The following is a 57671-nucleotide window of genomic DNA, read 5'->3' as shown; positions in this document are numbered from 1 at the left end:
ATGACTGGAAACCATTTATCTGAATCTGAGAAGCATTCAAATCAACACTGAGGAAAAAAGATATGAGTGATTTAGACCACAGAGTCGGTGTCAGAGAAGCAAATTTAGTCGTTCGGAATTTACGGCTCAGCAATGTCTATGAGGCAAATTGCGAGCCCCTAATTGAAGAGATTGACAAGCTCTTTGGCATTGATGAGGTGAGCTACAACATCAAAGAAGGGGCTATTCACCTGGCATATGATGCGACACATATCGATTTAGACGGTATTGAAGCGATCATTCGAAAACACGGCGCAGATCTTCACAATGACTGGTGGAGACACACAAAAGAAGGTTATTACCAGTTTGTAGATCAAAATATAAAAGACAATGCGACGCACAAACCGTGGAGTTGCCACCACTTGCCGCAGGGCGCTCACAGGAAGCGTACATAACCTTATTGTGCTCTACGTTCTCACTCAACAACAATGCTGAGCGATGTCGTTACATTATGATGCTGGCTTTAAGGAGGCGTAAGATGAAAATTCGAGAAAATGTATTTGCGTTCGCGTGCGCCGCATCGTTCAGCTTCGAGAGTGTTGTTAGTTCTTTGTTCATTATTACAATGCCCGACATGATGTCACCCATGGCTGGTAATATAATGTTTTCAGACTGGCAAGGGATGATATGGAACGTGCCTTTATTGGGTGTAGTGATAGGCGGAGCTTTATGGGCTTTGTTCGCAGGTGTACTGGGTTGGCTTATTGCCAGTATTTACAATAGGCAGCTGTAGTAGTGAGGGCTAAATAAATAGTCAGTATTTGTCCTTTTAGCACAGGTACGATATTTGCTGATATCTACTGCCACATAAATTTAAACTAACGGTGAGATATTATGATAACCAATAATTCAGAATTAGCCTTACAGCAAGCCATGCAACTACCCAGTCAAACCAATACAGAGAAGCAGGGTTGTAGCCAGCCACCTGAGTCAAAAGGACAGGAGTTTGCTGAAATAATGAATACACTGAAGCAGCAAAAAAGCGGTTAAAGTGTGCCACGAGTAAAAATAACCGGCACGCTAATGCCGGTTAATTCCTTTCCTATTCATAACAACTGCGCTTACCTTTTAGGCTGCTACTCTGCCTACGCTGAATATTGTCTTACTCCGTCGATGTAGTTCATGAACAGCTTCAATGATTTGCATCAGTTATAATTTTTATCATCATCATCATACGCATGGAGCTTTAGAAACCATTTCTCAGCCGCGAATACGATAAGAAGTCCAGCCACAGAAATCCCAACAATGAAGATATCTGATTTTGCTTTCACCCACATAAAAGATAGAAGAACAATGATATCGAGAATAATTGCACTGACTAGTACCCAAGCTTTAGCTTGCACATCATCTCGTAAATGCTTGAACACTCCCCAGTGGATGAAGATATCCATTACGATATAAAAAACTACACCGATGGAGGCTATGCGGCTCAAATCGAAGAATATGGTAAGAAATATTGCGATGACTAACGTATAAATTAAGGAATGTCTTCTTATATCTCCCGGTAATGAAAAATGACGGTGAGGCACAAGTTGCATTGATGTAAGCATCGATAGCATTCTTGAAACAGCGAAGATGCTGGCAACGACACCGGAAGACGTGGCAATAATCGCGAAAGCTATAGTAAACCAAGCACCATACTGGCCGAATGCGGGTCGAGATGCTTCAGCAAGCGAATAATCTTTTGCCTGTATTATTTCGCCAATTGATAAATTTGCTCCTACTGCAACTGCGACAAAAACATAAAGTACCACACAAATGGATATAGAAATGACTATGGCCCTTCCTACATTTTTTTCTGGTTGTTTGAGCTCGCCTCCGCTGTTTGTGATTGTAGTGAATCCTTTGTATCCCAAAATACCAAGTGCCACGGCTCCGAGAAAACCGGTTGCGCTGGTATCTTGCGGTTGAGCTGAAACGCTCTCAAACGACAAACCGGTTGCCCACAGCCCACCAATTGCCAAAACTGCAAGTCCTGCTATTTTGATAAAAGCCATAATAAATGAGAGGGTCTGTATGAATTGATTACTCAAAATATTAACAATGAATGCCACAATAAGAAGACTCACGCCAAGCGCTGGTATAAGCCACTCAGCGCCCTGAGAGTCAAACAATTGTAGGACATAAGTGCCAAAAGTGCGGGCTACCAAACTTTCATTGATAACCATGGAAAAAAACATTAGCAATGCACAGGCACCAGTCAGCAGACCTCTACCATAGGCTTTTTTCAGAAACATGGCGATACCACCTGCAGAGGGGTATTTCTGTGCCATTTTGATGTAACTGTATGAGCTAAACCCTGCAATTATCGCTGCAACTAAAAACGCAAAAGGAAACCATGTGCCTGCCAGCTCTGCTATTTGCCCGGTTAAAGCAAATATACCAGCACCTATCATTACACCAGTTCCCATCGATACCGCGCCCCAGAGGCTTAACGAATCTTTCCTGTTTGAATGCTCGTGTTCATTCATATTGGTTACTCCTTTATGTCATGTGAGCCTGAGTAACAACAAAAGCAACCTGCAGCAAATATAAGGACACAGGCCCATTACAAAACAAATTCGAAGACGTGTAGAAAGAAATAACTGGCAATGGCATACCAGTTATTTCATTTTTAGCGTAGGGCGTTTAAAACCAAATCCTTGCACCTAACACTACACCAGTTTCACTGGTTGACTTGCCTTCAGCCTTTAATGCATCAGCTGTATTTCCCAAAGCTTTGCTGTAATAAACACCGACATAAGGTGCTACCTCCCTCACTATTTCATGCCGATATCGCAAACCAATACGAATATTACTCAACCCGCTTTGACGGTCATACTTTTCAGAATCGGTGAGGTTGGCAACAACTTCCAGTCGCGGTTGCAGATAGGAAACTTGACTTAGTTGCCAGTCATATTCGGTTTCATTGATGAACTGCATGTCACCGTCTTCGTTAATACGCAGTGAATTTTCCATTTCAAACCAGTAAGGCGCTAGACCTTGATAACTGACCACCGCATAGTTTTCCATATCCGCATCGGATGACAGCTCTCCCTTTATGCCCACACCAAATTGTATAGACCAAAAAGAAGAAACGAGATAACCGTACAACAGTTCTGCTCGTTCCAGATCAGTAGGCATTCCATCGTTTTGTGTATTTTCGCCTTCGCTTTTAAAAACAAGACGATGGTAATCTCCGCCATACCACGCCTGCATGTCCCAGACCGCTATATTTTGCTGCTCATCAGTGCGAGTATATTCAAGCCGGTCAAATAGAACTTGGCCAAAATATTCATTAGGAATAGGAGATGGCCAGTCATCTCTTGATTGAGCCAAAGCATTGTCAACGCTCAAAGTTAATGTTATTAGGCCTGCTATTAATATCTGTTTCATTTTAATCTCCTATGCGACCTGTACAACACGAAACATACCTGCTTCCATGTGGTATAGCAGGTGACAATGAAACGCCCACTCACCGGGGGCATCTGCGCTGATTTGTAACGAGACCTTCTCTCCAGGCTTGAGGCTGATCGTGTGTTTACGAGGTCTTGGATATTGGCCGTTTTCAAGTTCCATCCACATACCATGTAAATGAATAGGGTGATCCATCATAGTGTCATTAACCAAGATCAGACGTAGTCTCTCGCCATAATTGAAACGTACATATCCGTCTACTTCACTAAACTTTTTGCCATCGAACGACCACATGTACCTTTCCATATTGCCCGTTAAGTGAAGCTCAATTTGACGTTCCGGCTCTCTTTCGTCAGGCCAAGGACTTTCACCGACTAAATCTGTATAAACAAGGACACGATGTGGGCTGTCTTCCAAACCGATCCCAGGTTCATCCAACCTAGAGCTTGGATTTTTAGCAATCATCGCTGCACCAGCGCCGTGCCCGTCTTCGCTGTGGACAATGTCTATGCTTTCTACTGGGAGCTTTTTGGAGGGGGTCATTTCTCCTTCCATTTGGGTGCCATGCATTGTATGGGCGCTATGCTGCCCCATTCCTTTCATTTCACCTTTTGGAGCAGCCATGCCCGAGCTGTCGACCTTGGACTTATCCATATTCATGCCTTTCATACCAGACATGTCCATCCCCATCGCCGCCATGCCACGCTCTGTGATAACTCGCTGTGGGGGAACCTCTGCAGTAAGGCCAATTGACGGGGTTAGGGTGCCACGCGCATATCCACTTCTATCAAAACTTTCCGCAAAAAAGGTATAAGCTTTTCGCTCTTTTGGCTGAACGATTACGTCATAAGTTTCCGCTACTGCAATTCGAAATTCATCCACATTTACTGGTTTAACAGGCTGACCATCTGCAGCTACAACCGTCATTTCAAGCCCTGGGATGCGAAAGTCGAAATAAGTCATCGCAGAACCATTTATAATCCTCAACCGGATTTTTTCGCCTACTTTAAACAGGGCCTGCCAGTTGTCCTGTGGTGTCCGGCCATTCATTAAGTATGTATATGTACTGCCTGTAACGTCAGCTATATCGCGAGGGCTCATACGCATTGCACCCCACATAGCACGCTCTTCCCATGTATCGGCAAACCCTTTTTTCTTTACGTCTTCTAACGTGTCGAAAATAGTTCGCTTTTGATAATTGTAATAACCTTCCGCTACCTTCAGTTTTCGCATAACTTCATGGGGGTCTGAAAACGTCCAATCGCTTAAAATAATTGTATGTTCCCTATCAGCCCCAATGTCTCCATTTGCAGGGTCGATCACAAGAGGTCCTAAATGGCCCAACTGTTCTTGGAGGCCTGAATGACTGTGGTACCAGTAGGTGCCGTTTTGCTCGACATCGAATGCATATTTAAATGTTTCGCCAGGTTTTATTCCGGCAAAGGAAACTCCCGGAACGCCATCCATATCTGGTGGTAAAATAATCCCGTGCCAGTGTATTGAAGTATCTTGGTTAAGGTGGTTAGTTACATTGAGGTGCGCTCGCTGTCCTTCTTTCAATCTAATCAACGGGCCCGGCATTTGACCGTTGATCGTTATAGGTGAGCCCATATTTGAGCCTATTGGCAATTGCGCTTTTGACACATTGAGATTTTTAATATCACCTGTCAAAACTTGATCTTTAAAATGGCGACCAACAGGTGCTGCCCATAGAGGACTAACGTTGGTTAACGCAGCCGCAGCGCTCGAGGTTAGGGCACCGAGCACAAATCTTCTGCGACCGTTGTCGATAGAATTTTTCATAGTTTTTAGCCTTTGAATTGATACTAACTGGACGAAGGAAGTTCATCCATTTAAAAAGTATTACTAACTAAGTCAGTGCCTTAGGCTATCGGTGGACGAAAAGGTGGAGTGAAAATTTTGAAGGGAACAGCTAGAGCGATAATGTCATACTGCTCAGCAAACGTTGTTTCAAATTGACGAATGGGAACGTAAAAAAGACTTGTAAAGTGGTAGCAATTGGTAGCTATACACATACATCCATCATTGCAGCAACCTGATTTACCCGAATGCGAGGGGTGTCCATCAGTGTGAGCGCTTTGATGCTTAGAACTAGGTGAACTGCTACGTTTCTCCTCATGAGCGTCTGCGAATTTGTGAGAAACCTTAGTTAATGAGCTATGTTCATCCATTTTCATTTCACTCGCATCAACTGGCACGGTAAACAGTACCAATAAATATCCAATGCATAGTGTGAAAATAATAGATCTCATAACTTTGTATTTGCTCTCAACCTTTACGCGACGTTATTCCCTTAGACAAGATAAGTCTTAAGGACACTTTAATCAATGACATTTGCTTGTAACTAAGATAAACAACTTCCTATGTAGTTAAACAAGCAGTCTTTTCAATCTTAAAAGCTGATAGAGTTACTTTTATTAAGTTTAGTCGATAAGTAACTCTTGTAACTAAAAAGATAACATGAGAAATGCGCCTGCTATCATAAAAATGTTTTCTGATAGTGAAACAAAACCTAACGGCACGTTACTGTCCCCACCGACACAAGCACATTTGAGCTCCCGTTTATCCACATATACTGCTTTAAAGACAGAAATTGCCCCAACGGTTCCTATAAATAGTGAAAATGGCGCAACAGCTATGGCAGGCAGTTGAGCTACCATTCCTATCCCCGCGTAGGCTTCAAGAAATGGGTAGATGTAACCATATCGAAGCCACCTCATTGCCAACAAATCGTAGGTTATGAACGAATTTGTAAAACTATACAAATCCTTCAATTTTTGAACTGCAAGTAGTGTCATTGAGAAAGCAATAAAGAGAACCAGTGTTCTTATAGAGATGAAGTCTTCAGAAACAAAGAACTGGAATGCTAACGATAGCAGAGCTGCCACAGAAAAAATCGCAATAACAGGTGCATAAGTAGTTCCGTTCTGCCCCGCTTCTCCTTTCCCGAAGTATTTACGAAGCTCATCATATCCGCCTAATTATCTCAAAACTGATTTAAATCTGGGCTATGATCTTGGCGCTTTTATTCGAGTCGCTTATGCAGATATATTTGGGATTACTATAGGAGCATACGCACAACTTCGGTAATTCCTTCATCCCTGATAACTCTAGTTTCCAAAAGCAGTTACAGCTTGAGTTCAAACAGATGAACATACGAGCTGCGCTGTGCTATTTACTTCTCTTACGGACATTTTTGCGGGTTTTGAGGTTCTTCCTGCAGACTTTCGAAGATTATGAATCAATACTAGTAATTGAATTTTTTACTGAGTTATGATTTTCGTTTGGTTTTAGAGCGCATTGATTAAATTTACATATCTTCAATAACTATTCTTTATTTTTAAAAGCAACCGAAGAAGCCACCGTTAAACGACAAAAAAGTAACTTTATCTCCTATATGGTGGACTAAATACACCCACGCCTTTTATACTCTTCTACCCATTCCTTGAAGCGTTTTTCATCGCGCTCTGCGGTCTTTGCGCGTCTATGTAAGGTTTTCTTAGACAATGCTTTTGGTTCTTCTTTATCAAAAGTAACTCCAGATAATGCATCTGCAAACATCTCGGGTTTTACATGACTGTAATGCTGCTCGATCATTTCTGTACTGGTTCCACATTGACGCGTAATTACGTCTATGCTGGTTCCGTTGAGAAGCTGCCACGTAATGTAAGTGTGTCGGAGAGAGTACAGCGTTCGAGGTCCTCTGGGTGACTCTTTTAATCCGGAACTTTGAAGAGCTTTCTCAAATGCCTTACCTAATTGCCTTGTGGGCTCGCCACTTGCTAGCAAAAATAGCTTTTGATTGGGTGTGCGCAATGGAAAGCGTTCTCGTAGGTTCGTTAGGGCTCCTATCACATCACGTTTGCAAACTACTTTACGCGGTCCCGTATATTTTGTTGTTTTACCCTTAGAGACATTGATGAAAAATTGAGCTTTTGAACCTTGAGTTTTAATCTCGATATCTTTCCAAGTTAGGTGTTCCATCTCCGTGCCGGGCCTAATTCCGGTATTAACTGCTATTTCACAGTAATCGTATAGTAACTCACGAATTTGACGGGTCTTTTCACTATGAGCGTTTTGCTCACCTTCATATATTTCGTTGAGGATAACATCATACTCTTCTTCAGAAAAAGCCGCACGACGTGTGCCTGTTCCACCTTTCGAAGAAAGAACAGGTACTTGAGCGGCGATCATCCATTTTTGCTCAATAGCTTCTTTAAAAACGAGCTGAAGAGCAGCATTGTGAGTTAATAATGTAGAGGAGGCTGGAGACTTCTTCATTCGTCCCTTACGCCACTCATCAAACTTAGATATTTCTTCTTGGTCAATTGAGGTGATAAACGTACGCGAAAAGTAGGGGATGTGGTAGTTTTCTAACGCTCGAATATAGTCTTTATAGGTGCGTTTACCGCCCCCGTGTTCTAGTTGCTCTTCAAGCTTTTCGATGACGCGGTCAGCTACGTCTTTGAATCGCTTACTTTGGACTAGTGTGTTATTTTCGTGTCTAATTTGGTGGTCTAAGAAGATTCGATGTGCCATGGCGATAGCTTCGTCTTTATCTTTCTTCTTAGTTGATTTACAGAGCCATTTTTTGTGATTGGTTAGTATAAATCGCGCATACCAGCGCTCACTGTTATCTTGTTTAAAGATATACAGCTCGTCGTTTATGTCGTGTCTTTCAGTCTGTTTTGCCATAGCGCCAGTAAAACAGAAAAGAGCTCTCTTTGCAAAGAATTTGCAAAGAAATTAAAAGTTGCATATTTTCAATGCTTTAGAGTGGTTATTTGCATTGAAAATCCGCGTGCCGGTGGTTCGATCCCGCCTCTGGGCACCATTCTTAGAAGCCTCGCAACCGCGGGGCTTTTTTGATTTTGAAATATGAAAGTCACCGCCCGTGTCGGTGCTGCTGGCACAGCGCGTTGCCATCCCGCCTCTGGGCACCATTCTTAGAAGCCTCGCAATCGCGGGGCTTTTTTTATCAAAAAAACGCTTTCCTACCAAAAAATCGCTCCTGAAAACGGAGTGGTTCTTATCGATTAGAAAATTTCGCATGGGCAGAAACGAAAAAAACGAGCTATGAACTCGGCTTATTCGTTGAGGCATGGTCAGTTTCTACTGACAAACTTCAAATATGTAGTCGGCGGCAATCGATTACATTTTCAAGTCAGCCCCACCCTAGCTAAGGGGAAACCCTTTTATCTAGAGAAACAGCAGGTTCTTCATTGACCCTCCACAAACGCACCTGGCTTATCGTGTCTCACGTAACTTTCTGGATTAGAATCATGGGTTTGTTACCAGAAGTTTCAGGAGTAGGGCTAAATGGGGAGTCTGCTTATAGCCCAACGTGGAGCGAACTACCTAAGGCATGTATAGAGCGACTGGCGTGGAACGAGAAAACTCGTCCTGACCACTACAATAAATATTGGCGAGTATGTGGCACATATGATTTGCCAACCTTGCATATCAGCTAGTGCATAAATCGCCTTTTGAGCTGCCTTGATTATAGATGTGTGAAGATTAATTTCAGGTTCGTCTATCAATAATATTTTTGAATTTTCTTCGTGCCTTTTTTATACAAACCTTCGCTACACAGCGCATTGGCCGCCGACCATAGGAATGCTCTTTTAATTCCAGTGCCTTGATGCTCTAAGGATGATTGGTATTTACTGGTTTTAATAAAGAATTTACTACCACCTTTGATTGCACTTAGGAAGCTAAGTCCATAAGTACTCCCGCTAATATATCTAATAATCTTACTGCAAAATAGGAGAGATTCATTTGCCTAATGCGATTTTAAGTCTGATTGTAGCGTTTAACTATCGTTGAACTATTTTCGATAATCGTTACTATTCGCATTTATCTCGCAATATGTGAACGCTATTTTGAAACTTTGGGTACGACGACTGCATCTTATTTTAGCGCTGGTGTGTGGGTTATTTATTACTTGCCTCAGTATCACCGGTGCGCTGCTAATTTATGCAAAAGATATCCAAACCTTTGTACAGCCAGAAAAGTGGACCATAGAGCCTCAAGGCTTTCTATTACCGCTTTCCAGTATTGTGAGCTCGCTAGAAAACCAGACAGATAAGAAAATCGAGCTTTTAATGCCCGAGTCAGACCCTGAGCTTGCTTGGCAAGCGAAGCTCAATAACGGCGAATATATAAGCGTAAACCCTAACTCGGCCGAAATACTTCATAGATACGATTATTACAGCACGATTTATGGATTCACCATGGCTATCCATCGATGGCTGTTGTATCAAGATGGTAATAACGAAATGCCACTTAGAAATTGGGTGTCAGTAAGTGCCTTGGTACTGCTTCTTGAAGTGATTGTGGGTTTTTATCTTTGGGTAAAGCCAAAAAACAGATTAAAACGTTTAACGATTAAGCGCCGCGCCAAGTTTCGAATTCTCATGTATCAACTTCACACAGTGCTGGGCGTTTATTTGGCTATACCGCTCATACTCATCGCTTTTAGCGGCATGGCGTTTAATTGGAAAAGCGCTACGCAGCAGGTGGTGGAAGCCGTTACTTTTTCAAAGGTTGAGACTAGGCCAGTTCCAGAGCCGTTATCTTATGACGCTAATATTGCTCCAGTGGCTATCGATGAGTCCTACCAAAATGCAATGGAGGTGTTTCCGAATGCGTCATTATTTCGCATTTATTTTCCTAAAAAGCCAAGTGAACATCTGGGGTTTAGAATGCAAAACCCAGGTGAAAGTCACGCCTATAGTTGGGTATGGGCTAACCCTTTGAATGGGAAAGTAACGGGCTATTACGATGCGTCAAAAGCGAATATTGCGACGCAGGTGTGGAACTTCAAATACAAATTTCACATAGGCGACTTCGCAGGCCCATTGCTTGAATTTATCTGGTTATTTATCGCATTACTTCCAGCGTTTTTTACAATTACAGGGTTTTATTTTTGGTATAAACGCCATTACAAATGACGCGCTTTTATGGCTGAGCGACGGGCTTCAAATTCATCTCATCTAGATTTCATTATCTAAGCTCACTACTAAAATCATTCAGGATAATGAGAATGATTTTTATTTGCTTTACATTGTGCGCTTACACCTTTAGTATAACGCGCCTTTCCTAAACCTAAATTCTAAAAAGAGTTTTCATGTTAAAACCATCGCTTACGCTTATTGCCCTGGCCGTTAGTGCACCTTCTCTCGCGAATGATGCTCCAAACGATATGGAACGCATTATTGTTTCTGGAAGTCGTGTGATTGAAAGTATTGATGAAGTACCTGCATCGATCACCGTTATTTCCAGAAAACAGATTGAGGATCACCTGAAGGTGAACCCTGAATTACAAAGCTTGTTAGCGCAGATGGTACCTGGCCTTGCTCCTGACACAGGTAGTTCAAGCAATACTGGCCAGTCTCTGCGCGGACGTGCTCCGCTTGTGATGATTGACGGCGTGCCTCAGTCTACGCCGCTTAGAAATGGTTCGTTAGGTGTGAAAACGATTGACCCTAGTGCGCTTGCTAGAATTGAGGTAATTAAGGGCGCCACGTCTGTTTATGGTAACGGGGCGTCGGGCGGTATTATCAACTACATTACCAAGCAAGCGGCGGCGCAAGACACGCATGAGGGCCAAGTGAGTTTGTCCTCACGTTTTAGCTCAGTGAAGCTTGAAGAGTCAGCCGGTGCACGTATCTCAGCCGCGATTAACGGGAAGGTGGAGAATTTTGATTACCTTGTAACCGCCAGCTACGAGGAAAACGGCGTTCAGCGCGATGCTGAAGGCGATATTTTAGGTTTGCAGTACGGTTTGTCAGATGCTGAAACACAGAATTACTTTACCAAATTAGGTTACGACTTCGACCAAGAAAAACGTCTTCAGTTCAGCTACAACTACTTTAGCTCTCAACAGAAAACTGATTTGGCGGATGTTCCCGGAGACATCAACGAAGGTGTTAAAACCTACGCTATTCACGTACCTGAAGCTCTGCAAAAACGCGGGAAACCACAGGGGCCTGATGGGAATGAGAACATCACTCTGAAATACACAGACAGCAATATTTTTGCAAACAGCGAAATGACGCTTGATATGTACACACAGGATATTGAGAATGTATTTTTCTTTTCACCTAACTTAGCTAATCCAGATGAAGGCTACGACGGTGGTCAGTCTATCATTCGCTCTGAAAAGCGCGGCGCTCGCGCGACATTTAATACTGCTGTTGATTTTGATGGTGTTGAAGCTACGTTCATTTATGGTATCGATGCACTGAAAGACACCACCTCACAGCCGCTGGTGGATGGGCGCGTGTGGGTACCTGAAATGGAAATGGACAGCTTAGCTGGCTTTTTACAAACAAAGTGGGTAATTCGCGACGACGTTATTGTAAAGGCGGGTGTGAGAAGGGAAAGCATCGACTTATCGGTTGATGACTACGAAACACTAAAGCTGTGTCGCTCAGAAACTCAATGCTCTGTTCCTCTTCAAGTTAAGGGTGACACCATAGATTACGACGCCACTACTTATAACATTGCGATAAAGTACAACTGGCGCGACAGCTTTAGCCCGTTCTTTAATTACTCGCAAGGTTCGGATATCGCTGACATTGGCCGCCTACTGCGCGCTGCAACAGTAGATGATATTGGCCTTATTCAAACTGAAGCTTCTATCATCGATAACTACGAAGTGGGTTTCACTTCTCTTTTCGACCAGATACGCCTTGAAGTTGCGGCTTACAGAAGTACATCTGAATTAGGTACTACCAATAGTTTCAACGAGGTGACAGGTGTGTATGAGCCAGTACGCGCACCACAGGAAATTTGGGGTTACGAAGGCTTAGTGGATTACCGTATTTCAGAAACGCTCAACGTGGTAGCTACATATAGTTACGTTGAAGGGAAAAATACCGAAGCTGACGTGTACCTTGGCTCTCGCCAAATTAGCCCACCCAAAGCAACGGCAAACGTAAATTGGAAGCCATCAGACACTTTATCGCTAACAGTTAGCTATCTGTATGTGGGCGATCGCAAACGCTTCTCGCCAAATGCTGACGGCGACTATGTTGGTGATCAAGGGCCTATATCGAGCTACAATATTGTTAACCTAAGTGGACAGTACCAGTTCGCTGACAACTGGAACGCGTTTATGGGCGTCGAAAACCTGTTTAACAGCGACTATTATCCTGCTCGCGCTCAGTCGTATACCTATGGTGGCTACAATATTAAAGGGTTAGGTACCACAGCAACGCTTGGTGTCACTTACACATTCTAACTAATGCCACCTCGCCTAATGCAGGCGAGGTGTCTTTTCCTTACCATCACTTTCAACGCCTCATAGTTGGTGAATCTCACCGTAATGCCGCCACACTCTCCCGCTTACAGCTTATACGCGCTTTTTTGCCTATGTTGATACCTCAACCTGGGCATTTAAGCCACTACAAGTTATCAAGACTTCTCAGTGCACCATGTGCTTGGTTTTGTTGAATCACGGTGCGTGTCCATGAGCCAATAATTTACCTTCGCCGATAGTGAATATTTCAGCAAGTGCCGCTAAACCCTTAAAGAAATATTCTTATCCCGAATGGATAACCTGTTACCGCGGTCTCAATTGGTGGGCGTGACAGTGCCTTTTTATCCCAAGGCGGATAATGGTCGTCGCCTGTATCCGCTGCTGCTGCACAGCGCGTTGCGACCCCGCCTCTGGGCACCATTCTTAAAAGCCTCGCATTAGCGGGGCTTTTTTGATTCTACGGTATTAAAAGCACCGACCGTGTCGGTGCCAGTGCCTGGCGCGTTACGATCCCGTCTGGGCTCCATCATTAAAGCCTTGCGCTTTTAACCACTACATTTCACACACTTAAACATAGCCAAATAAGCATTTCAGCGTCGTGTTCTTTTTTAGCCTTTGGCTAAGAGGATCAGCTTTTTCTAGACAATGAAGTGATATACCCGATGCGCGAAACTGTTTTCCAGTTGGGAGGTGCCCCTTGAACGCGCTCAGTAATAAGAAAAGGGCGACAAACAGAAGTACAACGAGACCGATTCTGCTGACGTGATAATAGATAGCGTTTGATAGTTGTATAGACATTTTCATGTTGGCACCATTTCAAGTTATTTGTGGTTACATTAACGACGAAAAAACGAGGAGGTATACCTGCTCTTTACTTGAAGCAAAGACTAAGAACTCTTGGTATTTAATACCTGTACAAAAGCTGAAATTTACTGGAAAAAAGCTGAAGTTTTTTTGAAGAGTCTACGCATGCGCCTCTAGCCACGGGGCCGTTGATAAAAGCGCAGGCAGTAGTATCGCCGACTAGCTGATTGCTAAAATAGCTTAGGAATGAAGCTTGCTTAATGTTTAGCGAAAATTCTCACAATATTCGTAAGACCCAGCGGTCCATCTGTTGTTAGAGAACATTGCTAAAAGAATTGCAGTTTTATAATAGACGAATTTACGTCAGCTGAACCCAAAAAGAGGATGTCGTCGCCGTAAGACGCCAGCCGTTTAAACAGCACTCTTTGTTTCGTTTTGGCTATTGTCTCTCCGGATTCAATATCAACGATATACGTTGACTCGCCTTTGCTGTACCAATGAGCAAGTTTCCCTTTGTATTCGAAGAGCATTTTTCTCATCAACTGCTTTCCATGAATATCTTGTGCATGATTCACAATATTACCAGTAAGATTGTCTACAAATGAGCATCCGTTGTTACTGATAAAAGGGCGCTCTCCTTGTCCTGCCAATTTATCGAACACCCTGGTTTGGTCATTAAATATGTGGATGCCGTCACTTTCTATTAGCATGCATTGATCGTTAGACACAATTGTTCGTGTTTTTAAAGAGCTGACAGGTTCTAGGTGCTCTCCAGTGACCACATAAATGCCAGAAGGCCCCGCGAGATAGATATCGTCCTTGTAGTATGTAATGCTGCGAAGGGTTAATTCGGTGTCCAAGTAGAGTGTTTCAATGACTCTCTCGTCTAATAGGCGTTCTACCGCATAACCAGTATTGGTGAGCGCCAAAATAAACATTTGATTATCTATTACTTTGAAATCTCGAATACCGCTTTCTAATTCGTGAGTAAATGTACCAAACATACTTCGAATCACTTCACTCGAACTGTTCCCAAGCGAAAAATACAGCTCGTCTTCAAAAATTAGTGGGTCGTCTAGCTTTACTGCTTGCGGAGCTAATACAAGTTCAGGCTCAATCGCCTTTGTCAGCATATCTCCTGAGACATCAAGTTTAAGAAGTTCGTTGTTGTTCCCCACAAAAAACAAATGGTCTTGCGATAGGCCGAAAGAATAGGGCTTAGCCCTGTAGTCAAAAATGCTTCTCTGGTTGTCACCCTCAAAATATACCAGTGACATTTTGTCTAAATGGTCTTCTCTTAGTGAGTAAAGGCCTGTATCTGTTGCTTTTATAAATGCGTCGATAACTTTCTCACCGGTAGCTGGGAGTAATGAAGACGATGTGTCTTTTTCTAAAAGGCCTGTTTCTAAGTCATAAATGTGAGGGACTATAGAGCCTGCAAGTTCCACATTATAGGTAACATAGAATTTATTCTCGTCTATCCAATCGAATGAAGGAAACGCGTTTTGTCTATTACAAGGAATTTCATCAATCTGATTTTTAACCGGGACAGCAAAAACTTTTATTTTGCACAACCCGTCTTCGACGAAGTGCATTACAGTTTTGCCGCTTTTGTGAATTTCTATGCCTCTAAATGCACCTGTATATTGGGCTGACAAAAGAACTTTTTTCTTGCGATTTACCACTTCATACAAGTTAGATTGGCCGTCTCCACTCGTTGTAACATACATTCTTCCGTCGTACAGAGCATAGTCAATAATTTGTGCGTTTGAGTCAAAAATAGACTGTGTGGAAACCTTAGGAATAACTGCTTGCTTAGGGCTGAGTGTGAGGTGCATTACTAGCGCTAATGATGTTAGTAACAACACAAATACAGTGACATAAGCATATTTGGAGTGTTTGCTGTTCTTCCAAATAGAAGCAGTAATTTTGTTTGTAGTGAAGCTCTCGAAGTCCAGCTTATATCCTTTCCCTCTAATGTTTTGGATACATTCCTTGCTTTCGAACTTGCAGCGTAACTCGCTCATCAATTTTCTTAGCGAATTCTGAGTAACAATCTGCTTTTCCCAAATCGTTGACTCCAATAATTGGCGATCGACAAACCCGTCCTCTGAGTCCAAGAATAGCCTCAACGCTAATTGTTCTTGGTGGGTAAAATTAATCGTTTTATCGTTTTTGTTTGCCGAACGAAGGTCTGGTGATAGTGAAAATCCGTTTATTCTATGTGTCACAAGGCTAAATTATTATTACTAAAATACACTGGTCGGAGATGTTATACGTCAATGCAATCCAAATCAATACAACTTTGTGTTGCTCTTAATTTGCTGATAAATATAAAGATTCACACTTTAATCACACTAGGTAATGGTCTTTCTCACTTTTTCACTACCGCTTTTTAAAGTGCGCATAGCACCCTGTTATCGCTCGGTGTATTAGAGATGTGCTATGTAAGGACTCATTTCACTGCCAGTAATAATACTGACCTCTTACACCACCCCTGAAAGCTAAAAATATTTAGAACTGATAAGAATAGGAACTCAAAATGAAAAAGATGGGCGCATTTGCAGTCGTGGCTTCAACCCTCTTTGTAACCGCGTGCTCTTCGACGATGAATAATGCAATGACGGAAAAGCAGAAAAGCATCGAGCTTTATCGCGTTTTCGATATAAAGACCAGTGCCGATCGTTATGAAGTGCGCGATGCTGCTTCCGACGGTCTTGGTGCAAATGTTTCATCAGCGGACGAGCAAAACCCTATCGTTATGGGAGATGTTCCACAAAAGCCAGGACGCTTTAAGCCCTCTAATGCCGCAGCAGGTATGGGAGAGCAAATGGGTGGAATGATGCAACTTGCAATGAAAATGAATTCATCTCTTTCCAATATGCTTAAAACTGCCGAGTGCGAAGGTGCAGTTTGGACTGCTACAGCAAGACGAACAGTATCAAATGCTTTCGATATGAGCTTCAACCTTTGCCTATGGGAGTATCAAGAAGGTTACGCACTTGATGTTTATGCTAACTACACGAAGCTAGAAGGTGGTGGTTTCTTAGGGCTTGATGGGTTAGCGCGAGAAGCAGCTTATGCCATATCTGGTTCTCCAGAAGCGTGGGCAGAAAAAACGGTTCTTGATGTTGTTCGTGAAATCAAAAGTCGGACAGGCGGAGAGGTAACATACTTGGAAGGTTATCCGAAATTGGAAACAACGCCATGGCAAGATAGTGGTGAGATATTCAACTCTGAGGGAGTGTTAGCGCCAGCTGACGACTAACCTTATTTGCAGCTGCGCCTGACTTAGTCGAGGCGCAGATAGTTAAATCAAGATAAAGTTGTTTTAAAATAAAGGTAGCACGAAATTGTTTTGCTTATGGGAGGTGTCATGGAAATCCGTTGAGCGACAAGGAAAGTGCGAAAAAAGGATACTCGATTAAACCTGTTCTTGTGAGATGGTCATTGATTGCCAAGGGGGTCGTTAAAAGATGCAAGTTTTCATTCGCTCTACTACTATTCTACATATCTAATACCTCTCAACCTTATTTATGCGATTAGTCTGCTTACCTACTATCATTGTTGCGCTGATATTGCTGCCTATAGCGAGTTGGGCAAAAACAATTGACGTGCTTGCTATTGAGTATCCGCCATTTACAAATTCTGAAGAGCCAAGTAACGGTATCGCTTTTGAACTGTTGCGAAAAGCTGCCCTTAGTGACGACATAACATGGCGACCTGTGTATGCACCACCTGGGCGAGCTGCCGCAATAATTCGTTCTGGTGATTGGTGTGCGAGCTTTTATCCCGCCGATGAAAGTATCAAATCGCAGTCGATTGTCTTGTCCAAAAGCGAAGTGAGCGTTGGATTGGTGCGCCTAGCTAAAGAAAGTACATTTATATGGCAATCACTCAATGAACTCAATGGTAAAAGTGTAGTCTTGCTGCGTACAAAAGAAGACTCTGCGTTTGCACAACAATTTACCGACGCAGGCTTACGTGTAGTGTTTGTTGAAGACATCGACACCGGTATGCGTCTTGTCAAAAGTGGTCGTGTAGATTATGCCTTAAGTGATAATTTGTCCTTTGCTCAGCACAATGACGATGCGCTACAATTTTCAAAAAGTGCGCTGGTTGTTACACCTGTCACGCTTTATCTTAATCCTGCCTGTAACATTATGGATCTTTTTCATTAGCTCCTCTTATAGCGTAAAAGTCATAGCATCAGCGTACCTGCAACTGCTCATTAACTTGTAATGAGCGGCAATCAAAAACAGCCAAATAGTTGCTATGTCATCGAATTTACAAAAAAAGGCGGTGCATTCTTGTCAACTTTTGAAAATGAGTACTACGCTTAAGCCATAAGCGAACTTAGACAAAAGTAGTGCTTATGGTTTTGATGGCGAATGGCGTAACGCTGTCTTCTCAACGCTTTAACAAACAACATCCTAGCAAGCAAAAATAGCATTGTATTGGTGAGCGTGAAGAAAAATGTGAAGGACGTGGCGAAAGAAAAGAGGAACGCAAGTTGGCGGTAAACGAGGTATCTTCAAGCTTGAATACATCCAAGCAAATGAGAAACGCGAGTATTGTTACGTGTGTAGGGCTTATATTGTCTTGGATTTTGTATTTATTCGTTTCTGATTTACTTAGCGCACTGGCATTTAGCGCTTTCCTGCTAGGTCTTTTGGTTCATCAATACCTTCAATCGTCTAAACCCCATCAGGTTCAACATAGCGTAAATCAGAAGCGGCAGACGCCGTCATTTCACAACGACAGCAATATTGCTGCCGTAGGCCAAAAAATAGCGGCGTCATTGAGTACCTGCGTCTCCAACTTATCTGCTATTAAATCCACTCAGGACGATGCAGTGGTAACCTTGTCAGAAGCATTTAACCGCCTAAAAGCGTTAGAGGCCGACCAGTCTGAATGCATCGAAGATTTACTAAATGTTGACGAAGCGCATACTTTGTCATATCCAGACAGAATGCGCTCTTTTGCCAAAGAAACCGACGCAACACTCAAGCAATTCATTTCATCTACAGAGCAAATGTCCTCCTCAACACAACAGCTAATGAGCCAAGTGCAAACTATTCAGCAAGCCATGCCAACCGTTATCGACGCGCTTAGTGGTATTGACGATATTGCTGCACAAACCAATTTATTGGCGCTAAACGCAGCCATTGAAGCAGCGCGAGCGGGTGAAGCGGGAAGAGGGTTTGCGGTAGTTGCTGATGAGGTCCGCGCGCTTTCAACGCGTTCTACACAATTTAGCGATGTGATAAAAACGCAAGTGGAGAACATCCGAAACCTTGTAGATAAATTAACTGATACCGCCGAGTTTGTTGCTTCACAAGACATTTCACAGGTAGTGAAAGCGAAAGATCACATTAGCGAACGCTTGTCAGAAATTATCAAAAAGACGGAAGCAGACTTAAAAACAACCAAACAAATAGAAGATATTGGCCAGCAACTTAATGAAGCGATCAATAACGCCATTCGGGGTATGCAGTTTGGTGATATCAATGGTCAGCACATCCAATACACTCAAGACATTATAAAATTTGTGATTGAAAAGCTTGAAACACTTAACCCAGACAATCTAACTGACTTTATTCAATCACTTAACGAGTATCAAAAAGGGTTAGCCGCTAAAGGAAAAAATGACCACAACCCGGTTTCCGCTACGTCAATGGCGGCCGGCGACGTTGAGTTGTTCTAGGCTTTTAATAAGGAATAAACCGTTGTCATATGTTGACAACATGAGGAGAGGTGAGCATATGAGCAAACGTATTTTAGTCGTGGACGATTCTGTCTCGATTCGTCAAATGGTAGAAATGACGCTGAAAAGTGCTGGATATGACATAACTACAGCTCAGGATGGTCAAGAAGCGTTGGATAAGTGCCAAGGTCAAAGTTTTGATTTTGTATTAACTGATCAGAATATGCCGCGTATGGATGGCCTAACGCTGGTGAAAAGTCTTCGAGGGTTAGGAAGCTACGCCAAAACGCCAATCGTTATGCTAACCACAGAGGCCGGTGATGATATGAAAGCAAAAGGCAAAGCTGCGGGCGCAACGGGCTGGATGGTGAAACCTTTTGACCCCAACAAACTGCTAGACGTTACCAAGCGTGTGTTGGGATAAGCACACCTTTTTCTTTTTATTCCGGAAAGATTCAATATGAGCATTGATATTGAGCAGTTTCACAGCGTGTTCTTCGAGGAAAGTGAAGAACACCTAGACGATATGGAGCAGCTGCTGATGGGGCTAAATGTTGACGCCCCTGATCCAGAAGAACTCAATAGTATTTTCCGTGCGGCGCATTCTATTAAAGGCGGTAGTGGTATTTTCGGCTTTGATGCATTGATGAACCTTACGCATGTAATGGAGAACTTGCTAGATAAAGCCCGCAATGGTGAACTCAGTGTCACTACTGAAATAGTCAATGTACTGCTAGAAACGCTGGATGTGCTAAAGGCAACACTCACGGCCTACCGACAACAATCTCCTGTTCCTGAAGATGATATAGCCCAGCGAATTACGGTGTTAAATGCTGCCATCGATGGACAAGTACAAAGCGGTGCGAGTGGTGATAAGTCGCCGCACACTACGGCTGAAGACGATGACGGTTTCGGTTTTTTCGACGACGATGACACAGCGCAAAACCCGAGTGCAGTCGTAACTGAAACATCAGACGATAGCTTCGGATTTTTTGACGAAGAAGACGTTCAACCTCAAAGCAAATCAAGTGTGCATGAAGACGACGGTTTCGGCTTTTTTGATGATGTTGCGCTTCCTGCTAACGCAGAAAACAAAGTGCCTTCAATCGCGCCTAAAGATGAGAGCCCTGCCGAGAGCAACACGCCGAAGCCTTTGTCAAACAAACCTACGCCTACGGCGCCTAAAAATACTTCTGAAGCTAACCAGCAAGCTAAACCGGTGGCTTCTCGAGAGACCGTATCAATTCGAGTCGACACCACAAAAATAGATGCAATGGTGAACTTGGTAGGCGAACTGGTAATTACTCAGTCTATGCTTTCTATGATAGGTCATGAAGTTGATGGCCAGATAGGTGAGCGACTGCAACTAGCTATTGATGAGCTTCAGCGTAACACCCGTGAAATTCAAGAATCTGTAATGTCGATGCGGATGCTGCCGTTAACCGCTACATTTAATCGATTCCCGCGGTTGGTACGCGATCTCGCCAGTAAGTTGGGCAAAAAAGTTGAACTTGTATTACAAGGCGGTAATACCGAGATAGATAAGAGCCTAATTGAAAAGCTTGTTGACCCACTAACCCATTTAGTGAGAAACAGCATAGACCATGGTATTGAAAGCCCATCTGCGCGCAGAAGCAACGGCAAGTCTGAAACAGGCACCGTCATTTTAAGCGCTGAACAAAAGGGGGGCAGCATCATTATTAGTATTATTGATGATGGTGGTGGTCTGCATCGCGAGAAGATCTTAGATAAGGCGAGAAGTAACGGTTTATCGGTATCTGACGACATGCCAGATTCAGCCGTTTGGCAGTTAATATTTCAACCTGGCTTTTCCACAGCCGATGCCATTACCGACGTATCAGGCAGGGGCGTAGGAATGGATGTAGTGCGTCGAAATATAGAATCGATTGGCGGTCGTATTGAAATTGAATCCAATGCTGGCGAAGGCTCGGCCTTCTTTATTCATTTGCCGCTTACATTGGCTATCGTCGATGGTATGTGTGTGTCTGTGGGCGAACAGATTTTTGTTATTCCTTTACTGAATATCGTCGAGTCATTTCAACCGCAAAAACATCAGCTGAAAACTCTGGGTAATGACACTGTACTGTATGTTCGCGACCAATATTGGCCACTTGTTCCACTTTATGACTTTATGGATGTTGATGGAGCTCAGAAGTCAGCGACCGAAGGCATTGTCGTTTTGCTTGAAAGTAGCAAAAAGCGCTTCGGTATCTTGGTTGATGCATTGGTCGGTCAACAACAAGTAGTCATAAAAAGCTTGGAATTACATTATCGCAAAGTTGCCGGTATTGCGGGGGCAACTATTATGGGCGATGGCAAAGTAGCGCTTATTATCGACGCAGATTCAATCGCCACTACTTACACATCAAGTCAATTAGAGGAACTGCTTTCATGAGTCAATCTTCACTTCAACAAGCGGTTACTGGGGGGCAAGACAAAGAATACCTCAGCTTTGTGCTTGGCGATGAACACTACGCCCTCGATATCACCACAGTAAAAGAAATTAGAGGGTACGAGCAAGTAACGAAAATTGCCAACGCTCCCGCATTTATAAAAGGTGTGATTAATTTACGTGGTGACATCGTTCCTATTGTCGATTTACGTATTAAGTTTAATGTAGGCGAAGCTACGTACAACGAGTTCACTATCGTCATTATGCTTAATATCAAACAGCGCATTGTCGGTATCGTGGTAGATGGTGTATCTGACGTTATCCGTCTTGAAGAAGAGCAAGTTTTACCCCCTCCTGAGTTTGGTGTTGCTTTTGACAGTCGCTATTTACATGGCTTAGCTGATATTGATGAGCACATGGTGATTCTGGTTAATATAGAAAGCCTAATTACGAGCGACGAGTTGGGTTTGGTGGCATCTGAGAGTGCTCTTGGTGAAATGTGATAACTTGTAGGTGCTTCTTATCAGTGTTTTAATAGCGCAGCTTAATAATGGGTAATGTTGCTACAGAATGCTGTTGCTGTAGCCGATACTACGGATAGGCCGGTTATTGAGTCCGTTAGAATTATCAAAAATGATTTTAATATAGCGAATATTGAGAGTTGGTTGTTTGTAATAACAATAAAAAATAACAACAACTTAAGTGGAATGGTTGCATATTTTATCGCTGTTTTCATTACAACGTATATTTTGTAACACCCAACGCTTTGAAATGGGCTGCTATATTTCTAATCAGATTTGAGGGCAATAAGTTGCCCAGTTCTAACGGTATAAAACTAAACCCGGGATTATAACGAGTAGTTGGGGACTCTTATGAAACAGCAAACACTTATTGCACTATCTGCCTTAGTATTTTCTTCTTCTGTACTAGCTAACGGTGGCTTCGAACCAAATAAAAAAGCGTGTGTTAACGTAGGTAAAGAAATTACCCGTGTTAGCAGCGAAATGGACACTGCCAAGTCTGGCATTCAAAAATCATGGCTGAAACGTCAACTCAATGCCTTAGAAACCAAGCGCAATTCATGCAGCACAAAAGGTTATGAGGCGAACTCTCAAGAAATTGCCAAACTTTAATTGCTAGCTATGCAAAACCGAAAGCCTTACATCAGTAAGGCTTTTTTGATCCCTTCCTTTGAAAACTTAACTCATCAAGTCGACAAGTTCGTATAGTGAACTAAAAGTAAAATCTGGCTTTAGCCCTAATGGGTACATCATTTTTCCGGGTCTTGATACGAAGGTCGTTTGCATACCAGTGGCTTTCGCACCGCTTACATCCCAGCCATGAGCAGCTACCATCATAGCATCGCGGTTGGCTGTCCCTACTTGCTGACACGCCCAATGGTAAACATTCGGGTAGGGCTTATACGCGCGAATAGATTCAACACTGAGTACATGGTCAAAATAGTAATGAATTTCAGCAAATTTTAGCTGCTTAGTTAAGCCTACTTGCGATGAATTAGACAAAGCCACTAGCTTAACGTTAGCTTCTTTTAGTGCTTCAAGAGTAGGGGCAACATCATCGTGAGCCGGTAATGCAGTAATGTGCTCAGCAATCGTTTTTTTCGCAAGTTCGATATCCAGTGAGATATCTTTACTATGTGCAACCATCACCAATGCAGCAGCACCGATATCAATGAAGTCGTGGTATTGCGAAGAAGCGATATCAACAAGGCTGTGATGCAATAAATTCGCAAACCACACATCAACCAAGGTGTCGTCACCATTGAGCACATCGGCTAAGCCATGTCGTATAGCCTGCATATCTAGAAGTGTTTCGTTAATGTCGAAAAAAATAACCTTTGGCGTCGTCATGGTGAACCTCGTTGGTAGGTTAAAAAGTGGGTACGCCACTGCAAACAATCAAATACGTTTACCTGCATACCACTGTAGTACCAATCGCGATCAAAAGAATGGGTCGTAAGATAAAGGTAAGGTTTTTTGCTGTAAGTAGAAATGAAAAAGCCGATGCAATGCATCGGCTTTTGAGAAATAGCGTTAGATAACTGCTAGAAGAACAAGTAAGACACGCTTAATTTCATGCTTCTTGGCATAATGTAACGGCCGTTTGGCGCATCTGGGTTACGCGGGTCGCCCTCTGTAATGCCTTGTTCGTCAGTTAAGTTGTCAACCGAGAATTGTAGGCGAAGCGATTCAGTAGGCTCAAGTGTTACACCTACGTCTACTTTTTCGTAGCCTTCAAGCACTACCGTGTTTTCATTGTTGCCGAAACGGTCATCAACAGCCGACAAGGTACCATAAACAGTCGCATACATATCACCAATGTCGAAACCGTAGCTTGGGGTAACACGCACTTGCCAACCAGGTTGGCGCTGTGCTTCGTTGCCTTCATTGTTCGCGCTTGCGGTAATTTCGGTTTCTTGCAATGTTGCGTTTACACTTACCGAGAAACCAGAATCGTGGCTGTAACGGCCGTCAAGCTCAACGCCGTATGCTTCGTTTGTTAAAATTTCAGCCGGCGCCCCAGGACGGCGCACAAAAGTGTCACCTTCCACTTCATTAGCAAACAAGGTCGCAAAGAACTGAATGTCTTCATTCATAAACTTATAGCCCAGCTCGCCTTGTGTAACTTGTTGGATTAGGTCGTTACCACCTGTATATGCACCCCAGTTGTCGCGGAAGTCATCGAAGTATGGCATCTTGTAACCGCGGTTCATGCGCGCAAACACACCGCTGTTGTCGGTAAGCGCGTAGTTTGCACCTAGCGTCCAAGATGTTTTCGTTTCATCGTATTCAAGGGCTTTGGTAATAACACCGTCAAGTCCCTCGTCAACCGAATAGTTCACTTCGTGATTTTCACGACGCAAGCCCAAATCAATGCTTAAATCGTCAGAGGCGTACCACGTAGAGGTTGCATAGAGTGCAAAAGTATTGGCGTCACCGACAGAGTTAATATCGTAGTTCCAGTCACAGCCTTCTGCTTGGCTGTTACACTCAATACCATCTAACAGTTCACCACCTGGCTGAAGAACATGATAAGCCGTGTTACCTATACTCCACCAGTCGTTGGCTTTGGTGGTTGCGCTGTAAATTCCAAACGATACGTCAAAATCTTCCCAGCTTTTTGAAACCGCTAAATCGTTAGTAAACGCTTCAATATCTTTTAATACAACCCAGCGGCCAATTTGTTGAATGGGGGTATCGCCAGCATACTCAGTGCCAGTTACTGCGCCAACTGCAGTAGCACCATTATCTGCTACTGCTGCAACCGTAGTTGCTGCACCATTAGGCACTAGACCAAAGGTGTTGGCCTCGCCTTTAGTTAGATTAAAACGATCAACAAGGTGCCAGTCGTTACCAAGTTCTAGTTTTAAACTACCGCCACTTACATGACCATCCCATCCACGGCCTTCGCCGAAGTCGAATGATTCTGATGTTGCACCGTCTGGTCCGTAGGCAATGGTGCCTTGACGATTAAGTGGGCCAATTTGCGTATAGTTCGCGTCGATACCATCAATGTTAAGGGGTGTTGGCAAATACCAAGTGCCGCGATCATCTGTCTGGCGGGTATAGAGATTCAACTCGCCTTTATTAAATACTTTTGTGATGTTAACCGTAAATTGATTACCTTGCTCAGAGTTAAACCCTGCATCACGTATTCCTTCTGAGCTTTTAATGTAACCGCCTACCATGTAGTACAAGTCATCATCTAATGCACCACTGGCTACAACATCTACACGGTTTAAGCCGTAGTCTGATATTGTGTATTTCGCCAGAGCTTCAGTAGCGTCACTGCCGCGCTTTAAGCGAAAGTTAGTGGTAAGGCCCGGCTGACCGTTACTTACTACGGGGTTTGGACCACCGCGTAAACCTTCTACCATTTCAATTGTTTCGTCGATGCGAAACAGTTGAGAGTTTTCTAGAAATGACAATGTAGGCGCTGGGTAAATAGGTGAACCTTCTAACGCAATGGTTAAGAACGGTGCATCACCACCACCTGGGAAGCCCCTTACAAACACATTGGCGCCTGATTCACCGCCTGAGCTTTCTACCCAAACCCCTGGAATGGCTTTGAATAAGTCTGCAGTTGATTTAGGTGCTAGCTTTTCAATGTCACTCGCATCAATGTTTGTCACAGCGAAGCTTGCGTCAATTTTTCTGATCCCTGCGCCACCTGGCGTACCACTGACAATAATTACTTCGGTGTTGTCATTAGTTGGCTGTGTGGCTTCTTCTTGTGCCACAGTGGGCTGCGTTAGTGCTACCGCTACTGCACTCGCCAGCATTCCTTTTGTAAACAACGTTTTCATGGTGTGTGCTCCCGAAAATATGTTATTTGCGTTGTTAACTGAATGCGTTAAACAGGTTTAAAAATTGTTATACGCATCACGATTGGAAACAAAATAGATCTGTTTGCAATCGATTGCAAGAATAAAATGCAATCGATTGCAAATTAATTGTTGGATCTTGTTAACAAGGTTTTACGCATGAAGAATGTGGGTTATATTGCAAAGTATGCTGTGGCAACGTGATCTATCGAGCAAAACACACAGCTTTTGAACACAGTAAGCCTGTAGCAATAATGATTAATAACTAGAGAACATATAAATTGGCATCTGATACAAAACTCACGCTGGCAAAATTGGCTGAATTGGCTGGAGTGTCTACTTCGACCGCATCACGCGCATTGAAAGATAACCCGCTTATCAAAAAAGAAACGCGCGAAAAAATACAAGAGTTAGCGAAGACACATAACTTCAGTATCAATGCGGCAGCAAGCCGATTGCGTACGCAAAAAACCAATGTTATAGCGGTTATTCTTAATCTTATTGATAACACAGAGCAAAGTACTACCGATCCCTTTCTACTCAAGCTAGTGGGCGAGCTGAATCAAGCGCTCAATGCCAAAGGGTACGAGCTGTTATTGTCGAATTCGTTTATGGCTAGCGACGACTGGGCTAATTATTTTATTCGTAGTCAACGGGCCGACGGCATATTGGTGATTGGTCAGGGAAAATCGACACATAAAATTGATTTGGCGGCTCAAAGCGGTGTGCCTATTGTGGTATGGGGAGATGCCAAGACCCTCGCGCCTTATCCTATTGTGGGTGGAGACAACTTTGAAGGTGGTTACCGTGCTACTTTGCATTTACTCAACCAAGGCGCCACGCGAGTCCTCTTTCTCGGAGATCCTGAGCACGCTGAAATGCAGGAACGTCACAAAGGCTACTTAAAAGCACACCAAGACGTAAACGTTGAAGTGGACACGCAGTGTACCTGTGCCATAGATATTACGTCGAAGGCAGCTTATCAGTATATAAACGAGCGCATAAAAGCCCATGGCCTCGATTTCGACGGTATTGTTTGCGTTAGCGATATGGTGGCCTTAGGCGCCCTCAAAGCATTGAAAGAGCGCTACGTTGGCATTCCCAGTGACGTAGGTATTGTAGGTTATGATGATATTTCTCTGGCCGAATTAATGCATCCGTCTTTAACCACCATACGACAAAATACACAGCAGGCCGCTGCATTAATGGTTGAGCAGTTAATCAATCAACTTGAAGGCAAGCCCACCCAGAGCCAAGTGGTCGACACCACACTAGTTGCTAGGCGCTCAACAAAGTAGTACCGATTAAATCCAACCTGCAAACGTTTGCATTTTTGTTTTCTTAAGACTACACTCCAGCGTAATTCAGTTAACAGAGTGTTTACACATGTCACGTTTAATGATTATTGCTGCTATAGCGATCAGTTACTACGTTTTTGCCATACTGCTCAACAGTGTGGGCACAGTAATTCTGCAGTCCATCAATAGTTTCGACATTAGTAAACCTCAAGCTAGCACACTGGAAGGCTTTAAAGATCTCTCTATTGCGATAGTGTCCTTTTTAGTTGCCAGCTTTATTCCTCGAGTGGGTTATAAACTCGCCATGCTAGTGGGGCTTGCGTTGGTGACTGTGGCATGCGCGCTTACCCCGTCTATCGCCAGTTTTTGGTTTATTAAGGTATTGTTTGCCTGTATCGGTACGGCCTTTGCGTTAGTTAAAGTGTCGGTATATGCCATTATTGGTCAACTGTCTTCATCAACAAAAGCGCACTCCTCGTTAATGAATACTATAGAAGGCATATTTATGCTGGGTGTGTTATCGGGCTACTGGGTTTTCGCGGGCTTTATCGATCCTAACAACGATGCTTCGCTGTCGTGGCTAAATGTGTATTACCTACTTGCGGCATTAGTGGCGTTCACATGTATGGTGGTAGCTATTGCACCTATAAAACGCGTTGAATATACCCATGGCAGCACATTGGGCAGCGAGTTTGTTGGCATGTTAAAGCTGGCCTACAAACCGTTAGTGCTTGTGTTTATCTTTTCTATTTTTTTGTATGTACTTATTGAACAAGGAATTGGCTCGTGGTTACCCACATTCAACAAAGAGGTGTTGGGTTTGCCCACTCAGGTAAGCATTCAAATAACCAGCATCTTTGCTATTGCTTTGGCAGTTGGTAGGCTAACGGCTGGGGCCGTGCTTACGCGAATGAGTTGGTATCCTTTCTTAAATATATGTTTAGCAGGTATGGCATTAGTCATGCTACTTAGTTTACCGCTTGCAGAAAACGTAGCTAACATGCCTATTGCTAGTTGGGCAGATGCGCCGCTTGCTGCCTTTCTCATCCCTTTAATTGGTTTGATGATGGCTCCCATTTACCCGGTTATTAATTCGGTAATGTTAAGTGCGCTTCCTCAAGCCCAGCACGCTCCTATGACCGGACTTATCGTGGTATTTTCTGCTCTTGGCGGCACAACTGGCTCTATTGTTACCGGGTTTGTTTTCGACGCAGTAGGTGGGCAGCAAGCATTTTACCTTTCGCTTATCCCAATTGGCTTGTTGGTTATTACATTGTTCTTCTTTAAGAAAGCGTCGACAACTTTAACGGAAAAAGCGTTATCTCCACAGCGCAATTCGGAGCATCCAGCATGAGTCATACGTGGCAAGACAGCTTGTCTTTTTTCCAAAGCGATTTATTTAAAGATGTTCAAATGGCGCAGCTGTTTCCCGATAGCAAAACCTTTGCCGACGCTGTTGTAAAAACGGATATTGCTTCAACCCTTAAAGCCTACGATAGGGCGTGCCAACTGGCTAAGAAAAACAATACGCAGGTAGACTTACTTGGGTTTGTTCAAACGCACTTTGATATTCCCAGTTCCGATAATGAAACATCGAACACCTCATTTAAAAGCGTTTCGCACTATATTGAAAATATGTGGGACGTACTTACGCGTACACCTGACACGCAGCACAACGACAGTCTTATTGCGTTAAGCCGACCTTACATTGTGCCCGGCGGTCGCTTTCGAGAAATCTACTACTGGGATAGTTATTTTACCGCACTTGGTTTAATGGATGCAGGACGCATCGATATGGCTATCAATATGCTTGAGAACTTTGTTGATATCCTACTAGAAGTTGGCTGCATTCCAAATGGTAACCGCGCCTATTATTATTCTCGTAGTCAGCCACCAATTTTGGCTCTATTTTATCAGTTGCTTGAAGCGCACCTTTCTCCACAACAAAAACAGTACGCTGTTGAAGGCATGAAAAAAGAGTATGCGTTTTGGATGCAATACAATGAAGTCTCACCGCTTCGGGTAATAACTATGCCGTGTGGCGCAGTATTAAATCGCTATTTTGATACTGAGGAGACACCACGACCAGAGTCGTACCGTGAAGATATTGAAACGGCAGAAACTATTGGTGCAGACAAAGCCGCTTTCTATCAGCATGTGCGTGCTGCCTGTGAGTCTGGATGGGACTTTAGCTCTAGGTGGCTTGAAGATCCTAATCAGCTTGCCAGCATTAGAACGACAGAAATAATTCCTGTTGATCTCAATGCACTGCTAGTCACACTAGAAAATACCTTAGCCAATGTAACCGAGGGCAACGAGAAAGCACGTTACAAAGTGGCGGCGACGCGCAGAGTAGAGGCGATTAATACCTACTTATACAGCGAAACCAAAAAAGGCTATTTCGATTACCACTATCCAACTGATACGCAAACGTCAGTGGTATCTGCTGCCATGACAGTGCCGCTATTTGTAGGCATTGCCGACAAATATCAAGCACAAGTGGTTGAAGCCACACTCCGTGAGCACTTGTTGAAAGCTGGTGGATTGGTTACCACTGCTATTACAACGTCACAGCAATGGGATGCACCAAATGGATGGGCACCTCTTCAGTTATTTGCCGTTGAAGGCCTGCGTAACTATGGCTTCGAACGCATGGCAACTAGCATTATGCGCCGTTTTTGCACCACGATTGAAGATACCTTTTTACAAAGCGGTGTGCTGCTTGAGAAGTACAACGTGTGTGAGCCTACCGTCAAAGCGGGTGGTGGTGAATATGAAGTTCAGTTAGGTTTCGGGTGGACTAACGGCGTGTACACCCGCTTTCAAACCTATTTGCAAGATAATCAGTAAACCTATTCTTTTACTTGCATGCGCTTTCGCACTGTGTGCGAATGCCATGCGGCGGGTACAATAACAAGCACAGCGATAGCCACAAGTAACCACAAATAATGCTGGTCAAAGAGCGACAGCTGCGCAATATCGGCAGCCTTTTCACTGTTGGTATGCTCAGCGTACGCGAATGGCCCTATTGCGGCATCGAGAGCAACAGAAAACCCTTGGCTGAAAGCACTTTGCCAACCTAACGACGATAGCGATGCATACGCATTGTATGCAACGGCCGAGGCGCCAAAACCAATCACGCCAATAGCAACTGTGCCCAAACTTAACACTCCAACTCCAACGGCGCCCACCGTCGCTGCACCAACAGATACAATGCCTACACTTATTGGGGCTACCGCAATACCACCCCACGCAAACAGAATCCCGTATGCATAACTACCGCCTGCAATCCAGCCATAAGCCGCCTTTTCATTTTGCTCGGGCATGCCAAACTGAAAGTGATAAAGCGGTACGCCAAAAAGTCTAATGCGACTGATGAGTGCTTTGCGTGAAGACTTCTCTTGTACGGCTTCATCGTTAAACGCATGTGGGTTAAATAGCCGCTCGTGCATTCGCAATGTCTTCATTGATGCAATCATCTGATACGACAGACGCAAATATGCCACAACAAATGCAAGCACTAGTAATTGAGACACAACCGTGAAAGTAGTCGCAAATTGCGGCTTAGCAAGGGCCGCGTACTTCAACCCGGTCATGCCAGCAACAAACAAAATGGCCCATGTCATAAATAGGGTGACAATGCGAATTACTAATTTACGTTCGTTCAGTGTTCGCGTTTGCGCTAAGGCCGCCTGCAACCCAAAAAAAGCACTGATAAAACCTGATGCACTGGCCAACAATGCAATAAATGCAGAAAGCGACAAGTAGCTAGTGGCTTTAGCGGCTCCAGCACCGTAGGCTGCGGCCTTGGCTGGCGGTGATACCGAGCTGATGGCACTGAGCACTGCTGCGGTAAATGCAACACCGGGCTTACTGCGCTTAAGTGACTCTTCCACAATTGATGACATGGCTGCTTTGAGTAACTTACGGCCTCGCGAAAGTCGTTGTTTAGCGGTGTCCAGAGTTAGGTCGAGCTCTTGGGCAACACGTTCAATCGATTGCTGCTCGCGGTAATACAGCACCAACGGCTCGCGATAGTGATTGTCCATACCTTCCAGTACTTGCCACATTAATGCTTCATGCTGTTGAGCAATAGCTTGCTCATCTAAGTTAACCGTTTTTGCTTCATTGAAGGCCACTGCATCGGTATGTGTACTGTTAGTATTATCAGTAACGGTGCTTTGATGATGGGCGCTATGCTTGTGCTCTTTTCGTCTGTGGTGACTTACCTTAAATCGCAAAATTCCACATAACCACGCTTTTAATTTTTCAGGGTCGCGCAGCGTATCTAGCTTCATCCATGCTTCAATAAATGCCTCTTGCGCGATATCTTCACTTTGCTTTAAGTCGCCTACCGAAGAGTAGGCCAGTGAGCAAAGCAAATTCTGGTATCGGGTAACTATTTCGCAAAAGGCGTCGCGGTTACCTCCAAGTGAATGCATAACGAGGCTGGCGTCGTCGGCGCTATTAAGTACTAGGCGTTTTCTAAACATATTTTCTTTACGTTGTAGTGCGGATAACTAATAAGTGCCTTCAATAAGAAAAAGGTGACATACTTTTTTAATTCGTTTTATTTTTTATCACCTACTTTGCGATATTGCGCCCGCAGCAATTATTTTTCAAAAAAATATACTTTTCTCTGTCACCTATTTCTTTTAGTGCGGCACTTATTAAACAAGCCCATGTAGATAGCATCCGCTTTCTCAATTGGGACATGTTTAACTTCAAAACAGTTTAAGTTTAATAGAACCGCAAAAGAGGATAGTTACCGTGATGACATTATCATTTAAGGCTTTTACTCAGCTAGTGATGGCAGGTGCAGTAAGTGTGTTGTTAACAACGCCATGTGCACAAGCAGACAATCAAGTTAACACCACAATAGATGATTTTTCCGATAGTAGTGTTGCATCAACAGGGTTTGATAGACAATTTCTTGATGACACGTTGGCAGGAGGTAGCACAACAACCACGCAGTTAATTTCAAACGGTATCTTGCGCGTAGAAGGCGACATTACACCGCCAAGAGGTCAACCCGGTTGGGCAAGTACCGTTATTCCACTTAGCGCAATGGGCCAGCCTTTCGATGCGAGTGCGCATAAAGGCATAAGGCTTTTAATTAAAGTAACAAGTGGCAATGTAAGTCTTTCTGCAAACAGTACGCTGGTTACCAACTTTGACTACCATGCGGCCCCTATTGTGGTTAAAGCCGATGGCGATTTCCATGAAGTGCACGTGCCGTTTAGTGCAATGAAGCGCACGTGGTCTGAGCAAACAGCTCTTGACCCGCACACGCTAAATAGCTTAAGCATAGTTGCCTATAGCATGCAAAAAGCTGCCTTTATTTTTGAAGTGGATGATGTTGATTTTTATTAAAGCCGCACGGTTAACGCAACGCGAACAACAAGGTAAACACACCTAATGGAAAACGGACAACATCAACGACTTTACTATTTAGACGCGGTGCGCAGCATCGCGCTGCTGCTCGGTGTTATCTTTCACGCTAGCTTGTCTTTTATGCCCATTTTTATAGGGTGGGCTGTGATGGATATTTCAACAAGCTATGCTGTGGCTGTTTTTGTATTTGTGAGCCATACGTTTCGTATGCCGCTATTCTTTCTTATTGCAGGCTATTTTACCTGTATGAGTCTTCAGCGAAGTCACATTGCAACCTTTGTTCAGTCTCGCGCAATCAAGTTAGCGCTGCCGCTGATAGTTGGCTGGTTCATACTTCGCCCACTTATAGTCAGCGGGTGGGTAGCCGGTGGGCAAAGTATGCAAGGCGAGGTTGATATTGCATTTGCTTTTTTGCAGGGCCTAGATACGTTTAACGCACTTCCCAGTGGTTTCTTAGTGGGCACTCACCTCTGGTTTTTGTACTACTTGCTGTTGATCACGGCCAGTTTTATGGCGATGCGTTTTACGCTTAACAAGGTAAACATTAATAGCGCGCGTTTAGGAGCAAAACTGGTTTCATGGTGTTGGCCTGAATTCAATAAAGATGACACGCAACCCCTTTGGCTAATCTTGGTGCCGATAACAAGAGGTTTAGTTTTTATTCTTCCCACTGCGTTAAGCGTTTGGTTTATGCAAGGGTGGGGAATAGATACACCTGACAAATCGCTATATATACATTGGCCTGTATTTTTGCTGTATTTCGGTTGGTTTTCACTTGGCTATGTGCTTTACAGTAACCTACAAGCGTTCACGACCTTTACCAAAGTGACGGTGGCAAAAGTGTGTATTGGCACGGTGGCACTTATTACTGCTGTTGCACTTACCCCATACGAAATGCAAAAAGGACACCCGTATTTCATTCAACTTAAAATGGTGTTTTGTATTTGCTACGCATTGGTAATGTGGGCGCTAGTGCCGTTGGCGATAGCAATGTGTAAAAAGCTGTTTTCTAAAAAGCGTGCGTGGGTGCGTTATGTGGCCGATGCATCGTATTGGATTTACCTTATTCACTTACCTATTGTGGTGGGGTTGCAAGTAGCCGTGGCTGAGTTGCCACTGCACTGGGCGGTAAAATGGTTCAGTATATGTGCTGTGACTGTTTGCTTTGCACTTTTGACCTACGCCCTGTTAGTTCGCAAAACGCTAATTGGACGGGTGCTGACGGGTAACATTTTTCAGAAAAGCTCCCCATCAATGAGTCAAAAATTGCCCGTACAAAATTAATAGCGCAAATTCAGTTAAAGGTAGGCTACACTGAGAAAATAACATCACTTTTCGTAGAGCTAATTTCTTTCGAATGAATGTTTTTGGTTTTCGCGCCATTGCGGTGCCATTACTCTTTTCATTAGTCTGCTTCTTTTCATTGCTTATGGGCACTGAGAATGCTGTCGCGCAATCAACGCCAAAGAAATCGTACAGTGTTATAGTCGTTAATTCCTTCAACGAATCTGATTTTGAAGTGCGATTGATGTATCGGCTAATGAATGGCATTGCCGATCACGAAGATGTGCTGGTACTTACCGTGCCGCCTTATTACGCCGACGCCGTTGATACCTTGGGCGAAGATGTAAAAAAAACAGTCATCGATAACTTTCACTATCAAATACAAAGCCTATTGAAAACCGAAAACGACGTTGATATCCGTCGTATTGTTGCCATAGGCCGGCATGCTAGCGTATTTATAGACAGTAACCCTGACCTGTTGCCATTTAGTAATCGCTATTTTCTGCATATTGATTGGAAGCCTAAAAAGGGCACATTAGTGCCGTCAGACTACGATCCAAAATCATCGTTCAGGCAGATAATGACCAGTTTGCCAGAAACGAAAGAAATATTGTTTGTTTATGGTTCACGAGAAATGACGGTTGATGTGAACCTTGTGAACAAGTTTTTAAATAATGCGCCACAAGGCGTAGACGTGCATTACTTAAACCCCTTGCAAGCGCCAGCTGAAACGCTATTTAAACTTAAACAAAGCGCGCCCGGCACGCCGATTATTTATATAAATTATAAATATTACGAGCGACGCTGGAAAGCAGTGCACGACTACCTTGTATCACAGCAAGAGCACCCAGTGTTTACTATTTTTGCGCACAATGTGGATAGATACGCGGGGGGCGCGGTTGTGGTGCCAGAGCGCTTGGCCGATATGGCAATTGATATTGCACGAGGGAGTGAGTTTTCGCATGTAGACAACGCCGCCATTCGCTTACAGTTTAATGCCAAGCAGCTTGATAAGTGGAATTTTGATGCATCAGCGTTACCTGATGACGCTGAAATTGTGAATGAAGACCCAGCGGTATTTTCATTAGAGTCAGTATTGCTTATCGCGTGTGCCTTCATGGGAATAATCATGATGATGACCATCTACTTTATTCTCAAATCTAGGGCGAATAATAAGGTATTAAGGCTCGCGCTAGCGCAGGCCGACAGTGCCAATAAATCGAAAAGCGAGTTTCTTGCCAACATGAGCCATGAAATAAGAACGCCCATGAACGGTGTGCTTGGTACATTGCAAGTTCTAGAGCGGACAACCGGCGAGGCCAAAACGCGTGGTTTGGTGAGTAAAGCTATTTACTCAGCGAATACATTATTAACCATTATTAACGACATTCTTGATTATTCAAAAATAGAAGCAAATAAGCTTTCGCTAGAGGCGCATCCGTTTTCCATGTATGCAGTGGTTGATTCGGTAGTTTCAGATATGACAAAGGATGCTCGTCAAAAAGGTATTTCATTGGAAGTAGAAGCAGATGACACCTTTGAAGATGGTTGGTTAGGCGACCCAGTACGCACTCGCCAAATTGTACTTAACCTAGTGTCGAATGCGGTAAAGTTCACAGAAAAAGGCCGTGTTGTAGTTCGCCTAGCGTGTGATGCCGAGGATAATCAGCACGATGACGTTTTAACGTTAACCGTAATTGATACCGGCATAGGCATGAGTGACGAAGCACAGCGTAGCTTGTTTGAGCGCTTTACGCAGGCTGATAGTTCAACAACAAGGCGCTTTGGTGGTACAGGGCTGGGGATGTCGATCACGCTTAATTTAGTAAGAATGATGGGTGGCGATATTCAAATAACGAGTCACGAAGGAGAAGGGACAACCATAACGGTATCATTGCCGTTATTGCGAGCTGAAGTGATCGCGAATAATACCGAACTTACGCAAGCTCCAGATTTAGAGGGTATGCGTATTTTGGTAGCAGAAGATAATGCGATTAACCGCGCTGTAATAGAGTCGATGCTTGAACCCACAAAGGCTACTGTTTCAGTTGTTGAAAATGGTGAATTGGCCGTAAATGCTATCCGTAATGGCCGGTTCGATATTGTGCTGATGGATATTCAAATGCCGGTAATGGACGGCGTAGAAGCATGTACACTTATAAAGCAAATACGCAAAGATCTTACGGTTATTGCGCTCACTGCCGATGCAATGGGTTCCGATGTTGAACGCTTTTTAAATGTAGGCTTTAGCGCTCACATCGGCAAGCCAATAGAAATGAATAAACTCTATAAGTACTTAGACAAGTTCAGCACTTAACTCATTTGCATTAAGCGGCGCGACCACTCATATCAATAGACATTACCAATTCATCCAGAATACTATCTAAATCGGTAATTTTTTCGTGCGCAATAAAAATGCTCATATTGGAGTCGACGCTAACGTGTTCTTCGCTGTTATGACTATCGAAGGTACTGTCCAGTACCGTTTGCATACGCTCGAAGAATGAACGAGCGCTGCGCTCTTCAATATTGCGCAAGCACAAAATAAATTGCTCTGTGCCAAAGCGACCTAAAATATCATTGCCACGAGTACTGTTTTGCAGGGTTTGGGCAATTTGTCTTAATACAGCATCACTCTGCGTTGCCCCCAGTTTACCGGTGATTTCGCGCAAGTTACTAATATCGAATATAGCAATGGCAATGGCGCGCCCAGGTTTTGGTGCATCAAGACTGTTAATGCGGCTAATAGCCGTATTAGCATTAAGCAGCTGAGTAACAGGGTCTATTGCTTTACTGGCAAGGTGCTTTTTGCGCATTACATAGCCAGCAATTAGTGCAATAAGCACAAATACAGCAATGGCGGCTATCAAAGTATTTTGACGTAGCTGTTCAGCCGCTTCTATTTCAGACTCTAGATCGTAAATTCGGTTTCGTAGGTTTGCGGCGCTGAGTATACGCGCAGAATCTTGATTAGTAACCCTGCGCTTTTCCGCTTCAGCCGCAAAAAGTTGGTTAGCCTTTTTTGCATTTTCTAAGTCACCCAACGCGATATACATCGCCAAATTAAAGCTTAAATAATCAAGGTTGCTTCTAAAGTTGGCAGGCACAAAGGTGTTGTTTTCTGCAAAACTGTCGACATACTGCTGCACACATTCTAAGTCGTTATTAAACAAACACACTTCGGTTTTATGCCAATTGTAAAACAGTGTGGCCAGTGAACTAGAAATACCAGAAACGGCTTTTTCAAAGTCGGGAAGCGTGTACGCCAGCTGATTGTAATTTTTGGTTTTACGGTAGTAATACGACAGCGCATATTGATAGTGATAGTTAGTAAGTGGCGTATTCACTTCGCTATTAATAGTGCCATATTCCAAAATGCGTTGGTACGCTTCATCGGTTTGGCCGCTAGCCAGTAATGACACGATAGCGCTAATTAGAATACTGAGTTTATTACTACCTTTATATACTTTGAGGCCCATTTCATGGGCTTTTAAATACTGTTCAGCAGCAAGCGCGTGCTGTTCAAGGTTGCCATACAACAGGCCAATCGAGTTATGAATGTGCGCAAGTTCAGCAGGGCTGCCATCGTCAGAATAGCGCTGCAAAACGTTAAACATTTTGCTGAGACGTTCTGCTTCATCGGCATTTTCAGAGCAGTAGGTAATAAGCCCCAGCGATGCACTGGTGAAAATATCACTGTGTTGGGTAGGTGACGATATTTCTTGCGCCGTAGTGTAGTACCCACAGCGATTGGGGTGCTCGCGCATATCATAAATAAACCCAATTTGGTAAATAGCAGAGGCATACGCGTACGAGCTTTTATCAATATCGTTTTGAGCAGTGATGCCATCAAGCAATGTAAGCGCTTCTGCCAGCTTACCTTCACATATTAAAAACTGCCCCTTAGCCGCTGACAGGGCAAAGCGTTGCTGGGTAGACAAAGTATCTAGCTGCAATGTGGCATTAAGCTCGGGCAATAATGCCGGTGCTGGGCAGTCCCACGACGGGGTTTGCATTTTCTGAATAACGGCATCGACATTATCGGCGGCGACAGCACGCTGCGCCATAGGAGAAAGGCCAATTATAAGAGCCAAGAGCAATAAGCTAACTATATTTCGCATGAAGAAAACGTTTTTATTTTTTCTTCATCATAACGATTTGACGCCGCAACTACTACTTTTGTACTAGAAAAGTTGACGCTATTTTGTGACGAATTATGAATAGTACTAGCACAGGTGTTGCCGGCAATACCTGTTTTAATTCGTAGTGGGAGCGCCAAAACTTACCAAAATAGCCACACCAATTAGTGCGATAGCCGACCATGCCACAGTGGCTTTGGTGGCTTTTTCGCCAAAAGCCCATGCAACGCCCAGCGACATTAGCGCACTGGTTGCAATAAGCGTTTGCACCACAGCAGCCTTGGCATAGGCAAACGCGAACATTTGCAGGTAAATAGCGGCAGTAGTACCCAATAAGGTGGCCATAAAAAACGCAGGCCAAATGCGTTTGCCGTGAGCAATGGTTGGCATGTATTTGGTTTTGGTAAAGGCAATAAAAGGCACTACAAAAAACATACCGCCAATTAAACGCAAAAAGGCGGCACTGGCAGCATCTACTTCACCTGAGCTTAAAATATCACGGCTTACTACCGCACCAACGGCCTGACATAGCGCGGCGCCAACTCCATACAAATAGCCGCTGGTGGCAAACACGTGGGTAGTGCTGCGTTTGCGTGCTTTAATTACCATATCGACAGATAATAGCACTACCGCTACGCCAATCCATTGCTGCCAGGTTATCCATTCGCCAATAAAGGCCATGGCGAATAGCGCGGTGAAAAGCGGTGCAAGGGTTTCGGCCACCAGTACTGCTTGGCTGTCGCCAATGCTTTGTAAAGCTTTAAAAAAACAGGTGTCGCCAATACCAATGCCAATAAGGCCACTAAGTAATAGCCATAAAATAGTGTGAGTGGTTAAGCCTGTTGGCTGAACAAATACGAGTACCACCGCTAAAATAGCAATGGAGATAAGGCCCTTCCAAAAGTTCATGGTAAGCGGGGAAAACGCATTGCCTGTACCGCTAAATAATCGTGCAGCAATAGCCCAACAAAGCGCTGTACCTAGCGCAGCAAAAACACCCATTAAACACCTGAAAAAAGCATGCAAGAAAAAGAGCGGCTATGCTAATGCAAGCCCTTGTTGCGGTAAACTTAATTTGTTGCCACAAAAGTACAAAAAGCAAAAGGTAAGCGCCAAGGTGGTAAGCTTAAATACAAACAGTGCTGATAAAACATTTAATGTAAACGTAACTGTTTAAACAAAACGGAAACTGGCAAAGTGTGGCGCATTGCAAAGGGCAAGCAGGCGCGATGCAACAAGCGCAAGCTAAACAGCATTATTAAGTAAATAAAGGGCAGGGCATGAACCTAGACGGTATTAAAGGGGTAATTTTCGACTTAGACGGTACGTTAGTAGAGTCGAGCCTGAATTTCACAAAAATGCGCGCCGACATAGGCTGCCCGCAGCACGAAGATATTCTTACCTTTGTAGATGCTATTACGTGCGAAAAAACCAAAGCACACGCTCACAATACCATTTTGCAGCACGAACTAGACGATGCGCAAAACGCCAAATGGCTAGCTATTGGTAAGGAAATGGTAGAAAAGGCGCAGGCACATAATTTGCCCATGGCCATAGTAACCCGCAACTGCCGAGAAGCCACCGCCATTAAGCTTGCCAATAACAATATACCCATAGACTACGTATTAACCCGCGAAGACGCCCCCGCCAAGCCAGACCCAACTGCGCTGTTAATGGTAGCTGATACATGGCAGCTTCAACCAGAAGACTGCCTGTATGTAGGCGACTTTATTTATGACCAGCAAGCCGCAGAAAATGCTGGGATGAAGTGGTTGTTGGTTTAGAGTTTACCTATCTGTTTCCGGTTTCTTTGGCCTAATTGGGCCAACAGGCAAGATTGATAGGTAATCAGGGCACACAGCGTCGGCGCTAATTCCACCATATACTTTAGTATAGTCTTCTTCGTTAAGTTCTTGCATGATTGATTTTTGTTCGATATTCATAGTTTTCTCCATTAATTATTTTAGCTCTTAGAGCAATTGGAGATTAAATGTGCGTTAAGGATGATGAGCATGCGAACAGGGACACTCTCTAATTTATGTAATCAATGGCGGCTATGTGTCCCATTAATACTATTTTTTTCTTTCTTTTTTCCGAATTTGAGCCACGGTATCGGAGCAAGTTTAGAAGGACGAACAAGCTTCGCTGGTATCCCGTCTGGTGTGATAAGGGATATCGAAGTTAGAGGTGATATTGTTTTTGTGGCTGCAGAAAACGGTGTCTTTGAAATAGTGGGTGCTCAGTCTCAAAGAATAACGTATAGCAAGGCTGGTACGCTCACAGGAATTATATCTGATATACACCTCGATGGTGACGACCTGTGGATAGTCGAATATGGCGTTGGTGTTTTCAAATTAAATTTGAAAACAAAGCACTCAGAACAAGTCTTTTCGGAGTTTGAGTGGGCCACGTCTGTTTGGACAGTCAACTCTTCGAAGGAACATTACTTTTTATCCCTCATAGACGAAGTAATTGTTCTAGATAGATACTCGGGAAATATTAAAGCTCTCAGCGAACACCTCGTCCGCCTTGGTGTAGTAGAAGCATACTCAATTGACTCTACTAGCAGTGGCACATGGATAGCCGTTCGGGATGGACTAATTAAGCTTTCAAATGATTCTAATACAATTCATGAAAAAGAAGTCGCATCAGATTTTCCTTTATTGAGCAGTATTACGTTTGTGAAAGATGGTGGGCGTTCGATATATGTGGGTGGTCCAGAAGGGTTATATGTTGTTGATAAAGCGACTAATAGCTTATATTTTGCGAGATCTTCTGGCGTAAAAGGGACATTTATACAAGATGTATGGATTACTGATAACAATGAAGTTTGGGTGTCTGATGGGACAGTATTTAAACTAGAGCAAGGCCGACTTATTCGCCCCAAGTTTTTGAATCCCGTATTGGGCTCGGAAACAGTTAGGACAGTCACTAGGATTATTCAGGGTCCTCAAGACTCGCTACTGATCGCCTCTTCACAACTTGGGCTCATAGCCTTATCCCAAGCAACTAGAGCTATAAATCTTATCTCAGACGGTGAGGTAGTGCTGCGCAGTAATATCAATCAAGTCGTCACGGTAGATGAAAGCGTTTATGTATCTACGGACAAGCAGTTTTATAAGTTAAACGTTGTCACTGGAGCGTTGACTCCATCTAGTCTTGATTCTGAGTATTCTCACTGTGAAATGCTTCCTCGAAAAGTCTTCACTATGTCTATTGGAGAAGTATTTCCTCTTCAGTGTAAAGATGTATTCAAACATGTCGTGGACGTTACTGATGACAGTTTTTACTTGTATTCAGATAACGGAATGGAAGCAAGCTACTTCCTTGTAAGAGGCTCCAAATTAGAGGACAGGCTTCAAGCTCCCCGTTTGGTTGTTGAATCCATATTACTCTCAAGTGGTGAACTCGCTTCGTTTGATGTGTATGACAATATCCATTTTCAGCTATCAAAGCATAGTTGGAGGACAATTCGATCAAGCGTTGGAAGATGGACTGGAGTTCAATGTTTGATTGAAGTATCGGATGCATTTTTACTATGTACATCTGGCGCTGGTATAAGAAAAATAAGGAAGGATACAGGGGAAGTTGAAAGCCCAGAAGAGTTTCATATCGACGGACTAAGGTTTATAAGAGATGCAGTAGTCACTTCCGGCAAGAACATTTGGCTGGCAACTAATATGGGACTATACGCTTTTGAAGCTAAGTCTCAACGCATCTTTAAATTAGGAAGCTCCCACGGAATCTTTGATACTGATTTTGAGTATAAGAGTTTTAGTGTCGTTGGTGACCAGCTTCTCGTGAAAGGGGACAAATACTCTTATCTCATAGATGAAACGCGTGCCCTTGTCGAACTTAACAAAGAAAGAAGCAGCCCTGCTAGTGCTGTACTAACTTCTGTACATTGGGTTGAGGAAGGTGATATACAGCAACGCTTTTTCCCCAGAGTAACCTCTCTCGAGTTTTCTAGCACTTTAGAGGAGGTTACATTTAACTTCGCTACGAATAGCTTTATCAAACATTTGTCACAAAAATTGGAGCTACAGCTAGATAGTGAAGGGTGGATGCTTCACAGCAGTCCTACTATGAAGGTCTCACTGAGTGATCTTGATTTTGGAGAACACATAATAAAAGCTCGAGTGTTCTCGCCTGATAATAGTGGGCCTGTTACAACCCTTAAATTTACCGTAGCTCAGCCATTATGGGCCTCACCAGTAAGCTATAGTTTATATTTTTTGATTCTTACGACAATTGTCATGTTGTTTAAATTTGGTTATCTAAATGGCTTAATAGAAAAATTCAAGTCTACCAATCTCTATACCAATCTTACTCGATTCGAAATTACAGACGGACAGTCAAAGTTTGAAAAAATGCTTCGAAGCAAAGAACGTCAAATCAGTGAAATTACGCACGATTTGCGTACGCCTATTCAGGTAATCAAAGGGTCTCTAGAGCAATTATCAAATGAAAAGGGTGAGGAAAACAAAGAGTTTATTTTAATAAAAGAGAATATGCGAAGGGTAGAGCAACTTATTGAACAAATGAGAAATGATATACCTCGCGCTTCAAGCCCATCAGACTATTACAAAACTTACTCGGTTGAGCATATTAGATTTATTATTAACTCACTTGAGCCTTTAGCAAAACAAAAGCGGCAAAATCTCGAAATTAGGGTTAAAGGGACGAGGTATATTTCCCTTATCAACGATAGCTTAGAGAAGATCATAACGAACCTGCTTCAGAATGCCATCAAGTACACAAACGAATATGGAAATATTCGAGTCATAGTTTCCATCGACAAAAAGGTATTGAAGATTATTGTTTCAGATAATGGCATAGGGATGGATGCACGTTTGCTTGGAAAAGTGTTCGAGAGATTTACACGAGGTGAAACACAAGAAGAGGGGCAAGGTATAGGCTTATCAATTGTCAAAAATTTAATTGAGCTTAATCAAGGGAAGATTGATGTTGAGAGTAAACCTGGTGAAGGCAGCAAATTTACTGTAAGGCTACCCGTAGATGACATTGAGTTTGTAAATACTGAAGCAGCACAGCTTGAGCTGAAAGGTGAAACTACTAGTCAGAAGACGCTACTGATAGTTGACGACAGCCGAGAGTTTAGAACGTATATGTTTGATTTGCTGTCGACAAATTATCGCTGTTTGGTTGCAGGTAATGGTGAGCAAGCATTGGATGTAATGCAACGTTTCTTGGTCGACTTGGTTGTAACAGACCAAATTATGCCGAAAATGGACGGCTTAACGCTTACGAGTGAAATAAGAGCGCACGCAAGCCATAGTAATATCCCGGTGATAATGCTATCGGCAAAAACAGACCCTCAATTAGAAAAAGCGGCACTAGAAGTTAAAGTAGACTATTTTCTTGCAAAGCCAGCGTCTAGCGAAGAGATATCGCTTAGGATCGCGCACTTCTTGTCGGTACGAGATGCACAAAGCATTGATGAGAACGGCGGTAACAAGCCAATCTTTAAATTTGGTTGTTTAGAAATTCCAGAGATAAACAACGAGAAAGATATGGCGTTTTACCTCAATTTTATTGCTGTGCTTGAGAAAAATTACCATAGAGAAGAATTCAACAGAGACCAAGCGGCAGAGCAGCTTTTGATGAGCACTCGAAGCTTAAACCGGCGACTAGCCGAATTATTTGAATATAACTTTAGTGAATTTCTGTCACGTTTCAGGATAGAAAAGTCCATACCTATTTTGCTTGAAGGTCATTCAATTTTAGACACATGCCTTGATGTTGGCTTTGGAACGGCCGCCTATTTCTCTACTTCATTTAAAAAAGTGATGAAGGTACCGCCTAAAAAGTACATCGAGCAGTATAGGAAAACAGTGGCCTAGCCAAAGAAAGCCTAAATATACCTACGCCTCTCAGCCAAAAAGCCAATCAACATAAACGATGCCACATAGCCTGCGCCTTGGTACTGCCAAGGTAAGTAGGCTAATACGTGTTTCAAAAAGGGTGCGCCGTACAGGGTAAGTGCGCCATAGCCAAATGCGCACAGCACTACAAACAAACTAACGCGAATAACAAAATGGTAGGGCGCTAGTATGCGCTTTACATGGCCGTTAATAATGTCGCCGTACACCACCAAAATAGTGGCCATCAGCATTATACTCATCTCGGTGTAGTAGGGGCTTAAAGCGCGCGAAAGGGCGCTATATAATTCACTCATAACAAACTGCGTTTACAAAGCTACTAATAGAATATTAAGCCGCATAGTAACCGCTTCTGTTTTGTCACAAAAGCGATTTGCGCTAAATATGAGGAACTTTTAGGCCCGCTTAACTAATTCAAATTATTCAAATTGAATTCCGAAATTTCAGTCTCCATCACAAATTCATTTGATACTCATACAGAAATCTAACGTACCAAATCACCATGTTGATAAACCCATCAGATCTATGATGAAGGCGGTGGTAAATAATATGGCAGCACAACAATGCTTAGCTCGGCAGTCTCTGCCGACAGGCCCAGTGACAGCGGCGTATGAACGCAAGGTTAGTGCGGGGGAGGTGCGACGTGATAACGCGCAAGTTGCTCTGGCGGCAAAACTCGATGCCCTGCACCAGTCTCTAACCTCGCTGCCACCAGCACCAGTGCGCACCTACAAAAGGGCAGACAGCAGCGCTACTAGCAGCAATCCGCTATCACTGTTACCGGCGCGAACTTTGGAATCTGCCAAGTCCTATCTTCAAAAGAAGTTCTATTTGTGGTCTTTTGGTCCACCACCGCGAGGTATTTACATTCATGGCCCGGTCGGGGTCGGTAAAAGCTTTCTAATGGATCTTTTTTACGCGTCGGTTTCTGGTCCTGATGATGATTCTTGCTCTAAAAATGGCAGCCACAAACACGCAAAAATTACCAAACGCCGCGTCCACTTTCATGAGTTCATGCTAGACGTCCATCATCGAGTTTTTGTCTACAAAGAAAAGCACCCAACAGATGATGCGCTCCCCATCATTGCGCAACAATTGGCACAAGAAGCCCAGCTTCTCTGTTTCGATGAGTTTCAAGTAACAGACGTAGCCGATGCCATGATTTTGAAACGGCTGTTTTTATTATTATTGGATTTAAATGTCGTGGTGGTGGCCACGTCGAATCGCGCCCCTGAGGAATTGTATAAAGGGGGCATTAACCGCTCTCTCTTTTTGCCGTTCATCGACACACTGAAACAAACGTTCGACATTATTTCCATGGAAGACTCCAGTGTAGATTATCGACGCGAAACTCAGGCCAGTGGTCAATCTTATTTTTGGTCAAACAAAGATGCGCATGGCAATATCAATAACCACATACAGGCGCAGTTGGAAGCAGTATTTGGCGGACCTGCATCTGACACTAAGGCCGAGGTTATTTCGGTCCTCTTTGGTCGCACCGTCCAGGTGGCCCGATTTAATGAACGGTGCGCCTGGTTTAACTTTTCCGAGTTGTGTTACCAACCGCTCGGGGCGGCCGATTATATTTCCCTCTGCTGCCGATTTCCGGTCATCATTGTAGACCGCGTTCCCCAACTGGACGCCAACCACCTTAACGAAGCGCGACGATTCGTTACCCTCATTGATGCGTGTTATGAATCTCGCACTCGCTTAGTGCTGGCGGCACAAGTGCCGCTTGACGAATTGTTTGTCGATTTTGAAGCGCACGTCGAGAGCGACGATGGAGATGGAGAATTGATTGTTAATGATAAAGGGGGGAGCTCGAGTTCCTTCGCGACAACCATGATCCGCACCAAAGAGGGGGGATATTATGAGTGGTCAGCGACGGGGCGAGTTGGGGTGTCACTGGCACAATTCTCGTCTGCCAATGATCTCGCCTTTTCCTTTAGACGAGCCGCGTCTCGGTTGGTTGAAATGGGTGGAAAAGAATGGGGACGGCAACAACGGCTTACGGTAAGGTCCTCACCACCTCTGCGTATCTGAGAAGTACAGCTACATCGTACTTCTCCTGTTGGTAATGTATTTTACTTAAGCTTTTTTAAGCACCCGCATTCAATTCGCTCACTGCTTTAAAGCCTTGCTCTACTGTGGCTATGCGGTCGGTGGTGTGGTCGCGCTCTACAAATTTATGTTCAATACCCGCCAATTCACCGTGAGCAAATATGTCTTTAAAATCTATAGTGCCTTTGCCCACATCGGCAAAGCCGCCATCTTCGGCTAAATCCTTTACATGCCAAAGCTTAAAGCGGCCTGGGTAGGCTTTAAAATAGTCTACTGGGTTCTTGCCTGCTTTAACGGTCCAGTATAAATCTAGTTCCATGGCAACTAAATTCGGGTCGGTTTGGGTAATAAGCACATCTAGCGGTATTTGGCCGTCACGGTTTTCAAATTCAAAGTCGTGGTTATGGTAGGCAAGGGTAATGCCTGCCTTATGGCACGCTTCGCCTATTGTATTCAACTTTTCAGCTAATGCCTGATAGGGCGCAATACCTGTGCCGCGCTGCGCTTCACTTAGCCAAGGCACAACCAAATATTTGTGCCCTACGGTTTGGGCGTCGTCCAATACTTGGTTAAGGTTGTTGTCAAAGGCGTCTAACATAATATGCGCCGACGGTGCGCGTAAGCCGTTGTCGTCTAACAGTTGCCTAATGTGTTTTGCACTGTGATCAAAATACCCTGCAAACTCCATTTCTTTGTAACCAATGTCAGCTACTAATTTAAGAGTTGCAGGCACGCTTACTTTCATAATGTCGCGCAGGGTATAAAGCTGTAAGCCAACAGCACTGGTGTGTTGTGCATGCATAGCATCTTTACCTTTGTGATTGTGCGCTAATACAGCGGGTGTGCCCAGCGCTGCCAATGCGCCCGATGAATACTTTATAAATTGTCGACGTGTTAAAGCCTTGCCGTAGTTCGAGCCTTTGCTACTAACATTGATAAAGTTCATGGCGTTGTCCTTTTGCTGTATTACCTGATTACAGGGGTAGTAATTAACGTGTTGATACCGAGCCAGTGCTCTCTCTTACAATAAGTTCAAATGGCATAATTACTTTCGGTGCTTTTCTAATTTTACCGTTAAGTAAGTCAACCAATAGGGTAACTGCCGTACGTCCAAACTCTTCAGCGGGTTGCGCAATGGTCGTTAACGGTGGGTCAACAAAGGTCGAAAAGGCAATGTCATCAAACCCTGCTACCGAAATATCATTGGGTACGTGTAAATCAGCCTGCTTAAAGGCTTGCATGGCACCAATAGCTGTTTCGTCATTTTCACAAAACACAGCACTTGGCCTGTTATTCAGTTCGCTAATGGTTACACCCGCGTTGTAACCTGCTTGCAGAGTGAAGTCGCCGTCTAGCAGCAGGCTTTCATCAAAGTCGATATTCGCGTCGCGCAGCGCGTCTTTGTATCCGTTCAAACGCTCCTGAGTTAACGGGCTAGAATTGGGTCCTTTAATCATGGCAATGCGTTTATGGCCAAGCGATATTAAGTGCTGCGTCATGGCTTTGGCCGCTGCACGGTTGTCTAAACTCACCACCGGATACTGCCCATCATCAATCACTTCACAAGCATTCACCATGGGAAGTAAACCGTTGTCGTTTATCATGCTGGCGTCAAACGGGTTGTGCGCACGAAGCTGAATTAGCCCGTCTGCTTGCGACGTGCTCACCATTTTGGCGTAGTGATTTTCTATATTGTTATTACCCAAGGTGTTAGCCAGCAATATAGAATAACCTAGCTCTGCAGCCGCTTCTTGCATGCCGCTAATTACACGTGCAAAAAATACATTTGCCACTGTTGGTACTAACACCACTAAATTATGTGTTTTCCCAGACCGGAATTTAACGGCCATTAGGTTCGGCTTGTAGCCCACAGCTTGCACGGCTGCCATTACTTTACTGCGCGTTTTTGGCGACACGCGTTCAGGTTGTTGCAGTGTTCTCGACACTGTTGCCACAGATACGCCGGCGTTATCTGCTACATCTCTTATATTTGCCATTTACGTTGATCGTTCTACATCGCGATTAGCGATTAAATGTAACCGTTTTCATTTAATCAAAAGAATACGCATATTTTCGTCAATATCAAATGCTATTTGTATTATTTTTGTAAAATGCAGCTAATCTTTTTGGTAACTTCTAGCGAGTTAACGGGCTTTACTCATGTCAAATGGCGTTATTTGTAAATAATAGTTTAATAAAATGATGCGTTTCGTGTTGACATAACAAAATGTAACGGGTTACATTTTAACGCATCAAAGCATGAGAAATATGCAAAATCGATCAGAGGATCACGCAATGCAACCAATTCGAATGGGAATGATCGGCGGCGGTGAAGGCGCATTTATTGGCGCAGTGCATCGTCATGCGGCAGGTCTAGATGGGCAATATCAATTAGTGTGTGGCGCATTTAGTCGTAATGAAGACAATAACGTTATAACGGCCACTGCGTTAAACGTTAACCCTTCGCGTTGTTACGCCAATTGGCAAACCATGTTGCAAACTGAGTCTTCGTTACCTGAAGACGAGCGCATGCAAGTAGTGGTTATCGTTACACCTAATAACCTTCACGTACCTATTTCTATTGCGGCGATTAATGCTGGTTTTCATGTGTTTTGTGAAAAGCCCGCCGGCGTAAGTTTCGCTGAAGTCAAAGAGTTGCAAGATGTTATTTACGCGAATAACAGCCTATACGGCTTGGCGCATACCTATTTGGGTTACCCAATGGTATGGCAGGCGCGCCATATGGTAACCAGTGGCATGCTAGGTAATATTCGAAAGGTCTACGTAGAGTACCCACAAGGTTGGCTATCGGGTGAAGAAGAAACCCATAATAAGCAAGCCCAATGGCGAACCGACCCTGCTATTTCCGGTGCAACAGGCGCCATGGGCGATATTGGTACACACGCTTTTGGTCTTGTTGAATTTGTTTTAAACGACCCTGTTACTGCATTAAGCGGCGAGCTATACACCCATGTTGAAGGGCGACGCTTAGATGATGATGGTGCTGCGCTTATCAAAACTAAAAGTGGGGCAACGGGGGTATTGATTGCCTCGCAAGTGTGTGCAGGTGAAGAAAACGCCCTAAAAATTCGCGTGTATGGCGATAAAGGTGGGCTCGAGTGGCGGCAAATGGAGCCTAACTCGGTGATATACCGCCCTACCGATGCGCCATTTCAGGTATTTCGCGCGGGACAAGGTCAAGTGGGGCTTTGTGACGAGGCGTCATCTCGCTGCCGAGTGCCAGCAGGTCACCCAGAAGGTTATTTAGAAGCGATGGCAAATTTGTATACCGATTTTGCTAAGGCAGTTCGAAACAATCAAAAAGGTAAAGCAGATGGCGTGCCGGGTATTAATTCGGGCTTACGCGGTATGGTGTTTATTGACGCTATGCTTGCAAGCAGTGGCAGTGACACAAAATGGACGTCTATCAGCGACGAAGGCACTAACTAATGCAAACGCATATCCACAAACATAAAGGGTGCACACATGGCGAATAATCAACAAGCGATTAAAGGCCCCGCTATTTTTCTAGCGCAGTTTATGGGCGACAGTAGCCCCTTTGATACGTTAGAAAGTATGGCCAAATGGGCAGCATCTTTGGGCTATAAAGGTATTCAAGTACCAACCGACCCAAAGCTATTCGACTTAGAAAAGGCAGCCGAAAGCCAAGCATATTGTGACGAGGTAGCTGAAACATGCCGCAAAGCCGGCGTGGAGATTACCGAGCTGTCTACCCATCTTCAGGGTCAACTAGTGGCCGTGCATCCTGCCTATGATGAGCTTTTCGATAACTTTGCACCTAAGCACTTGCACGGCAAGCCGCAAGAGCGCACTGAATGGGCCATAAATCAGCTTAAATGTGCTGCCATCGCCAGTAAGCGATTAGGGCTTAAAGCGCACGCCACCTTTTCTGGTGCGCTTATGTGGCATTTGGTGTACCCGTGGCCGCAACGCCCCGCAGGCTTGGTGGAGCAAGGTTTTGCCGAATTAGCTAAGCGTTGGAAGCCAATATTAGATGCATTTGATGAGGCAGGCGTAGATGTGTGCTACGAAATTCACCCAGGTGAAGACTTACACGACGGTGCATCGTTTGAACAATTTCTAAAAGCGGTAGATAACCACCCTCGCGCTAATATTCTGTTCGATCCGAGTCATTTCGTACTACAACAGCTTGATTATCTGGACTTTATCGATCGCTACCACAGCCGCATTAAGATGTTCCATGTCAAAGACGCTGAATTTAACCCCAATGGTAGAAATGGTGTGTATGGCGGCTATCAAGACTGGCAAGACAGAGCGGGTCGTTTTCGCTCTCTAGGCGACGGACAGGTCGACTTCAACGGTATTTTTAGCAAGCTTACCCAATATGGCTTTAGTGGCTGGGCAGTACTTGAATGGGAATGCTGCTTAAAAGACAGCGCACAAGGTGCGGCCGAAGGAGCGCCATTTATTGCGTCGCATATTATCGAACCAAGTAAATATGCCTTTGATGATTTTGCTGGTGGTGATGTAAGCGAAGAAAAGAATAAACGCATTTTGGGGCTAGCGCGTTAAGCCAAGCGCATAAGGAAAATAATAATTATGATTACCCTACGTCTAAGCATCATGATGTTTTTGCAGTTCTTCATTTGGGGGGGCTGGTTTGTAACACTAGGCACTTATTTGTCGAACACGCTTCAGGCCAACGGAGGCCAAATTGGTATGGCGTTTTCCACCCAAAGTTGGGGGGCTATTATTGCGCCCTTTATCGTGGGTTTAATTGCCGACCGTTTTTTCAATGCTGAACGCATATTGGGCTTGTTGCATTTAGTAGGTGCAGCGCTGATGTACTTTATGTATCAAGCCAGCGACTTTGCGAGTTTTTATCCTTACGTATTGGTTTATATGATTGCTTATATGCCTACATTAGCGTTGGTGAACTCTGTGTCGTTTGGGCAAATGGATGATCCATCAAAGCAATTTGGAAAAGTTCGTGTGTGGGGCACTGTCGGCTGGATTGTGGCAGGACTTATGATTAGCTATGTCTTTTCATGGGATTCTGCGCAGTCTATTGCCGACGGTATGCTCAAAAACACCTTCCTACTGTGCAGTATTGCCTCACTAGCGTTGGGTATTTTCAGCTTTACCTTACCTAATACACCACCACAAAGTAGCGATAAAGCGGTTGGCCTTCGCGATGTGCTTGGACTAGATGCGCTGGCATTGTTAAAAGATAAAAACTTTTTGGTTTTCTTCTTATCTTCAGTTCTTATTTGTATTCCATTGGCATTTTATTACCAAAATGCCAATCCATTCTTAACGGAAATAGGTGTAGAGAACGCAACGGGTAAAATGACCTTGGGGCAGGTTTCAGAAGTCTTGTTCATGTTGGCATTACCAGTTTTCCTGAATCGATTTGGCATCAAAGCGACCTTGGTTATTGGAATGGCTGCATGGGTTATTCGCTATGCGCTGTTTGCGTTTGGCAATGCCGATGAAGCCTTGTTTATGCTAATCACAGGTATTGCACTTCACGGTATTTGCTACGACTTCTTCTTTGTTTCAGGACAAATATATACAAATGCAAAAGCAGGCGAGAAAGTAAAAAGTGCAGCACAGGGCCTAATTACGTTGGCTACGTACGGCGTAGGTATGCTAGTGGGTTTCGCCGTGGCAGGTGCTATTACCGACAGTTATACATTAGCTAGCGGTGCGCATAGCTGGCAGCAGGTGTGGTTGTTCCCTGCAGGCTTTGCCGCGGTCGTGTTAGTGCTGTTTGCTATCCTGTTTAAGTCTGAAAAGGTGAACGCAGATGCATAACAGTAATCACGACCAAATTCGCAGAAAGCTATTGCAAAGCATGGCGGTGACAGGGGCAGGCGTACTGGCTGCTATGCCGGGCTTTGCGGTTGGGCACCAATCTCAAAACGGAGCCAGTCATAATGATGCCGCGGTTTCTACACTTAAAGGTAACGTGAACCACTCGGTTAGTCGCTGGACCTACGGCGATTTGTCAATCGAGGAGCTTTGCAAAACCGTTAAGTCCCTAGGCTTTAGTGCTATTGATTTAGTTGGCCCCAAAGATTGGCCAATACTAAAACAATACGGCATCGACTCATCTATGTGTAACGGCGCCGAAATTAGTTTAGAGGATGGGTTTATTCATGCTCAGTTACATGACGAACTCGAGTCTCGATATCTAAAGCATATCGACCTAGTGGCAGATGCGGGCTACACCAATCTTATTTGTTTTAGCGGTAATGCAAGAGGCATGTCACGCGAACAAGGGTTAGAAAATGCAGTTAACGGCTTAAAGCGCATATTGCCTCATGCAGAAAAACGCGGTGTGATGATATTTATGGAGCTGTTTAACAGCAAAATTGATCACCCTGATTACATGGCTGACAACTCTGAGTGGGGGATAGCACTGTGCAAAAAGTTAAATAGTAAGCACTTTTCTCTGCTTTACGATATCTACCACATGCAAATCAACGAAGGCGATATCATTCGCACTATCCGCGATAACCATCAGTATTTTGGCCACTATCATACCGCTGGCGTGCCAGGTCGGCATGAAATAGATGCGTCTCAAGAACTGAATTACCCAGCTATTGCTAAGGCCATAGTTGAAACAGGGTTTAAGGGCTATTTGGCACAAGAGTTTATCCCCACACCTAAAACCAAGGCCGGCAGAATTGTATCGCTTAAAGACGCGATCCAAATCTGTGATGTGTAACGTGCAACAGGCACAGCGACGAATTAAGCGATAAAGGATGTGTTATGGCAACGAATGAATACGATGCAATTGTGATTGGCTCTGGTATCAGTGGCGGGTGGGCTGCCAAAGAGCTTACCGAAAAAGGCCTTAAGGTGTTAATGCTTGAACGCGGTCAAAACATCGAACATATAAAGGATTATAAAAACGCACACAAAGAAGATTGGGATTACCCCCATCGCGACTTGCCTACGCAGAAAATGAAAATGGAATACCCAGTGCTTAAGCGCGACTATCCGCTTAACGAAAAAACATTGGGAATGTGGGCAAATGAGATAGATAACCCCTACACGGAAGAGAAGCGTTTTGACTGGTATCGTGGTTATCACGTTGGCGGCCGTTCACTTTTATGGGGGCGTCAAAGCTATCGCCTTAACAGAGAAGACTTCGAGGCGAATGCTAAAGAAGGTATCGCTGTCGATTGGCCAATTCGTTACGACGACCTGGCGCCGTGGTATGACTATGTAGAAAAGTTTGCGGGGATCAGTGGAAACCGCGATGGCTTGGATGTACTGCCAGACGGTATTTACCAACCACCTATGCCCATGAATATTGTGGAAGAAACCGTTGCTGCCAGAGTAAAAGAAGCGTTCAAGGGTAGCCGACACATTCTACATGGCCGTACTTCAAACATGACCAAAGGTAAACCCGAAGAAGGGCGTGTGCATTGCCAATATCGCAATAAGTGTTGGTTGGGTTGCCCGTTTGGGGGCTACTTCAGTACGCAAGCATCTACACTACCTGCGGCGGTGAAAACAGGAAATTTAACCCTTCGTCCGTTCTCTATTGTAAAAGAGATCCTGTTCGATAAAGACAAAAAGCGCGCAACGGGTGTGGAGATCATTGACGCCGAGACCAACCAAACCTATGTGTTCAAAAGCAAGATAGTGTTTGTAAATGCTTCGGCCCTTAATTCTGCTTGGATATTGATGAACTCTGCTACCGATGTATGGGAAGGCGGACTTGGCAGCAGCAGTGGTGAGTTAGGTCACAATGTGATGGATCACCATTTCAGAGTTGGCGCATCTGCTGACGTAGAAGGCTTTGACGACAAGTATACCTATGGGCGACGTCCAAGCGGTTTTTATGTTCCTCGTTTTAGAAATTGGGGAGATGACAAGCGCGACTATTTACGCGGGTTCGGATATCAGGGTAGTGCCAGTCGTTCAGGGTGGCGAAAAGATATTGCCGAGATGGGTATTGGGGCTGGGCTTAAAGATGCCATCAGTGAACCAGGTTCGTGGACGATTGGTATGACTGCCTTTGGTGAAATGCTACCTCACCACGACAACCGCATTTATTTGAACAAGAAAGTGACGGATAAATGGGGAATGCCAGTTCTTGCTATGGATGTAGAGATAAAAGAGAACGAACTCAAAATGCGTAAGGATATGCAGCAGGACGCCATTGATATGTTCGAAGCGGCTGGCCTCAAAAACGTGCAAGGTTGGGATGCCGATTATGCACCAGGTATGGGTATTCACGAGATGGGTACAGCGCGTATGGGACGTGACCCGAAAACGTCAGTACTGAACGCGCACAATCAAGTATGGGATGCCCCGAATGTATTTGTGACAGACGGTGCCGCTATGACGTCGGGTAGTTGCGTTAACCCATCACTTACTTATATGGCATTAACCGCGCGCGCTGCTGATTTTGCAGTGGAAGAGCTTAAGCGAGGTAACTTGTAATGGAAAGAAGAGCACTACTTAAACTTATTGCTACTGCAACAGGCACCGCCATGTTTGCAGGCAGTGCGTTTGCGTATAAAGATTTAACGCCGGTTCCGCTAAGTGCAACATTGTTTTCTGAAAATGATGTGACGCTTTTTAATGAAATGGCCGAAGTAATCATTCCACAGACAGACACGCCCGGGGCGAAAGCGGCGAATGTGGGAGAGACCATGGCAGTATTAATAACCGACTGTTACACACCTCTGCTGCAAAAAACGTTTCAAAATGGTATTAAAACCATCGAAAAGTTATGCCAAACACGATATGGCAAAGCATTTTTGCAACTTGATGCTCAGCAGCGTGAAACCCTGTTCACTGAACTCGATGTAGAGGCGAAAGCCGCCAATCTGGCAAATGGTGTATGGCAAGGAGTAGAAACCGGCAAGCCTAGTCAATGGGAGCCAGGAACCGACGAGCCAACACCTCATTACTTCACTTTGCTAAAACAATTAACTTTGTATTGTTTTTTCACGTCGCAAGTAGGCGCTACAAAAGTACTGCGTTATGTGTCTATTCCGGGTAAGTACGACGGGGCTTTACCTTATAAGAAGGGTGATAAAGCGTGGGCGACATAACTTAGCTTGAGGGCGTCTAGCAAGATGTTGCACATACCTTAGCATCATTAACTTACACGAAATTAGGCAAACATAATGAACAAACACTCAGTAGCAAAAGCATTACTATTTTTTTCACCGCTTACAGTATTAATGACCACTACTGCATGCGCGTCTGACGATGACAGGCTTACACGAGAACAACAGGCAGCCAAAACAGAAGTGTGGGAGCCTGTACCTGAAGTGGTGTCATTTAACGCTAATAACGTACCTTCAGATGCCACCGTGCTGCTAGGTGACAACCTAAATGCGTGGGAATCGCTAAAAGGCGGCGATGCAAACTGGACTATGCAAGATGGCGTGCTAACGGTAAAGCCTGGTGCGGGAGATATTAAAACCAAAGCGTCGTTCTGCGATATTCAGCTACATGTTGAATGGATGGCACCGATGCCAGAAGAGGGAATGGAAGGTCAGCAGCGTAATAACAGTGGCATATTCCTTCAGCAACGCTACGAAGTGCAAGTGTTAGATTCGTTTGAAAATAAAACCTACCCCAATGGTCAGGCTGCAAGTGTATACAAGCAAACTATTCCTTTAGTGAATGCCATGAAGGCTCCGGGCAATTGGCAAACCTACGACATCATTTATAAAGCGCCGCGCTTTGAGGGTGAGAGCTTAAGTTCGCCGGGCTACGTTACCGTTATCCACAATGGCGTGGTGGTACAAAACCATACCGAAATACAAGGTACAACAGAGTGGATAGGCGCGCCAAAATACAAAGCACATGGCTGTGCACCTCTACAGCTCCAAGATCACGGAAACTATGTAAGCTTCAGAAATATTTGGGTAAGAGAGTTATAACCACATTAGGCTAAAAAGCGTGTCGGTAAATATCTTCTATTTCCTCTACGCTAAGCTGCTTTGGGTTATTGCGCAGTAGGCGAGTGACTTTACTCGCCTCACAGGCAAGTTCACCAACACAATCCTCTGGTATATTAAAGTGGGTAAGCGATTGGGGAATATCCACATCTCTACACAACTTTTCAACGGCGTTGAGTAACAGCTTTACTGCTTCGTCTTTGGTGTGATGCCTATCGCAAAGTTTCAACTGCTTTGCTACGCAATACAGTTTGTCTGCACAAAAAGGCGCATTCACTCTTAATACATGGGGTAGCATAACGGCATTACTCATCCCATGAGATAAATGAAAACGTCCGCCTAACGGATACGCAAGCGCATGCACCGCACCTACGCCCGCGTTACCAAACGCAAGCCCTGCCATTAAGCTGCCGGTGGCCATATCTTCCCTTGCTGATAAATTTTCGCCATTCGCATAGGCATGTGGCAAGGCGTTATATATAAGCTTTAACGCTTTTTCAGCAAGCGCATCGGTAATGGGTGTGGCATTAACTGAAACATAGGCTTCTAATGCGTGAACAAAGGCATCTATTCCACTGGCTGCGGTTATAGCTTTGGGGCACGTTTTTGTCATCTCCGGTGCAACAATGGCAACGTCTGGCAATAAGCAGTGGCTCACAATGCCTTTTTTCATCTGCGATTTGGGGTCACATAGTATTGCTATATTAGTGACTTCTGAGCCTGTACCTGCCGTGGTGGGTATAGCGATAAGTGGCAAGGTACGACGTGATAACGTATTTTCTCCGAAGAGATCTGACAACTTACCAGTATAATCATAAGTAGCAGCTAATATCTTTGCGCTATCAATAGCACTACCGCCACCTAAGGCAATAACACCATCTATTTGTTTTTCTCTAAGTAGTGAAAGCTTGTTCTCTATAACCGTGATTTCAGGTTCTGGGGGGATATCATCAATCACTATAGTGGCAGCGGTTGGAAGTAATGGAGAAACTTGGTCGAGTAAACCTGATGCTGATACGCCTTTGTCAGTGATAATGGCAAAGGCATTTATCGATAGTCGTGCCATCTCATCACTAAGTGCTTGCAAAGCACCTAAACCAGTAATAAGTTTCCCTGCGGTTTTAAACTCAGAAATATTCATCGCGCCCTCACTATAAAGACTGTGCAAATGCTTTCTTTATTTACGTATTTTAATGCTCGTTAATAGAAAGCTATAGCATCTAATCTAAAGCACGGGTAGCCAGATACCAATTAACTGAACTTATAGATGAGTAAAATTGGTATGAATTAGCCCGTTTTTAAAACGATCTGTTCATAGTTTGCGCAAACGATCGAAAAATAAGGATTTTTTTAAAATACTTGTTGACGTGAGCGCTCAGATCCCTAAAATGCGCATCCGCTTCGACAGGAAAGCAAAACAAATTGCCCCTAAGAAGTAAGTCTCTACTACCTACATAGGCCAGTAAAGACGGGAGTTTGAAAGAAACGCTTTCGAAAATAAATTTTCAAAAAGTGTTGACACTGAAAACTTCCAGCGTATAATGCGCACCTCACTCGAACAGGGTGAGTCACTAAGAGGCAAAGCTTCTAGTGAATGTTCTTTAAAAATTTAGACAAGACAATCTGTGTGGGCACTCGTTAAGAGTGTCACAACGACGATTCATATTTCGATATATTTAATT

45 protein-coding genes and 2 pseudogenes (1 of these 47 running past the window's edge) are annotated in these 57671 nt (G+C 44.0%); 31 read left to right on the top strand and 16 right to left on the bottom strand.

The features are described from left to right. The 4 genes from LHL20_RS14955 to LHL20_RS14940 form a co-directional block, all read left to right on the top strand. Positions 1 to 51, top strand: the end of a protein-coding gene (locus LHL20_RS14955) for a hypothetical protein (protein WP_226433877.1). 366 nt of this gene lie to the left of the window's left edge; the window shows 51 of its 417 coding nt (coding positions 367-417); its start codon lies off the left edge, out of view; it ends in the stop codon at positions 49 to 51. An 11-nt stretch (positions 52 to 62) separates the two neighbouring features. Then, entirely contained in the window at positions 63 to 434 is a 372-nt protein-coding gene (locus LHL20_RS14950) for a cation transporter (protein ID WP_226433876.1), read from the top strand. Between the two features lie 83 nt (positions 435 to 517). Beyond that, the gene (locus LHL20_RS14945) at positions 518 to 772 is read left to right on the top strand and encodes a DUF5676 family membrane protein (protein ID WP_156141719.1); all 255 of its coding nucleotides are present in this window, start codon (positions 518 to 520) and stop codon (positions 770 to 772) included. Positions 773 to 873: 101 nt separating this feature from the next. After that, positions 874 to 1029, top strand: a complete 156-nt coding sequence (locus tag LHL20_RS14940; RefSeq protein WP_012516914.1) for a hypothetical protein — start codon at positions 874 to 876, stop codon at positions 1027 to 1029. A gap of 155 nt (positions 1030 to 1184) precedes the next feature. Here LHL20_RS14940 and LHL20_RS14935 read toward each other — a convergent pair whose 3' ends face one another. The 5 genes and pseudogenes from LHL20_RS14935 to LHL20_RS14915 all read right to left on the bottom strand — a co-directional run bounded on the left by LHL20_RS14935 (position 1185) and on the right by LHL20_RS14915 (position 8151). Next, positions 1185 to 2510, bottom strand: coding sequence for an APC family permease (locus LHL20_RS14935; RefSeq protein ID WP_012516915.1), 1326 nt, complete (start codon positions 2508 to 2510; stop codon positions 1185 to 1187). Between the two features lie 157 nt (positions 2511 to 2667). Continuing rightward, a complete protein-coding gene (locus LHL20_RS14930; RefSeq protein ID WP_226433875.1) occupies positions 2668 to 3414 on the bottom strand; it encodes a copper resistance protein B in 747 nt (248 codons plus the stop codon). Between the two features lie 9 nt (positions 3415 to 3423). Further along, the gene (locus LHL20_RS14925) at positions 3424 to 5238 is read right to left on the bottom strand and encodes a copper resistance system multicopper oxidase (RefSeq protein ID WP_014978042.1); all 1815 of its coding nucleotides are present in this window, start codon (positions 5236 to 5238) and stop codon (positions 3424 to 3426) included. 665 nt (positions 5239 to 5903) lie between these two features. Further along, positions 5904 to 6437: pseudogene (locus LHL20_RS14920) on the bottom strand (MauE/DoxX family redox-associated membrane protein); the annotation flags it as partial. Between the two features lie 424 nt (positions 6438 to 6861). Continuing rightward, positions 6862 to 8151, bottom strand: a complete 1290-nt coding sequence (locus LHL20_RS14915; RefSeq protein WP_014978046.1) for a tyrosine-type recombinase/integrase — start codon at positions 8149 to 8151, stop codon at positions 6862 to 6864. Positions 8152 to 8738: 587 nt separating this feature from the next. Between LHL20_RS14915 and LHL20_RS14910 the strand changes: the two genes are divergently transcribed. From LHL20_RS14910 to LHL20_RS14895, 4 genes and pseudogenes are all read left to right on the top strand, one after another. Beyond that, on the top strand, positions 8739 to 8927 hold the full coding sequence (locus tag LHL20_RS14910) for a hypothetical protein (RefSeq protein ID WP_226433874.1): 189 nt from the start codon (positions 8739 to 8741) through the stop codon (positions 8925 to 8927). A 411-nt stretch (positions 8928 to 9338) separates the two neighbouring features. Continuing rightward, positions 9339 to 10409, top strand: coding sequence for a PepSY-associated TM helix domain-containing protein (locus tag LHL20_RS14905; protein WP_226433873.1), 1071 nt, complete (start codon positions 9339 to 9341; stop codon positions 10407 to 10409). 176 nt (positions 10410 to 10585) lie between these two features. Continuing rightward, positions 10586 to 12703, top strand: a complete 2118-nt coding sequence (locus tag LHL20_RS14900; protein ID WP_226433872.1) for a TonB-dependent receptor — start codon at positions 10586 to 10588, stop codon at positions 12701 to 12703. A 243-nt stretch (positions 12704 to 12946) separates the two neighbouring features. Continuing rightward, positions 12947 to 13102 (top strand): annotated as a pseudogene (locus tag LHL20_RS14895) (IS5/IS1182 family transposase); the annotation flags it as partial. A gap of 749 nt (positions 13103 to 13851) precedes the next feature. Here LHL20_RS14895 and LHL20_RS14890 read toward each other — a convergent pair. Beyond that, complete coding sequence (locus LHL20_RS14890; RefSeq protein ID WP_226433871.1) at positions 13852 to 15756, bottom strand: winged helix-turn-helix domain-containing protein; 1905 nt, start codon at positions 15754 to 15756, stop codon at positions 13852 to 13854. Positions 15757 to 16067: 311 nt separating this feature from the next. Between LHL20_RS14890 and LHL20_RS14885 the strand changes: the two genes are divergently transcribed. The 7 genes from LHL20_RS14885 (at position 16068) to LHL20_RS14855 (ending at position 22778) form a co-directional block, all read left to right on the top strand. Next, positions 16068 to 16793, top strand: coding sequence for a hypothetical protein (locus LHL20_RS14885; protein ID WP_226433870.1), 726 nt, complete (start codon positions 16068 to 16070; stop codon positions 16791 to 16793). 268 nt (positions 16794 to 17061) lie between these two features. Next, positions 17062 to 17706: a transporter substrate-binding domain-containing protein gene (locus LHL20_RS14880; protein ID WP_226433869.1), complete on the top strand. Its 645-nt coding sequence runs from the start codon at positions 17062 to 17064 to the stop codon at positions 17704 to 17706. A gap of 377 nt (positions 17707 to 18083) precedes the next feature. Further along, a complete protein-coding gene (locus tag LHL20_RS14875) occupies positions 18084 to 19232 on the top strand; it encodes a methyl-accepting chemotaxis protein (RefSeq protein WP_319003239.1) in 1149 nt (382 codons plus the stop codon). Positions 19233 to 19290: 58 nt separating this feature from the next. After that, positions 19291 to 19656, top strand: a complete 366-nt coding sequence (locus LHL20_RS14870) for a response regulator (protein ID WP_226433867.1) — start codon at positions 19291 to 19293, stop codon at positions 19654 to 19656. A gap of 36 nt (positions 19657 to 19692) precedes the next feature. Then, positions 19693 to 21648 carry a chemotaxis protein CheA gene (locus LHL20_RS14865; RefSeq protein ID WP_226433866.1) on the top strand — a complete coding sequence of 652 codons (1956 nt, stop codon included), beginning with the start codon at positions 19693 to 19695 and terminating at the stop codon, positions 21646 to 21648. After that, positions 21645 to 22148 carry a chemotaxis protein CheW gene (locus tag LHL20_RS14860; protein WP_226433865.1) on the top strand — a complete coding sequence of 168 codons (504 nt, stop codon included), beginning with the start codon at positions 21645 to 21647 and terminating at the stop codon, positions 22146 to 22148. Before LHL20_RS14865 ends, LHL20_RS14860 begins: the two co-directional genes overlap by 4 nt. 369 nt (positions 22149 to 22517) lie before the next feature. After that, positions 22518 to 22778 carry a hypothetical protein gene (locus LHL20_RS14855; protein WP_202263252.1) on the top strand — a complete coding sequence of 87 codons (261 nt, stop codon included), beginning with the start codon at positions 22518 to 22520 and terminating at the stop codon, positions 22776 to 22778. Positions 22779 to 22844: 66 nt separating this feature from the next. On the opposite strand, the gene LHL20_RS14850 is transcribed toward LHL20_RS14855, so the two are convergent. Both LHL20_RS14850 and LHL20_RS14845 read right to left on the bottom strand, forming a co-directional pair. After that, positions 22845 to 23516 carry a haloacid dehalogenase type II gene (locus tag LHL20_RS14850; RefSeq protein WP_226433864.1) on the bottom strand — a complete coding sequence of 224 codons (672 nt, stop codon included), beginning with the start codon at positions 23514 to 23516 and terminating at the stop codon, positions 22845 to 22847. Between the two features lie 194 nt (positions 23517 to 23710). After that, positions 23711 to 25972, bottom strand: coding sequence for a TonB-dependent receptor (locus tag LHL20_RS14845; protein WP_226433863.1), 2262 nt, complete (start codon positions 25970 to 25972; stop codon positions 23711 to 23713). Positions 25973 to 26271: 299 nt separating this feature from the next. On the opposite strand from LHL20_RS14845, the gene LHL20_RS14840 reads away from it, so the two are divergent. From LHL20_RS14840 to LHL20_RS14830, 3 genes are all read left to right on the top strand, one after another. Next, positions 26272 to 27288, top strand: a complete 1017-nt coding sequence (locus LHL20_RS14840) for a LacI family DNA-binding transcriptional regulator (protein WP_226433862.1) — start codon at positions 26272 to 26274, stop codon at positions 27286 to 27288. A gap of 88 nt (positions 27289 to 27376) precedes the next feature. Next, positions 27377 to 28642, top strand: coding sequence for an MFS transporter (locus LHL20_RS14835; RefSeq protein ID WP_226433861.1), 1266 nt, complete (start codon positions 27377 to 27379; stop codon positions 28640 to 28642). Next, a complete protein-coding gene (locus tag LHL20_RS14830; protein ID WP_226433860.1) occupies positions 28639 to 30138 on the top strand; it encodes a trehalase family glycosidase in 1500 nt (499 codons plus the stop codon). Before LHL20_RS14835 ends, LHL20_RS14830 begins: the two co-directional genes overlap by 4 nt. A 2-nt stretch (positions 30139 to 30140) precedes the next feature. Here LHL20_RS14830 and LHL20_RS14825 read toward each other — a convergent pair whose 3' ends face one another. Further along, a complete protein-coding gene (locus tag LHL20_RS14825) occupies positions 30141 to 31781 on the bottom strand; it encodes an RNA polymerase sigma factor (protein ID WP_226433859.1) in 1641 nt (546 codons plus the stop codon). 280 nt (positions 31782 to 32061) lie between these two features. Here LHL20_RS14825 and LHL20_RS14820 point away from each other — a divergent pair, with 280 nt between their 5' ends. The 3 genes from LHL20_RS14820 to LHL20_RS14810 all read left to right on the top strand — a co-directional run bounded on the left by LHL20_RS14820 (position 32062) and on the right by LHL20_RS14810 (position 36283). Further along, a complete protein-coding gene (locus LHL20_RS14820; protein WP_226433882.1) occupies positions 32062 to 32661 on the top strand; it encodes a CIA30 family protein in 600 nt (199 codons plus the stop codon). A 45-nt stretch (positions 32662 to 32706) separates the two neighbouring features. Then, positions 32707 to 33966, top strand: coding sequence for an acyltransferase family protein (locus LHL20_RS14815; RefSeq protein WP_226433858.1), 1260 nt, complete (start codon positions 32707 to 32709; stop codon positions 33964 to 33966). 73 nt (positions 33967 to 34039) lie between these two features. Beyond that, on the top strand, positions 34040 to 36283 hold the full coding sequence (locus tag LHL20_RS14810) for an ATP-binding protein (protein WP_226433857.1): 2244 nt from the start codon (positions 34040 to 34042) through the stop codon (positions 36281 to 36283). A gap of 10 nt (positions 36284 to 36293) precedes the next feature. Here the strand turns inward: LHL20_RS14810 and LHL20_RS14805 are convergent, their stop codons facing one another. Further along, positions 36294 to 38087 (bottom strand): GGDEF domain-containing protein, encoded by a 1794-nt coding sequence (locus tag LHL20_RS14805; protein ID WP_226433856.1) that lies wholly within the window; start codon positions 38085 to 38087, stop codon positions 36294 to 36296. A 135-nt stretch (positions 38088 to 38222) separates the two neighbouring features. Next, positions 38223 to 39107 carry a DMT family transporter gene (locus tag LHL20_RS14800; protein WP_226433855.1) on the bottom strand — a complete coding sequence of 295 codons (885 nt, stop codon included), beginning with the start codon at positions 39105 to 39107 and terminating at the stop codon, positions 38223 to 38225. A 278-nt stretch (positions 39108 to 39385) separates the two neighbouring features. Between LHL20_RS14800 and LHL20_RS14795 the strand changes: the two genes are divergently transcribed. Next, complete coding sequence (locus tag LHL20_RS14795; RefSeq protein ID WP_226433854.1) at positions 39386 to 39889, top strand: HAD family hydrolase; 504 nt, start codon at positions 39386 to 39388, stop codon at positions 39887 to 39889. A 3-nt stretch (positions 39890 to 39892) separates the two neighbouring features. Here the strand turns inward: LHL20_RS14795 and LHL20_RS14790 are convergent, their stop codons facing one another. Then, positions 39893 to 40048 carry a hypothetical protein gene (locus LHL20_RS14790; RefSeq protein ID WP_202263264.1) on the bottom strand — a complete coding sequence of 52 codons (156 nt, stop codon included), beginning with the start codon at positions 40046 to 40048 and terminating at the stop codon, positions 39893 to 39895. 69 nt (positions 40049 to 40117) lie between these two features. Between LHL20_RS14790 and LHL20_RS14785 the strand changes: the two genes are divergently transcribed. After that, positions 40118 to 43969 carry an ATP-binding protein gene (locus tag LHL20_RS14785; protein ID WP_226433853.1) on the top strand — a complete coding sequence of 1284 codons (3852 nt, stop codon included), beginning with the start codon at positions 40118 to 40120 and terminating at the stop codon, positions 43967 to 43969. 11 nt (positions 43970 to 43980) lie between these two features. On the opposite strand, the gene LHL20_RS14780 is transcribed toward LHL20_RS14785, so the two are convergent. Then, complete coding sequence (locus LHL20_RS14780) at positions 43981 to 44304, bottom strand: DUF3392 family protein (protein WP_226433852.1); 324 nt, start codon at positions 44302 to 44304, stop codon at positions 43981 to 43983. Positions 44305 to 44557: 253 nt separating this feature from the next. On the opposite strand from LHL20_RS14780, the gene zapE reads away from it, so the two are divergent. Further along, complete coding sequence (zapE, locus tag LHL20_RS14775; protein WP_226433851.1) at positions 44558 to 46051, top strand: cell division protein ZapE; 1494 nt, start codon at positions 44558 to 44560, stop codon at positions 46049 to 46051. Between the two features lie 55 nt (positions 46052 to 46106). Here the strand turns inward: zapE and LHL20_RS14770 are convergent, their stop codons facing one another. Then, complete coding sequence (locus LHL20_RS14770) at positions 46107 to 47015, bottom strand: sugar phosphate isomerase/epimerase family protein (RefSeq protein ID WP_226433850.1); 909 nt, start codon at positions 47013 to 47015, stop codon at positions 46107 to 46109. Between the two features lie 43 nt (positions 47016 to 47058). After that, a complete protein-coding gene (locus tag LHL20_RS14765) occupies positions 47059 to 48066 on the bottom strand; it encodes a LacI family DNA-binding transcriptional regulator (RefSeq protein WP_226433849.1) in 1008 nt (335 codons plus the stop codon). A 298-nt stretch (positions 48067 to 48364) separates the two neighbouring features. Here LHL20_RS14765 and LHL20_RS14760 point away from each other — a divergent pair, with 298 nt between their 5' ends. From LHL20_RS14760 to LHL20_RS14730, 7 genes are all read left to right on the top strand, one after another. Then, positions 48365 to 49519 carry a Gfo/Idh/MocA family protein gene (locus LHL20_RS14760; RefSeq protein WP_226433848.1) on the top strand — a complete coding sequence of 385 codons (1155 nt, stop codon included), beginning with the start codon at positions 48365 to 48367 and terminating at the stop codon, positions 49517 to 49519. A 36-nt stretch (positions 49520 to 49555) separates the two neighbouring features. Beyond that, a complete protein-coding gene (locus LHL20_RS14755) occupies positions 49556 to 50623 on the top strand; it encodes a sugar phosphate isomerase/epimerase family protein (protein WP_226433847.1) in 1068 nt (355 codons plus the stop codon). 27 nt (positions 50624 to 50650) lie between these two features. Beyond that, entirely contained in the window at positions 50651 to 51868 is a 1218-nt protein-coding gene (locus tag LHL20_RS14750) for a nucleoside permease (RefSeq protein WP_226433846.1), read from the top strand. Next, complete coding sequence (locus LHL20_RS14745; RefSeq protein ID WP_226433845.1) at positions 51861 to 52784, top strand: hydroxypyruvate isomerase family protein; 924 nt, start codon at positions 51861 to 51863, stop codon at positions 52782 to 52784. Before LHL20_RS14750 ends, LHL20_RS14745 begins: the two co-directional genes overlap by 8 nt. A gap of 44 nt (positions 52785 to 52828) precedes the next feature. Continuing rightward, positions 52829 to 54514 carry a GMC oxidoreductase gene (locus LHL20_RS14740; RefSeq protein WP_159628146.1) on the top strand — a complete coding sequence of 562 codons (1686 nt, stop codon included), beginning with the start codon at positions 52829 to 52831 and terminating at the stop codon, positions 54512 to 54514. Next, a complete protein-coding gene (locus LHL20_RS14735; RefSeq protein ID WP_202266676.1) occupies positions 54514 to 55131 on the top strand; it encodes a gluconate 2-dehydrogenase subunit 3 family protein in 618 nt (205 codons plus the stop codon). Before LHL20_RS14740 ends, LHL20_RS14735 begins: the two co-directional genes overlap by 1 nt. A gap of 75 nt (positions 55132 to 55206) precedes the next feature. Beyond that, positions 55207 to 55971, top strand: coding sequence for a 3-keto-disaccharide hydrolase (locus LHL20_RS14730; RefSeq protein ID WP_413228902.1), 765 nt, complete (start codon positions 55207 to 55209; stop codon positions 55969 to 55971). 10 nt (positions 55972 to 55981) lie between these two features. Here the strand turns inward: LHL20_RS14730 and LHL20_RS14725 are convergent, their stop codons facing one another. Continuing rightward, on the bottom strand, positions 55982 to 57130 hold the full coding sequence (locus LHL20_RS14725; RefSeq protein WP_226433844.1) for an iron-containing alcohol dehydrogenase: 1149 nt from the start codon (positions 57128 to 57130) through the stop codon (positions 55982 to 55984). Positions 57131 to 57671: the final 541 nt, after the last annotated feature.

This window comes from Alteromonas sp. McT4-15, from assembly GCF_020515205.1.
In the GTDB taxonomy this organism is placed as follows: Bacteria; Pseudomonadota; Gammaproteobacteria; order Enterobacterales; family Alteromonadaceae; genus Alteromonas.
This window is presented reverse-complemented; position numbering and strand designations above follow the sequence as displayed.

Coding starts and splice junctions, on each gene's coding strand:
- LHL20_RS14950 (WP_226433876.1), top strand. CDS start 63: ATGAGTGATTTAGACCACAGAGTCGGTGTCAGAGAAGCAAATTTAGTC.
- LHL20_RS14945 (WP_156141719.1), top strand. CDS start 518: ATGAAAATTCGAGAAAATGTATTTGCGTTCGCGTGCGCCGCATCGTTC.
- LHL20_RS14940 (WP_012516914.1), top strand. CDS start 874: ATGATAACCAATAATTCAGAATTAGCCTTACAGCAAGCCATGCAACTA.
- LHL20_RS14935 (WP_012516915.1), bottom strand. CDS start 2,510: ATGAATGAACACGAGCATTCAAACAGGAAAGATTCGTTAAGCCTCTGG.
- LHL20_RS14930 (WP_226433875.1), bottom strand. CDS start 3,414: ATGAAACAGATATTAATAGCAGGCCTAATAACATTAACTTTGAGCGTT.
- LHL20_RS14925 (WP_014978042.1), bottom strand. CDS start 5,238: ATGAAAAATTCTATCGACAACGGTCGCAGAAGATTTGTGCTCGGTGCC.
- LHL20_RS14915 (WP_014978046.1), bottom strand. CDS start 8,151: ATGGCAAAACAGACTGAAAGACACGACATAAACGACGAGCTGTATATC.
- LHL20_RS14910 (WP_226433874.1), top strand. CDS start 8,739: ATGGGTTTGTTACCAGAAGTTTCAGGAGTAGGGCTAAATGGGGAGTCT.
- LHL20_RS14900 (WP_226433872.1), top strand. CDS start 10,586: ATGTTAAAACCATCGCTTACGCTTATTGCCCTGGCCGTTAGTGCACCT.
- LHL20_RS14885 (WP_226433870.1), top strand. CDS start 16,068: ATGAAAAAGATGGGCGCATTTGCAGTCGTGGCTTCAACCCTCTTTGTA.
- LHL20_RS14880 (WP_226433869.1), top strand. CDS start 17,062: ATGCGATTAGTCTGCTTACCTACTATCATTGTTGCGCTGATATTGCTG.
- LHL20_RS14875 (WP_319003239.1), top strand. CDS start 18,084: ATGAGAAACGCGAGTATTGTTACGTGTGTAGGGCTTATATTGTCTTGG.
- LHL20_RS14870 (WP_226433867.1), top strand. CDS start 19,291: ATGAGCAAACGTATTTTAGTCGTGGACGATTCTGTCTCGATTCGTCAA.
- LHL20_RS14865 (WP_226433866.1), top strand. CDS start 19,693: ATGAGCATTGATATTGAGCAGTTTCACAGCGTGTTCTTCGAGGAAAGT.
- LHL20_RS14860 (WP_226433865.1), top strand. CDS start 21,645: ATGAGTCAATCTTCACTTCAACAAGCGGTTACTGGGGGGCAAGACAAA.
- LHL20_RS14855 (WP_202263252.1), top strand. CDS start 22,518: ATGAAACAGCAAACACTTATTGCACTATCTGCCTTAGTATTTTCTTCT.
- LHL20_RS14850 (WP_226433864.1), bottom strand. CDS start 23,516: ATGACGACGCCAAAGGTTATTTTTTTCGACATTAACGAAACACTTCTA.
- LHL20_RS14845 (WP_226433863.1), bottom strand. CDS start 25,972: ATGAAAACGTTGTTTACAAAAGGAATGCTGGCGAGTGCAGTAGCGGTA.
- LHL20_RS14835 (WP_226433861.1), top strand. CDS start 27,377: ATGTCACGTTTAATGATTATTGCTGCTATAGCGATCAGTTACTACGTT.
- LHL20_RS14830 (WP_226433860.1), top strand. CDS start 28,639: ATGAGTCATACGTGGCAAGACAGCTTGTCTTTTTTCCAAAGCGATTTA.
- LHL20_RS14825 (WP_226433859.1), bottom strand. CDS start 31,781: ATGTTTAGAAAACGCCTAGTACTTAATAGCGCCGACGACGCCAGCCTC.
- LHL20_RS14820 (WP_226433882.1), top strand. CDS start 32,062: ATGACATTATCATTTAAGGCTTTTACTCAGCTAGTGATGGCAGGTGCA.
- LHL20_RS14815 (WP_226433858.1), top strand. CDS start 32,707: ATGGAAAACGGACAACATCAACGACTTTACTATTTAGACGCGGTGCGC.
- LHL20_RS14810 (WP_226433857.1), top strand. CDS start 34,040: ATGAATGTTTTTGGTTTTCGCGCCATTGCGGTGCCATTACTCTTTTCA.
- LHL20_RS14805 (WP_226433856.1), bottom strand. CDS start 38,087: ATGCGAAATATAGTTAGCTTATTGCTCTTGGCTCTTATAATTGGCCTT.
- LHL20_RS14800 (WP_226433855.1), bottom strand. CDS start 39,107: ATGGGTGTTTTTGCTGCGCTAGGTACAGCGCTTTGTTGGGCTATTGCT.
- LHL20_RS14795 (WP_226433854.1), top strand. CDS start 39,386: ATGAACCTAGACGGTATTAAAGGGGTAATTTTCGACTTAGACGGTACG.
- LHL20_RS14790 (WP_202263264.1), bottom strand. CDS start 40,048: ATGAATATCGAACAAAAATCAATCATGCAAGAACTTAACGAAGAAGAC.
- LHL20_RS14785 (WP_226433853.1), top strand. CDS start 40,118: ATGCGAACAGGGACACTCTCTAATTTATGTAATCAATGGCGGCTATGT.
- LHL20_RS14780 (WP_226433852.1), bottom strand. CDS start 44,304: ATGAGTGAATTATATAGCGCCCTTTCGCGCGCTTTAAGCCCCTACTAC.
- zapE (WP_226433851.1), top strand. CDS start 44,558: ATGGCAGCACAACAATGCTTAGCTCGGCAGTCTCTGCCGACAGGCCCA.
- LHL20_RS14770 (WP_226433850.1), bottom strand. CDS start 47,015: ATGAACTTTATCAATGTTAGTAGCAAAGGCTCGAACTACGGCAAGGCT.
- LHL20_RS14765 (WP_226433849.1), bottom strand. CDS start 48,066: ATGGCAAATATAAGAGATGTAGCAGATAACGCCGGCGTATCTGTGGCA.
- LHL20_RS14760 (WP_226433848.1), top strand. CDS start 48,365: ATGCAACCAATTCGAATGGGAATGATCGGCGGCGGTGAAGGCGCATTT.
- LHL20_RS14755 (WP_226433847.1), top strand. CDS start 49,556: ATGGCGAATAATCAACAAGCGATTAAAGGCCCCGCTATTTTTCTAGCG.
- LHL20_RS14750 (WP_226433846.1), top strand. CDS start 50,651: ATGATTACCCTACGTCTAAGCATCATGATGTTTTTGCAGTTCTTCATT.
- LHL20_RS14745 (WP_226433845.1), top strand. CDS start 51,861: ATGCATAACAGTAATCACGACCAAATTCGCAGAAAGCTATTGCAAAGC.
- LHL20_RS14740 (WP_159628146.1), top strand. CDS start 52,829: ATGGCAACGAATGAATACGATGCAATTGTGATTGGCTCTGGTATCAGT.
- LHL20_RS14735 (WP_202266676.1), top strand. CDS start 54,514: ATGGAAAGAAGAGCACTACTTAAACTTATTGCTACTGCAACAGGCACC.
- LHL20_RS14730 (WP_413228902.1), top strand. CDS start 55,207: ATGAACAAACACTCAGTAGCAAAAGCATTACTATTTTTTTCACCGCTT.
- LHL20_RS14725 (WP_226433844.1), bottom strand. CDS start 57,130: ATGAATATTTCTGAGTTTAAAACCGCAGGGAAACTTATTACTGGTTTA.